The sequence below is a fragment of the Streptosporangium sp. NPDC006007 genome, assembly GCF_040614315.1.
Taxonomy (GTDB): Bacteria; Actinomycetota; Actinomycetes; order Streptosporangiales; family Streptosporangiaceae; genus Streptosporangium.
Genome location: NZ_JBEXUG010000006.1, coordinates 113,213 through 170,883, shown reverse-complemented (window position 1 = coordinate 170,883; position 57,671 = coordinate 113,213). Strand labels below are relative to the sequence as shown.

General features: G+C 70.9%; 33 protein-coding genes and 1 pseudogene (2 of these 34 running past the window's edge). 24 read left to right on the top strand and 10 right to left on the bottom strand.

Annotation, left to right across the window (positions count from 1 at the left end):
- The 3 genes from ABZ194_RS07435 to ABZ194_RS07425 form a co-directional block, all read right to left on the bottom strand.
- A protein-coding gene (locus tag ABZ194_RS07435) for a hypothetical protein (RefSeq protein ID WP_355593395.1) crosses the window boundary here: on the bottom strand, window positions 1-338 show its start. Its footprint begins 607 nt before the window's first position; the window shows 338 of its 945 coding nt (coding positions 1-338); it begins with the start codon at window positions 336-338; its stop codon lies beyond the left edge, outside the window.
- Window positions 331-1,587, bottom strand: coding sequence for a Rieske 2Fe-2S domain-containing protein (locus ABZ194_RS07430; protein WP_355593393.1), 1,257 nt, complete (start codon window positions 1,585-1,587; stop codon window positions 331-333). Before ABZ194_RS07430 ends, ABZ194_RS07435 begins: the two co-directional genes overlap by 8 nt.
- Window positions 1,588-1,813: 226 nt before the next feature.
- Window positions 1,814-2,593, bottom strand: a complete 780-nt coding sequence (locus ABZ194_RS07425) for an IclR family transcriptional regulator (protein ID WP_355593391.1) — start codon at window positions 2,591-2,593, stop codon at window positions 1,814-1,816.
- A gap of 149 nt (window positions 2,594-2,742) precedes the next feature.
- Here ABZ194_RS07425 and hutU point away from each other — a divergent pair, with 149 nt between their 5' ends.
- The 5 genes from hutU to ABZ194_RS07400 all read left to right on the top strand — a co-directional run bounded on the left by hutU (window position 2,743) and on the right by ABZ194_RS07400 (window position 9,834).
- Window positions 2,743-4,398 (top strand): urocanate hydratase, encoded by a 1,656-nt coding sequence (gene hutU / locus ABZ194_RS07420; RefSeq protein ID WP_355593389.1) that lies wholly within the window; start codon window positions 2,743-2,745, stop codon window positions 4,396-4,398.
- Window positions 4,398-5,621: an allantoate amidohydrolase gene (locus ABZ194_RS07415; protein WP_355593387.1), complete on the top strand. Its 1,224-nt coding sequence runs from the start codon at window positions 4,398-4,400 to the stop codon at window positions 5,619-5,621. Before hutU ends, ABZ194_RS07415 begins: the two co-directional genes overlap by 1 nt.
- Window positions 5,612-6,949: a formimidoylglutamate deiminase gene (locus ABZ194_RS07410; RefSeq protein WP_355593385.1), complete on the top strand. Its 1,338-nt coding sequence runs from the start codon at window positions 5,612-5,614 to the stop codon at window positions 6,947-6,949. The genes ABZ194_RS07415 and ABZ194_RS07410 overlap by 10 nt, the downstream gene beginning before the upstream one ends.
- Before the next feature lie 17 nt (window positions 6,950-6,966).
- Complete coding sequence (gene hutI / locus ABZ194_RS07405) at window positions 6,967-8,118, top strand: imidazolonepropionase (protein WP_355593383.1); 1,152 nt, start codon at window positions 6,967-6,969, stop codon at window positions 8,116-8,118.
- A 405-nt stretch (window positions 8,119-8,523) separates the two neighbouring features.
- On the top strand, window positions 8,524-9,834 hold the full coding sequence (locus tag ABZ194_RS07400; RefSeq protein ID WP_355593381.1) for a SidA/IucD/PvdA family monooxygenase: 1,311 nt from the start codon (window positions 8,524-8,526) through the stop codon (window positions 9,832-9,834).
- An 83-nt stretch (window positions 9,835-9,917) separates the two neighbouring features.
- On the opposite strand, the gene ABZ194_RS07395 is transcribed toward ABZ194_RS07400, so the two are convergent.
- The 3 genes from ABZ194_RS07395 to ABZ194_RS07385 form a co-directional block, all read right to left on the bottom strand.
- Window positions 9,918-11,246 (bottom strand): CHRD domain-containing protein, encoded by a 1,329-nt coding sequence (locus ABZ194_RS07395; protein ID WP_355593380.1) that lies wholly within the window; start codon window positions 11,244-11,246, stop codon window positions 9,918-9,920.
- Between the two features lie 238 nt (window positions 11,247-11,484).
- A complete protein-coding gene (locus ABZ194_RS07390; protein WP_355593378.1) occupies window positions 11,485-12,243 on the bottom strand; it encodes a zf-HC2 domain-containing protein in 759 nt (252 codons plus the stop codon).
- The gene (locus tag ABZ194_RS07385) at window positions 12,240-12,803 is read right to left on the bottom strand and encodes a sigma-70 family RNA polymerase sigma factor (protein ID WP_355593376.1); all 564 of its coding nucleotides are present in this window, start codon (window positions 12,801-12,803) and stop codon (window positions 12,240-12,242) included. The genes ABZ194_RS07390 and ABZ194_RS07385 overlap by 4 nt, the downstream gene beginning before the upstream one ends.
- A 480-nt stretch (window positions 12,804-13,283) precedes the next feature.
- Here ABZ194_RS07385 and ABZ194_RS07380 point away from each other — a divergent pair, with 480 nt between their 5' ends.
- The gene (locus ABZ194_RS07380) at window positions 13,284-13,544 is read left to right on the top strand and encodes a hypothetical protein (protein ID WP_355593374.1); all 261 of its coding nucleotides are present in this window, start codon (window positions 13,284-13,286) and stop codon (window positions 13,542-13,544) included.
- 448 nt (window positions 13,545-13,992) lie between these two features.
- On the opposite strand, the gene ABZ194_RS07375 is transcribed toward ABZ194_RS07380, so the two are convergent.
- The gene (locus ABZ194_RS07375; RefSeq protein WP_355593372.1) at window positions 13,993-14,490 is read right to left on the bottom strand and encodes a hypothetical protein; all 498 of its coding nucleotides are present in this window, start codon (window positions 14,488-14,490) and stop codon (window positions 13,993-13,995) included.
- Between the two features lie 404 nt (window positions 14,491-14,894).
- Here ABZ194_RS07375 and ABZ194_RS07370 point away from each other — a divergent pair, with 404 nt between their 5' ends.
- The 4 genes from ABZ194_RS07370 (at window position 14,895) to ABZ194_RS07355 (ending at window position 19,630) form a co-directional block, all read left to right on the top strand.
- Window positions 14,895-15,518, top strand: coding sequence for a carbonic anhydrase (locus ABZ194_RS07370; protein WP_355593370.1), 624 nt, complete (start codon window positions 14,895-14,897; stop codon window positions 15,516-15,518).
- 10 nt (window positions 15,519-15,528) lie between these two features.
- On the top strand, window positions 15,529-17,214 hold the full coding sequence (locus ABZ194_RS07365) for a SulP family inorganic anion transporter (protein WP_355593368.1): 1,686 nt from the start codon (window positions 15,529-15,531) through the stop codon (window positions 17,212-17,214).
- 223 nt (window positions 17,215-17,437) lie between these two features.
- Window positions 17,438-18,148: a response regulator transcription factor gene (locus ABZ194_RS07360; RefSeq protein ID WP_355593366.1), complete on the top strand. Its 711-nt coding sequence runs from the start codon at window positions 17,438-17,440 to the stop codon at window positions 18,146-18,148.
- Between the two features lie 24 nt (window positions 18,149-18,172).
- Window positions 18,173-19,630 (top strand): HAMP domain-containing sensor histidine kinase, encoded by a 1,458-nt coding sequence (locus tag ABZ194_RS07355; RefSeq protein WP_355593364.1) that lies wholly within the window; start codon window positions 18,173-18,175, stop codon window positions 19,628-19,630.
- 43 nt (window positions 19,631-19,673) lie between these two features.
- On the opposite strand, the gene ABZ194_RS07350 is transcribed toward ABZ194_RS07355, so the two are convergent.
- Window positions 19,674-20,330, bottom strand: a complete 657-nt coding sequence (locus ABZ194_RS07350; protein ID WP_355593362.1) for a MarC family protein — start codon at window positions 20,328-20,330, stop codon at window positions 19,674-19,676.
- Window positions 20,331-20,433: 103 nt separating this feature from the next.
- Between ABZ194_RS07350 and ABZ194_RS07345 the strand changes: the two are divergent.
- The 3 genes and pseudogenes from ABZ194_RS07345 to rraA all read left to right on the top strand — a co-directional run bounded on the left by ABZ194_RS07345 (window position 20,434) and on the right by rraA (window position 23,168).
- A pseudogene (locus tag ABZ194_RS07345) lies at window positions 20,434-21,387 on the top strand (arginine deiminase family protein).
- A 317-nt stretch (window positions 21,388-21,704) separates the two neighbouring features.
- Window positions 21,705-22,544, top strand: a complete 840-nt coding sequence (locus ABZ194_RS07340) for a pentapeptide repeat-containing protein (protein ID WP_355593360.1) — start codon at window positions 21,705-21,707, stop codon at window positions 22,542-22,544.
- Between the two features lie 135 nt (window positions 22,545-22,679).
- The gene (gene rraA / locus ABZ194_RS07335) at window positions 22,680-23,168 is read left to right on the top strand and encodes a ribonuclease E activity regulator RraA (protein WP_355593358.1); all 489 of its coding nucleotides are present in this window, start codon (window positions 22,680-22,682) and stop codon (window positions 23,166-23,168) included.
- 346 nt (window positions 23,169-23,514) lie between these two features.
- On the opposite strand, the gene ABZ194_RS07330 is transcribed toward rraA, so the two are convergent.
- Window positions 23,515-23,700 (bottom strand): hypothetical protein, encoded by a 186-nt coding sequence (locus tag ABZ194_RS07330; RefSeq protein WP_355593356.1) that lies wholly within the window; start codon window positions 23,698-23,700, stop codon window positions 23,515-23,517.
- 335 nt (window positions 23,701-24,035) lie between these two features.
- Here ABZ194_RS07330 and ABZ194_RS07325 point away from each other — a divergent pair, with 335 nt between their 5' ends.
- On the top strand, window positions 24,036-26,198 hold the full coding sequence (locus ABZ194_RS07325) for an ATP-dependent RecD-like DNA helicase (RefSeq protein WP_355593354.1): 2,163 nt from the start codon (window positions 24,036-24,038) through the stop codon (window positions 26,196-26,198).
- Between the two features lie 469 nt (window positions 26,199-26,667).
- Window positions 26,668-32,157: a carboxyl transferase domain-containing protein gene (locus ABZ194_RS07320; protein ID WP_355593352.1), complete on the top strand. Its 5,490-nt coding sequence runs from the start codon at window positions 26,668-26,670 to the stop codon at window positions 32,155-32,157.
- Here the strand turns inward: ABZ194_RS07320 and ABZ194_RS07315 are convergent.
- Window positions 32,117-32,863: a polyprenol monophosphomannose synthase gene (locus ABZ194_RS07315; RefSeq protein ID WP_355593350.1), complete on the bottom strand. Its 747-nt coding sequence runs from the start codon at window positions 32,861-32,863 to the stop codon at window positions 32,117-32,119. The two genes, ABZ194_RS07320 and ABZ194_RS07315, sit on opposite strands and share 41 nt — an antisense overlap.
- Window positions 32,864-33,199: 336 nt before the next feature.
- On the opposite strand from ABZ194_RS07315, the gene ABZ194_RS07310 reads away from it, so the two are divergent.
- The 9 genes from ABZ194_RS07310 to ABZ194_RS07270 form a co-directional block, all read left to right on the top strand.
- Window positions 33,200-34,399 (top strand): lipase, encoded by a 1,200-nt coding sequence (locus tag ABZ194_RS07310; protein ID WP_355593348.1) that lies wholly within the window; start codon window positions 33,200-33,202, stop codon window positions 34,397-34,399.
- Window positions 34,400-34,808: 409 nt separating this feature from the next.
- A complete protein-coding gene (locus ABZ194_RS07305) occupies window positions 34,809-35,528 on the top strand; it encodes a phosphatidylserine decarboxylase (protein ID WP_355593346.1) in 720 nt (239 codons plus the stop codon).
- Between the two features lie 139 nt (window positions 35,529-35,667).
- Window positions 35,668-36,546: an arginine deiminase-related protein gene (locus ABZ194_RS07300; RefSeq protein WP_355593343.1), complete on the top strand. Its 879-nt coding sequence runs from the start codon at window positions 35,668-35,670 to the stop codon at window positions 36,544-36,546.
- A gap of 105 nt (window positions 36,547-36,651) precedes the next feature.
- A complete protein-coding gene (locus ABZ194_RS07295; RefSeq protein ID WP_355593341.1) occupies window positions 36,652-38,358 on the top strand; it encodes an ABC transporter ATP-binding protein in 1,707 nt (568 codons plus the stop codon).
- 2 nt (window positions 38,359-38,360) lie between these two features.
- The gene (locus ABZ194_RS07290) at window positions 38,361-39,248 is read left to right on the top strand and encodes a hypothetical protein (protein WP_355593339.1); all 888 of its coding nucleotides are present in this window, start codon (window positions 38,361-38,363) and stop codon (window positions 39,246-39,248) included.
- Between the two features lie 53 nt (window positions 39,249-39,301).
- On the top strand, window positions 39,302-42,553 hold the full coding sequence (locus tag ABZ194_RS07285) for a condensation domain-containing protein (protein WP_355593336.1): 3,252 nt from the start codon (window positions 39,302-39,304) through the stop codon (window positions 42,551-42,553).
- A 798-nt stretch (window positions 42,554-43,351) separates the two neighbouring features.
- Window positions 43,352-49,720 carry an amino acid adenylation domain-containing protein gene (locus tag ABZ194_RS07280; protein ID WP_355593334.1) on the top strand — a complete coding sequence of 2,123 codons (6,369 nt, stop codon included), beginning with the start codon at window positions 43,352-43,354 and terminating at the stop codon, window positions 49,718-49,720.
- Window positions 49,717-52,920 (top strand): amino acid adenylation domain-containing protein, encoded by a 3,204-nt coding sequence (locus ABZ194_RS07275; protein WP_355593332.1) that lies wholly within the window; start codon window positions 49,717-49,719, stop codon window positions 52,918-52,920. Before ABZ194_RS07280 ends, ABZ194_RS07275 begins: the two co-directional genes overlap by 4 nt.
- On the top strand, window positions 52,917-57,671 hold the 5' portion of the coding sequence (locus ABZ194_RS07270) for an SDR family oxidoreductase (protein ID WP_355593330.1). It continues 963 nt past the right edge of the window; only the first 4,755 of its 5,718 coding nucleotides appear in the window; its start codon is at window positions 52,917-52,919; its stop codon lies off the right edge, out of view. The genes ABZ194_RS07275 and ABZ194_RS07270 overlap by 4 nt, the downstream gene beginning before the upstream one ends.

Genomic DNA, 57,671 nt, shown 5'->3' with positions numbered 1-57,671 from the left:
ATCGCCACCTCGGTGCCCCCCTCCACCAGGAACCGGGCGACGGACTGGGCGAAGGCCGGATCCGTCGGCTGCGGGCCCGAGGGGGTTCCCGCCTCGCCTGAGGAGATCACCTCGCCGACGCCGAGCGTGAACGAGGGGATCAGATCAAGCCAGAGTCCGCGGAAGTGGTTCGACCCGATGACGATCGCGACATCGGGCCGGGACGCCGCGACCGCGTCGCGCGCGCTCCGCAGCCCGTCGCGGAAGCGCTCCGCGCGATCCCGGTGGATCACCTGCTCCCAGTGGGTGTTCATGAGCGTCGAGTGGGAGGCGCCCACACCAAGAACGATCTCAGCCATCGCCGGGACCGGTCTCCGTCGCCGGCCGGGCCTCCGCCACGGTCAGGCCCGACTCCCGCAGCCGCGCGACCCGCTCCTCGGCGGTGTCCTCCGCCAGCCTGCGCCATTGCAGCAACGAGTCGTCGGGGCGGTAGAGGCGCTCCGGCGGGGCGTCGGTCACCTCGACCATCCACCTGTCCTGTCCGGAGAACTGGCCGTGGAAGAGCCAGCGGATCGCGCCGAGATACTTGACGTAGAACGGCAGGGATCTGAGACCTCTCCGGAAGTCGGCCATGACGCCCACGTAGAGATGGTTCTCCCCGTCGACGGGCACGTAGAACTCGTAGTGGATGAAGGTCGGATAGGCGATCCGCAGCACACCGGGCATGCTCACCGACGCGAAACCGGGAAACTCCTGAGCGGCGATCGCCGGGTGGACCTCACGGTGCCCACCCGTGTTGCCGATGTTCGTGACCTTGGACGGCGGTCTGAGTTTGAACCAGGCCTGGTTGTTCCACCTGCCCAGACCGGGGAAGTCCGCGTCCCAGTGCTGGGCGTCCTGCACGCGGTAGATCCAGCGGCCCCGCCGTACGATCCGGGTCTCGTTCCACACCGGCATGGCCTTGAACAGGCGCCACAGTGAGGTGCGGTGCAGGTATTTCGCATGTCCCTCGTCGTAGCCGTTCTCGCACGCGAAGCGCCAGTTTCCCGCGCGCCTCTGGATGCGCGCGCCGATGACCGCGGGGTTGTCGCGCAGTTCCTCCGGCAACTGGTCGTCGATCGGCGTGGCCTCCTCCCCGTCTCCCACGAAGATCCACACCATCCCCAGGCGCTCCGCCACGTCGTAGGTCGGCTGGGTCACCTTGCCGCAGATGGGGGAGCGCGGTCCGTCCGTGATCGCGGCCCTGAGGTCGCCGGTCTCCAGGTCGAAGGTCCACCCGTGGTAGACGCAGGAGAGCGTGCCGGGAAACTGCTGGCTTCCGTAGCTCAGCGGAACCCCCCGGTGCGGGCACCGATCCTTGAGCGCGTACACCTTGCCCGCGTCCCGGATGACGACCATCCGTTCACCCAGCAGGGTGATCGCCTTCGGCCTGCGGGTGACGTGGGAGGAGAACGCCACCGGATACCAGTAGCCCCGGAATCCGCTGACGGCGTGCTGGTAGTGCGGCCAGGTCGACCAGGTCTGCCGTCCCGGCAGCCTTCCCCGCCGGGACGGCCGGTGTCCGGTGGTGCTTTTCGGCCTGTCGTGAGCGTCCGCCCCTGCACTCATTCGCCGCTCCATCTCCCTCACAGCGCCCGCCATGGCGCCCGACCAGGCAAGGGCAGTCCATCACCGGGACGGCCGCCCGCCCAGCGGAGCATCCCGCTCAGCGAACCGGGTCCGGCCGGGCGAAGGTCCGGTGAGCGGTCCACGGCCGGATCGGAGAAGGCGATGGATGTCGCCCGGGCGTGTGTTCCGCTCGGCCGCGGCGGAGGGGGACGGTCCGCCGCCGAGCTCAGCGGCCGGGGAGCGGTTCGGGGCGTGCCCCCACCCGGCGGCTCAGCTCGTGCGCGGTCTGGGCGGCCTGATCGGCGATCCGCCCACGTTGCGCCGGGCCGACGTCGAAGGCGGGGAAGGTGACGGTCACCGCCGCGATCGGATGGGCCCCGTGATCCAGCACGGCGACCGCGACGGAGGAGAAGCCCGCGGTGATCTCCCCGTCCTCCGCCGCGTACCCGCGGCGCCGTACCTCGGTGAGCAGGTGCCGGAGCGCCGACGGCGAACGCGGCCCGGCGTCGTTGCGCGGGACGAGGGCCGAGGAGTCGGGGAACAGCGCCCGGACCTGGGCCCGTGACAGACGCGCCAGCATGGCCCGGCCGCTGGCGGTCAGGTGCGCGGGCAACCGCACCCCCACCTCGGTGATCAGCGGCGCGCGCCCGGGCGCCCGCTCCTCGATGACGTAGACGACCTCGCGGCCGTGGAGCACGGCCAGGTGCGCGTTGTGGCCGGTACGGTCGACCAGCCTCGCCAGGGGAACCCGGGCCAGCCGCTGGAACGGGGCCTGCCTGCTGTAGCCGGAGGCGAGTTCGAAGGCGCTCACCCCCAGGCCGTAGCGCCGCTCCTCGGGCAGGTGTACGACGAAACCCTCGCTGATCAGCGTGTCGAGCAGGTGATAGGTCGTCGAGCGGGGCAACCGGACGTCACGGCTGATGGCCGCGGCGGCCACCGGGCCGGCCTGTCCGGCGAGATAGCGCAGGATGGCCAGCACCTGGGCCGCGGCCGGCACTGTGGACATCCGTCGACAATACCCTCCAATGTCTGGGATCCCAGACAGATGACAGGTGCCCGCCCTGGTGCCGGACCTCTGGCCTGGCGTTACATGGATCCATGCCGGGTAACCGGACTGTTGTACCCACCACCCTCGACCCCAGGCAGGGAGACGCTATGGAAGGCGCACGCCCCGTCCGCGCATCTCGTGGTCCGGATCTCACCACGCGGGGCTGGCAGCAGGAGGCCGCGCTGCGAATGCTGCAGAACAACCTCGACCCGGAGGTCGCCGAACACCCCGACAAGCTCGTGGTCTACGGCGGCACGGGCAAGGCCGCCCGCGACTGGCGCTCCTACGACGCCATGGTCCGCACGCTCAAGACGCTCAAGCAGGACGAGACGATGCTGGTCCAGTCCGGCCGCCCGGTCGGCGTGATGACCACTCACGAGTGGGCCCCGCGCGTGCTCATCGCCAACTCCAACCTGGTGGGGGACTGGGCGAACTGGGAGGAGTTCCGGCGCCTGGAGCAGCTCGGCCTCACGATGTACGGGCAGATGACGGCCGGATCCTGGATCTACATCGGCACGCAGGGCATCCTGCAGGGCACCTACGAGACCTTCGCCGCCGTCGCCGAGAAGAGGTTCGGCGGCTCCCTGGCTGGGACGATCACGCTCACCGCCGGACTCGGCGGCATGGGCGGCGCCCAGCCGCTCGCCGTCACCATGAACGGCGGCGTCGCCATCTGCGTCGACTGCGACCCGCGCGCCATCGACCGCCGCATCGAGCACCGCTACCTGGACGTACGCGCCGACTCCGTCGAGCACGCCCTCCAGCTCGCCGTCACGGCGCGTGACGCCCGCCGGCCGCTCTCCATCGGCCTGCTCGGCAACGCCGCCGAACTGCTGCCGCTGCTGCTCGCCGGCGGCGCGCCGATCGACGTGGTGACCGACCAGACCTCGGCCCACGACCCGCTGGCCTACCTCCCGATCGGCGTCGACTTCCACGACATGGCCTCCTACGCGGCCGAGAAACCGGCCGACTTCACCAGCCGGGCCCGCGAGTCCATGGCCCGGCATGTGGAGGCTATGGTCGGCTTCATGGACGCGGGCGCCGAGGTCTTCGACTACGGCAACTCGATCCGGGGGGAGGCGCAGCTCGCCGGCTACGAGCGGGCGTTCGCCTTCCCCGGCTTCGTCCCCGCCTACATCCGCCCCCTGTTCTGCGAGGGCAGGGGCCCGTTCCGCTGGGCGGCTCTGTCCGGGGATCCGAAGGACATCGCGGCCACCGACCGTGCGATCCTCGACCTGTTCCCGGAGAACGAGTCGCTCGCCCGCTGGATCAAGCTGGCCGGGGAGAAGGTCCACTTCCAGGGCCTGCCGGCGCGCATCTGCTGGCTGGGTTACGGCGAACGCGACAGGGCCGGTGAGCGGTTCAACGACATGGTGGCCGCCGGCGAGCTGAGCGCGCCCGTCGTCATCGGCCGCGACCATCTCGACTGCGGCTCCGTCGCCTCCCCGTACCGCGAGACCGAGTCGATGCTCGACGGTTCGGACGCCATCGCCGACTGGCCGCTGCTCAACGCCATGGTCAACGTCGCCTCGGGCGCGTCCTGGGTCTCCGTCCACCACGGCGGCGGCGTCGGCATCGGCCGCTCCATCCACGCCGGCCAGGTCACCGTCGCCGACGGTACGGCCCTGGCGGGCGAGAAGATCCGCCGGGTGCTCACCAACGACCCGGGCATGGGCGTCATCCGCCACGTCGACGCGGGCTACGAACGCGCCGACGAGGTCGCGAGCGAGCTCGGGGTCCGCGTGCCGATGCGGGAGAACTGATGCCCTCCACGTTCCACCAGATGTGGGCCGAACTGCTGCCGATCGGCCGCGACCCCGGCTCGGGCGGCTACCGCCGCTTCGCCTGGACGGAGGCCGACGCGGACTGCCGCGCCTGGTTCCGCGCCCGGGCGAAGGAGCGCGGGCTCGCCTACGAGGTCGACCGCAACGGCAACCAGTGGGCCTGGCTCGGAGACCCCGCGGCCGGCGACGCGGTGGTGACCGGCTCGCACCTGGACTCGGTGCCGGACGGCGGCGCGTTCGACGGCCCGCTCGGCGTCGTGTCCTCGTTCGCCGCCCTCGACGAGCTGCGCTCGCGCGGTGTCACCCCGAGCAGGCCGCTCGCGGTCGTCAACTTCGGCGACGAGGAGGGCGCCCGCTTCGGCCTCGCCTGCGTCGGCTCGCGTCTCACCGCCGGGCGGCTCACGCCCGGCAGGGCACGGGAGCTGCGGGACGGCGACGGAGTGACGCTCGCCCAGGCGATGGAGCGCGCGGGCCACGACCCCGACGCCATCGGCCCGGACACCGAACGGCTCTCCCGCGTCGGCGTGTTCGTCGAGCTCCACGTCGAGCAGGGCCGATATCTCGTGGACACCCCCTCGCCGATCGGCGTCGCCTCCGCGATCTGGCCGCACGGACGCTGGCGGTTCGACTTCCGCGGCGAGGCGAACCACGCCGGCACCACCCGGATCGAGGACCGGCGCGACCCGATGCCGGCCTACGCCGGCACCGTCATCGCCGCCCGCGCGAAGGCCGGCCCGGCAGGGGCACTGGCCACCTTCGGCAAGATGTCCGTCGAGCCCAACGGTGTCAACGCCGTCCCCGGCCTCGTCCGCGCCTGGCTCGACTCGCGAGCCCCGGACGAGCCGACCCTGGCCGCCCTCGTCGCGGAGATCGAGCGCGTGGCCCTGGAGCAGGGGGAACGGGACGGGATCGAGGTGGCGGTCACCCGCGAGTCGTTCACCCCCGTCGTGGAGTTCTCGCACGGGCTGCGGGACGAGGTCGTCGGGCTGCTGGCCGGCGCCCGGCCGTACGGGATACCGGTTCTGCCCACGGGCGCGGGGCACGACGCGGGAATCCTGTCCGCGTCCGTCCCCACCGCCATGCTGTTCGTGCGCAACCCCACCGGTGTCTCCCACTCTCCGGCGGAGACGGCGGCGGAGGACGACTGCGTGGCCGGGGTCACCGCGCTCGCCGACGTCCTGGAAGGTCTGGCATGCGGATGATCTATTTCGCCGAGCACGCCTGGGTGGACGCCGCCGTCAGGTCCGGTGTCGTCATCGAGGTCGCCGACGGCCGGATCACCGCCGTGCGCGAGGGGGCCGCCGTGCCGCCGCCGGGCGCGGAGGTACTGCGCGGCCTGACCGTCCCCGGCCTCGCCAACGCCCACTCGCACGCGTTCCACCGCGCCCTGCGCGGGACCACGCAGGAGGGTTCCGGCACGTTCTGGACCTGGCGCGACATCATGTACGGCGTGGCGGGCCGTCTCGACCCGGACGGATATCTCGCCCTGGCCCGCGCGGTCTACGCCGAGATGGCGCTCGCCGGCATCACCTGCGTGGGGGAGTTCCACTATCTCCACCACGCGCCCGGCGGCACCCCGTACCACGACCCCAACGCGATGGGCGAGGCGCTGATCACAGCCGCTGAGCAGGCCGGCATCAGGATCACGCTCCTCGACACGTGCTATCTGTCCTCGGGCTTCGGCGCCGCGCCGGACGGGCACCAGCTCCGGTTCAGTGACGGCGACGCCGACGCCTGGGCGGCGCGCGCGTCCGCGCTCGGGGAGCGCGGGCACGCCCGCGTCGGCGCGGCGATCCACTCGGTGCGCGCCGTGCCCGCCGACCAGCTGGCCACGGTCGCCGGCTGGGCCGGTGAGCGCGGCGCCCCGCTCCACGTCCATCTCGGCGAGCAGACCGCCGAGAACGACGCCTGCCTCGAAGCCCACGGCCGCACGCCGACCCGGCTTCTGGCGGAGCACGGGGTGCTCGGTCCCCGCACCTCGGCGGTTCACGCCACGCACCTCACCGGCGAGGATATCCGCCTGCTCGGCGGATCCTCCACCACCATCTGCATGTGCCCGACCACGGAACGGGATCTCGCGGACGGAATCGGGCCGGCCGCCGACCTCGCCCGAGCCGGATCGCCGCTCAGCCTGGGCAGTGACAGCCACGCCGTCATCGACCTGTTCGAGGAGGCGCGGGCGATGGAGCTGAACGAGCGGCTGCGCACCCGCCGCCGCGGCCACTGGAGTGCCGCCCAGCTGCTGCGTGCCGCCACCGAGGACGGCCACGCCTCCCTGGGGTGGCACGAGGCGGGCCGCCTCGAAGCGGGCGCGCTCGCCGACTTCACCACCGTCGCCCTCGACTCGGTACGCACCGCGGGCCCGCCCCCCGGGCTCGGCGCGGAGACCGCGGTCTACGCCGCGACCGGCGCCGACGTGCGTCACGTCGTGGTCGGCGGACGCGCCGTCGTCCGCGACGGCGTCCATCAGCTCGTCGAGGACGTCCCCGCCGCCCTGGCCGACGCGATCGCCCGGGTAACCCGCCTCTGAACGGAGATCTCGCCCATATGGCCACCGCCATCGTCAACATCGGCAGCCTGCTCACCAACGACCCCTCGCTGGGCACGATCGAGAACGCCGCGATCGTCGTCGACGGCGAGCGTATCGCCTGGGCCGGGCCGGCGGCCGCGGTCCCGGCCGCCGACGACCGGGTGGACGCCGGGGGACGGGCCGCCGCTCCCGGGTTCGTCGACTCGCACGCGCACCTCGTCTTCGCGGGTGACCGCACGTCGGAGTTCAACGCCCGCATGTCCGGCCGTCCCTACACCGCGGGCGGCATCCAGGTCACCGTCGCCGCGACGCGCGCCGCCACCGACGCCGAGCTGGACGCCAACGTCGCCCGTTACGTCGCCGAGGCCCTCCGGCAGGGCACGACGACCATCGAGTGCAAGTCCGGTTACGGCCTCACCGTCGAGGACGAGGCCCGCGCCCTGCGCATCGCCGCCTCCCACACCGAGGAGGTCACCTATCTCGGCGCGCACGTCGTCCCCCCCGAGTACGCCGCCGACCCGGACGCCTACGTGGACCTGGTGACCGGCCCGATGCTCGACGCCTGCGCCCCGCACGCCCGCTGGATCGACGTCTTCTGCGAGCGGGGGGCCTTCGACGGTGATCAGGCCCGTGCCGTTCTCACGGCGGGAGCCGGACGGGGTCTCGTCCCCCGGGTGCACGCCAACCAGCTGCGGCACGGGCCCGGCGTGCTGCTCGCCGTCGAGCTGGGCGCCGCCTCGGCCGACCACTGCACCCACCTGGACGCCGCCGACGTGGACGCCCTCGCCGGCGGCACGACCGTCGCCACCCTGCTCCCCGGCGCGGAGTTCTCCACCCGCGCCGAGTATCCCAGCGCCCGCCGCCTGCTGGACGCGGGCGCGAGGGTCGCGCTGTCCACCGACTGCAACCCCGGTTCGAGCTTCACCAGCTCGATGCCGTTCTGCATCGCGGTCGCCGTCCGCGAGATGGGCATGACACCGGACGAGGCGGTCACGGCGGCCACCCTTGGCGGGGCGCAGGCCCTGCGCCGCGACGACATCGGCCGGATCACTCCCGGGGCCCTCGCCGACCTCGTCGTCCTCGACGCCCCGAGCCACGTCCACCTCGCCTACCGGCCGGGGGTTCCGCTGGTCTCCGCCGTCTGGCGGCGGGGTGCGCGGCACCGGTGAGTCGCGGAGCGCCTCCGGCGGACGGGCCCCGATGGATGGTCACCCGGGTGTGAGAGACCGGTGGGCGCCGCCGTCCCCGGGGGCTCTGGGGAGGCGACGCCCCCGGGAGACGGCGCGGCTCTGACGGCTGGATCCCCGCTCTCCGTCGGCGCGACCCGGCTTATTGACCAAATTAGGGTAGCCTACCCTTATCTTTCATCACATCCGCCGCCCTGTCAAGGTTGATCGAATCGTGATTTTTGGTCAAAAGTGACCGCTTGACATCTGTTGGTGATCCGTGGATCTTAGGTAAGGCTTGCCTAAAATCATATCGATTCGGTAAGCCAAACGACGTTCAATCACGCCCCCGGGACCGAGGGTTGCTCCGCCGTGCCCGAAAAGCCGTGCCCGAAGAGAGGAAGCGGTGTGTCATCACTGCCCGAGGAACCCCAGGATCTGATCGGGATCGGTTTCGGTCCCGCGAACCTGGCCCTGGCGATCGCCCTTCGTGACCACAACGCCCGGGGCTCCACCCAGGTCGGTCTCAGCGCCTCGTTCGTCGAGCGGCAGACGGGTTTCGGCTGGCACCGGGGGATGCTCATCGAAGGCGCCACCATGCAGGTCTCCTTCCTCAAGGACCTGGCCACGATGCGCGACCCCGTCAGCAGGTACGGCTTCCTGTCCTACCTGCACGCCCACGGCCGCCTGGCCGACTTCATCAACCACAAGACGATGTTCCCGACCCGGATCGAGTTCCACGACTACCTCGAATGGGCCGCCGCCCACTTCGCGGCCCAGGTCGCCTACGGCACCCACGTCACCGAGCTGCGGCCGGTCAAGGACGACCACGGGGACATCGTCGCGGTAGAGGTGCTCACCGGCGACGGGAACGTCGTCGGCACCGCCCGCAGCGTCGTGCTCGGCGTCGGCCTCCAGCCCCACCTGCCGGAGAACGTGCGGGTCTCCGAGCGCGTCTGGCACAACCACGACCTGCTGACGCGCCTGCGAGACCTGCCGGAGCCCGTCCACCACAGGTTCGTCGTGGTCGGTGCCGGGCAGAGCGCCGCCGAGGTCGTCGAGCACCTGCACACCTCCTACCCGCGAGCCGAGGTCTGCGCCGTCTTCGGCCGCTACGGCTACAGCCCGGCCGACGACAGCGCCTTCGCCAACCGTATCTTCGACCCCTCGGCCGTCGACGACTTCCACCGCGCCCCGGAGCCGGTGAAGAAGGCGCTGCTGGCCTACCACCGCAACACCAACTACTCCGTCGTCGACGCCGATCTCATCGAGGAGCTCTACCGGCGCTCCTACCAGGAGAAGACCCAGGGCCGGGAGCGGCTGCGCATCCTCAACGCCTCGCGGATGGCCGGGTTCGACCCGCGGCGGGACGGGGTCCGGGTCCAGGTCGAGCACCTGGTCGCCGGCGAGCGCAGCACGCTCGACTGCGACGCGCTGATCTTCGCCACCGGTTACCGGCCGCCGGACCCGGCCTCGATGCTGCACGGGCTGACCGGGTTCTGCGAGACCGACGAGCAGGGACGCCTGCGGGTCGGACGGGACTACCGCGTCGCCACCGACCCGTCCCTGCGCTGCGGGATCTATCTCCAGGGCGGCACCGAGCACACCCACGGGCTGTCGTCGTCGCTGCTGTCCAACGCGGCGATCCGGGCCGGGGAGATCGTCCGCTCCATCGCCGCCCACCGGGAGGCCGCTTACCGGGAGAGGGTGAACGCCTGACGTCGGCGGCGCACCGTACGAGCCGCCGGACGGCTCGCCGACCGGCGGTCTCCGCCGTGCCCCGGCGCCCCGGCGGGCGCCGGTCAGCCGAGGAACAGGTAGTCGGACCGGTAGGGGACCTTCACGATCGGCTGCCTGGCGGGGTCGCAGGTGCCGGTGGGGGCGACGCCGCCGACGGTGTTGAGGCGCAGGATCTGGGTGGCGTGGGAGAGCAATCCGGTGGGGTGGCCGGTCTGGACGGCGTCCAGGACGAGTTCGGGGATGTTCCCGTCATCGCTGGGGGTCCTGGTGACCAGCCTGCCGGTCACCGAGCTGCCGTCGGGAGCGATCCACCGGGGTGGGCCCGCGACGGGCTGGACGAAGGAGTGGGCGACGCCCCTCTCCAGCACGGCGGACACGTTGTGCTGGGTGAACGCGAAGCCGCCGAGGGGCTGCCTGGCGCAGGCGTAGATCTGGGCTCCGCTGAGCACCGGGGCGGTGACCGCACGCGGGTGGACGGCGCCGTCACTGAGCCGGCCGCGCACGGCGCCGCCGTCGAACTCCACGGTGCGCAGGTTGGTGTAGTGGCGGCCGGGGTTCTCGGTGATCTTCTTCACGGTGTCGCGCCTGACCGGGGCCTCGCCGGCCACGCCGGTCAGGTTGGCGGGCAGGCCCGTGGCGTCGAGGAACAGGTCGGCGACCACGTCGCCGTTCCTCCCCTTGACGCCCCGGTGGATGTGGCCGCTGGTCGGCCTGTCCAGGCCGGTCCAGGTGGCGGTGTAGGCCAGGCCCACCCCGTTGGGACGGATCCACCAGGTGGCGGCGCCGTCGGCGTCGCCACGTCTCCTGCCGTCGTCGGCCTGGATCTCCTGGCTCCCGTCGGCCAGGGAGCCGATGGTGGCCTGGTTACCGCCGTGGAGGACGCCGTTCAGGTCGATGGGCCTGTTGAGCCTGTGGAACCGGCCACGCACGGCGCCCTTGGGGAACACGCCGTTGTGCAGGTTGGCGTAGAAGCCGGTGGGGTTCTCGCGTAGCGCGGTGAGCAGCGCGGCGTCGTTCACGGTCACGGTGCCGGTGATGCCCAGCACGGTTCTTGGCAGCGCCTTGGCGAGGAGGCCGACCTTCACGTCGCCGTTGGTTCCCCCGCCGCCCAGATGGATGTGGGCCGCGGTCGGGGTGTCGACCCTGTTCCACCTCAGCGCGAACGTCACCTGGCTGCCCTTGATCCGGATGGCGGCGGTGGCACGGCCGTCCCCGTCGCCCGGGCCGCCCACCTCGTTGGCGCCGCGCAGTCCGGCGGCGAGGTAGACCTCGTCGTCCGAGACGGCGGGCCGATCGGATCCGGCCCGGGCGGTCACGGGCGGGAGAACCGCGACGCCGAGCAGTCCGGCGGCGAGAGCGAGACCAGGGAGAGCGATTTTACGAATGGACATGATTTAACCCTTCATGGGGGCACAGAGGGTGTTTGCCCAGTCGTACGCGAGCGGATAGTCGCCGGGTTCAACTTATGAATGTGAAAAAGTACATATTTATCGGAATGTGCGGGGTGGGACGCGCGTGGCCCTTCAAGCATGACAAATCTCGTAGTCCGTCGCACCTCGGAACCGGGTGTCTGGCAGGGAGAGCCGGCCAGCGGAAAGAGGAACGGCCGGAAGGGCTCCGTGGAGGGGGCTACACGGGGATCGTCAGCAGGGTCCCGCCACCGTTGACCTTCACCTCGAACCGGGCGACCTCGGCCCGGGGGAGGGCGGTCCCGCCGTGGACGTAGAGCGGGGCGGGCGAATCGGGCACGCCGTACCCCGTGACGGGGACCGCCCAGCCGGTCACCACCCGCCGCTCACCCGAGGTGGAGACGGCGATCAGCTCGCACTCCAGCGGCCCGCGCACACCCCTGAGCCGCAGGGCCGCGTGTGTGCCCCAGCCCTTGCCCTCCAGCGCCACGACTCCCGAGACGCCCATGGCGCCGGTTGCCCCGTGCTTCTCGCCTCGCTCGAACATCTCCTGGGCGGGGCCGTGGCCGGGATGGTCCGCCACCACCGCGGAACCGGTGTCGTTGAACGAGGCGCCCACGGTGATCCCGCCGGCGACCAGGACGGCCGCGGCCACGGTGGCGATCACGTAGGTGCCCCTGCGAGCACGGCGTTCGGCGCGTCTCCCGCGGTGCACCAGATCGATCAAGCCGGCCGGTGTCGCGCCGTCCCTGTCCCGATCCGGCGCGACACCGGCCATGCCCGGGTCCGGTACGGTGCCGGCCTCGTCCCCGATGGGCCCGACACCTGTCAGTATCCCGGCGATGCCCGACATCCCGGTGAGCTCCGCCGTACAGGACGGGCAGTCCGCGAGGTGAGCCTCGAACGCCGCGTGGTCCCGCCCCTCCAGCAGGCCCAGGGCGTAGGCGCCGACGTCGGTGTGCTCAACCCGGTGGTTCACGCCGTCACCCCTCTCTCCTCAAGTGCCACACGCAACGCCCGGACGGCGTAGTAGACCCGGGACTTCACGGTGCCCACCGGAATGCCGAGTCGCTCGGCGGCGTCGTTCACCGACTGGTCTCGCAGGATCGTCTCGTTGAGGATTTCCCGGTGCGCGGGGGAGAGCGACTTGAGCGCCTCGGACACGATCACCTGGCGCAGGAGATCCTCCATCTCATCGGGCATCGGCACGTTCTCCAGCGGTCCCTCGCCCGCCTCCTGAGGCCGCGCCTCCTTACGTCGCCGGTCGTCGATCACGATACGTCTGGCCACCGTCGCCAGCCAAGGCATCAGGGAGGTGACACCGGGGTCCAGCCGATCCGCGCTGCGCCAGGCGCGGATCATGGTCTCCTGGACCACGTCCTCGGCCCACTGCCGGTCGCCGAAGGTGAGGCGGACGACGAAGGTGAGCAGCGGGCGATGATACTCGCGGTACAGCTCGGCGACGACCAGTTCGTCGTCAAGTTCGGTCACGGGTCGCAGGCGGCGGATCCAGTGCCGCAGCCCGCCTCTCGTCGCCATGGTCGGACGTCTCCGGGGGGTCGGTTCGGTGCCGGGATGATCAGTCGGCGATGGTACCGCCGTCACAACGTGTCCTGCCGTATCGCTGAGATCCTCCGAGTTCCGGATCCAGCAGGCGGTACGCGGCCGGTGGGGCGTCCGGTTCAACGGGGGCCGGTTTTTCTGCGGACCGGCGTCCGGGGAGGGTCCCGTACTCGGCACACTTATTAATCTACATTGTAAAGGCGTCCGGTCGAGTTCAAGATCATCTACAAGAAGGTGGACTAAAGACTCGATCCCCGAAAAGCGGAGGGGGGAGGCGCCGCTCCCCTCTCCGCCCCGAGGTCCTCCAGGGTTGACGCGCGAGCCCCGGACCGCACCGAACTCCGGTGGAGCCTCGTCCATCCGATCCGGACGAATCGTCGATGTGCCGCACATCGACGACAACGGCTTGCCGAATGGGTAGGTACTCCTTGCGGATTCTGGCGAAAGGAGCCGACCGTGCCTGACGACACCGTACTGATCATACGATTTCACCTGGTGGGCGGTGAGGACGTCTCCGTGGTGAGCAGGGATTTCTCCGGGAAGACCGAGGCGTTGGAGGCGGCGGCTCGTGCTCTGGACGAACGGCGCAGCCTGGTGCTGACCCGGGCGAGATACAACCGTGAGACCGACATGGACGGCCTGGTGATCAATCTGGCCAATGTGGTGTCGGTGCGCGTGTCGAGGACCGACAGCGCCGAGGCGGGTCAGTACCTGTAGTGGATCGCCGGCCCGGGGGCCGGTCCGGTCGCGCCGGCGGCGTGGAGGGGGCGTCGTGATCGCGAGGATTCGCGCTTACCGTCTGTGTCCTGAAAGTCGCGAGGAGTTCGCCCATGTGACGCGCCCGTGGGTTTTGGCGGGGTCGCTGAAGGCGGTTCTGGATCGTGACAGGCACCGCGAGCGGGGAGTCGCGGCCGTCGTCCTCGCCGGTGGAGTCGTGGGCGCCGGACGGCGGGTGGAGACGCCGGGGACGGTTGGGGGACGGTTGCCGGGTGCGGTGGGGCCCTGTCCGGGGTGTGGATCGCTCCGTTGAGGACGCACGGTTTCCGCCGGGTTACCGCGACGTCGAGAGGTGAGGAGGACCCCCGGCCCGCGTCTTCGCCGCGGTGGAGGGGTGAGGCTGCCCATCGAGGACGTCCGGGGGGTTCGTTGACCACTCCGGCCGTGGTCAGTCGAAGAACTGCTCGGCTCTGAACCGGCGGATCCGGAGCGGTGCCGAATCCCGGCCGATGACCTGGATTCTCCTGAGGCGGGTTTCCTGATCGATCGTGACTTTCACGCACTTCATGCAGACCTCGTGGAACCCCGGGAGCGCGTAGTAGGAGATGGAGGCGCTCCGGGTTCCGAGTCCCCTGTCGGAAAGACCCAGGCCAACCTCCCGGTACAGCCTCCTCGATCCTTTGAGGGTGAAGGCGGTGGAGCCGATGATCGCGTGATTCGCCTTCTTGGGGCAGTGCGCGAATATCCGAATAACGTTCCGCTGGCGTGGCGAACGGGGCAGTACCCGGAGCGATGTGCGGGTTCTCCACTCGGAGGGGATGTGGTCGCCGCCGGTCTTCCGGGCGCTCACGGACGGTGCGAAGGAGGATGCGCGGGAAGCCCCGGCTGAGACGTTCGGGCCCATCATGAGAGCGGCGGCCACTCCCATCCCTATGACAGGACGCATGTATTCCTCCTGGTGGGCGGGTGCCCAGGTGTCGGTGATCCGCTCTTGCCGGGGGTGAGACGGCGGGGCCGGCGCTGTGGAACGGTCTGGGAGGTCGTCCGGGTTGACCGTGCCGACCCGGCTGTCCGTCTGATTGTGCCGACCGGATTAGGGGAAAGACGGGTGCCACGCTGGTGTGAAGCCCGGTTGTGCCCGCCGGCGATGTGCCGAGGTGTGCGGAGCGTGTTCCTTCGTGGCCAGGGTGTCGCCGGCCTGTGACGGGGGTCCGCGGCCACTGGCCTTTATGTTTGCCGGCGCCCCTTACGTTCGCTCGCCGAACGCTAACCATGTTCAAGCTTTCCTCTGGCCCGCTTCTCATCGGCCACTCATTACGGTGCGGAGAAACCCGGACCAAGGAGGCTTTCTTGGACAGCTTACTGATGAACGCGCGCACGTTCTGGCGTCGTGCCGTCGACCAGGGACAGGAGTATCGGCAGCTGGCCAACGGTCAGTGGCCGCAGGCGCTGGTCATCTCCTGCTCGGATTCGCGGGTGATTCCGGCGCTGATCACCTCGGCGCGGCCGGGTGACCTGTTCGAGTTGCGGAACGCGGGCAACATCGTGCCGCCGCACGACGCGTCGTCGGCCTCTGGGGAGGTGGCGACGATCGAGTACGCGGTGGGGGTGCTGGAGGTCCGCAACATCGTGGTCTGCGGGCACTCGCACTGCGGGGCGGTGGGGGCGGTGGCGCGGGGCGAGGACCTGTCGGCGCTTCCGGGGGTGAACGGCTGGCTGGACCTGGCGCGGCCGGGCCTGGAGGGGGTGCCGGGGCCGCCGCGGGACCGGGCGCTGCTGGAGTTCGTGCAGCCGCACGTGGCCGCGCAGCTGCGGACCCTCAGCGCCTACCCGATGGTCAAGCGCGAGGTGGAGGCCGGGCGGCTGAAGCTGCACGGCTGGGTCTACCAGGTCGACACCGGCGAGCTGAAGGAGCTCGACGAGCACGGCGAGTTCCGCTCGCGGAACGTGTGGTCGACTCCGGGCGAGGAGTGAGGGGTACTTGATGGCACCAGGTCGGACGTACGGCCCGCGTCACTCAAAGCGTGCGCGTCCCAAACAGGACACCTCTATCTCCTCGTCGATCGGCCCTGACCTTCTCGCCTCGCTCGTCGTCTTCCTGGTCGCCGTTCCCCTGTGTATCGGTATCGGCGCGGCCTCCGGCGTACCGGTCGAGCTCGCCATCATCTCCGGCATCATCGGGGGGATCATCGTCGGGCTCATGCCGGGGAGCACCATGCAGGTGAGCGGGCCGGCCGCGGGGCTGGCCACTCTGGTGCTGGAGGCCGTCGGCGCTCACGGTGTGGCGGTACTCGGCCCGGTGGTGTTCGCCGCGGGGGTCATCCAGATCGTGCTGGGCATTTTGCGGATGGGTCGCCTGTTCCAGGCCATCTCCCTGGCCGTGGTCCAGGGCATGCTCGCCGGCATCGGTCTTCCGCTGGTGCTCAGCCAGAGTTATGCGCTGGTCGACGCCAAGCAGCTCGGCTCGGCGCTGAAGAACATCGCCGGACTCCCGCATCTGCTCTCCTCGACTCTGGCCAATCCGCACGCGGTCGTCGCGCTTCTCCTGGGGGTCTCCACCGTCTGCCTGTGCGCTCTGTGGAAGAAGCTGCCCGCGCCGGTGAGTAAGCTTCCCGCTCCGCTGGTGGCGGTCGTGCTGGGGTCTGTGATCGCGGCGCTGCCGGGTGTCGAGGTCAAGCGGGTCGTGATCGGTGACCTGCTGGGGGCCGTGCACTTCACTCCGTTGACCAGTCTGCTGGAGCTCGCCGACCCCGAGCTGATCACTCTGGCGGTCACCTTCGCGGTCATCGCCTCGGCGGAGACGCTGTTCAGCGCCGCCGCGGTGGACCGCATGCACGACGGTCAGCGGACGCAGTACAACGCGGAGCTGTTCGCCCAGGGCGTCGGTAACACCCTCTGCGGTTTCCTGGGGGCGTTGCCGATGACCGCGGTGATCGCCCGTAGTTCGGTCAACGTGCAGGCGGGCGCGAAGACGAAGGTGTCCCGTGTGATGCACGGTGTCTGGCTGCTGGCGTTCTGCCTGCTGTTCACCAAGCTGCTGGCGCTGATTCCCACGTCGGTACTGGCCGGTATCCTGCTGCACAGCGGCTGGAAGCTGTTCAGCCCGGCTCAGTTCCCGCAGATGTGGAAGCGCGACCGTGGCGAGGGCGTCGTCATGGTCATCAGCACTCTGGCGATCGTCGCCACGAACCTGCTGGAGGGTGTGCTGGCCGGACTGGCCGCGGCGATCATCCTGGCGGCGCTCCGCATGTCCCGGCTGCACATCCACACCTCTTACAAGGGGGGCGCCGGAGGGGACACCGCCCACGTCGTCATCGAGGGCAACGCGACGTTCCTGCGGCTGCCGAAGCTGAACGAGACACTGGACTCGATCGCCGGCAGGAAGCTGATCCACGTCGACATGCAGGGCGTCTCGCACCTGGATCTCGCCTTCCGCAGCCAGGTCGAGGATTGGGCGGAACAGCAACGGCGGGGCGGTAGCGAACAGGTGGTGCTGCTGCTTCCACCGGCCGAGGTGTCCGATCCCGATCCCGACCCCGATCCCGACCCTCCGGAGCCCGACCCCATGGACGACACAAACCCTGACGTGTGGTTCGCGGAGTATCCACAGGTTCCCGGTGGCCGGGACGAGAGCCGACTCGAAAGTCACGCCGGCCGGTCCCGGTTCTAGCCCAGATCGTCTTCGGCCAGGCCGCCGCGGCGGGAGGAGCGGGTACGGAAATGAAACCCGCCCGGGACGGAGTTCCGGGCGGACGCCGGGGCCCGGTGCGATCAATATGATCAGAAGAAATGCAGACGTGCGAAATACTGTAAACACAGTACACCTGGAAATATAGCCGATCCTCTCCAGGAACGAATTCCTGACATATGTTTCCCAGTGGATGGAAGCACGGATGCAGGTGCTACTCATCGAGGACAACGACATGATCACCGAACCTCTGATCGATGGGCTTACCCGGTACGGGTTCACCGTCGAACGGGTCACGACGGGCGCCGACGCGCTACGGGCCACGCCCGGTGAAATGGTCCTCCTGGATCTCGGACTGCCCGACATGGACGGCATCGACGTGTGCCGGCAGCTCAGGCAGTCCTCGGAGGTCCCGATCATCATGCTGACCGCCCGCGGTGAGGAGGTGGACCGCATCGTCGGACTGGAGATGGGCGCGGACGACTATCTGACGAAGCCGTTCAGCCTGCGCGAGCTCGTGGCGCGGATGCGGGCGGTGGCCCGCCGTACCCGCTCGGCCCTGGTCCACTCCACGCCCGCGCCTCAGGGGCTCTCCCTGGGGGCCGCGAAGTCGGTGAACGAGCTGGTGCTGGATCGGCGGGCCCGTCAGGTTCAGGTGAACTCCCAGCTTGTCACGCTCACTCCGAAGGAGTTCGACCTGCTGGCTCTGCTCTGTCAGGATCCGGGGGCCGTGTACTCCCGGAGTCAGATTCTCCGCAGTGTGTGGGGGAGCGACTTCTTCGGGTCGACGAAGACCCTGGACTTCCACGTGGCGACTCTCCGGCGTAAGCTCGGCGACCCGACGATGATCGAAACGGTGCGTGGTGTGGGTTATCGGCTGAGCGTGTACGCCTCCGTCCCCTTTTCTTCTCCTTGAGCCGGCCTTATGGTTCTCCGCCTCGTGCTGAGCCATCTCGCCCTCATGGTCGTGGTGCTGTCCTGCCTGGAGATTCCGCTGGGGTACCTCTATGTGCAGGCGGGACGGGAGCGGGGCACCGGTGTCGTCAAGCACGAGGCTCATCTGCTCGCCGGTTCCGCCAATCAGATCCTCAAGGCGGGACGGCCGGACCAGCTCCCCAGGCTCGCCTATGTGGAGAGCCAGAAAATCCGCGGCAACGTGGCCATCGTGGATCAGGCCGGTCAGCTGCTGGTCGGCTCTCGCTGGATGCTGGGTGAGGACTGGCACGACCTGCATCATCAACAAGAGATCAAAACCGCTCTCCAGGCTCGGCGATCCACTGCGATGCGCCGCTCCCGTATCGAAGGTATCGAGGTTCTCCACATCGCGGTCCCCATTGACGCGGGCGGCGCGGTGCGCATCACCATTCCCAAGGCCGCGCTTGAGACCGGCGCGGATGCGGTCTGGCTGCTTCTGGCCGCCGTGGCGCTCATGGTGATGTTCACCGTGGTCGTGGTCGTGCTCGCGCTCAGCCGGTGGATCACCAGGCCGATCCGCCGGTTGGAGAACGCGATGAATCTCCTCGCCACCGGGCATCTGCTCAAGCTGGCCTCGGCCATCTCCGGTCCCCGGGAGGTGCGGAGGCTGGCGGAGACGTTCAACGAGACCGCGCTGCGTCTGCAGCGGATGCTCGCCTCGCAGGGGTCCTTCGCGGCGAACGCCTCGCATGAGCTCCGGACTCCGCTTACCGCGCTCCGGCTGCGGCTGGAGAACCTCGAACCCGACATCGCCTACCACGCTCATGGGAACCTGCATGCCGCCCTCGCCGAGACCGATCGGCTTGCGCGCATGGTCGAAAGGCTGTTGACCATGGCCAAGCTCGCCGAGCACACGACGGCGCGTGAGCCGACGCACCTGGCTCCGGTGATTCAGGAGAGAGCGCGTACCTGGGGTCCGCTGGCCGAAAACCGCGGGGTCCGGCTGCTGGTGGAGGAGGAGGGGGCGGGCAGGGTGTGGGCCGTGCCGGGTGCGGTTGAGCAGATCATCGACAACCTGCTCTCCAACGCGCTGCGGGTCTCCCCTCCGGGGGGCACCCTGACGGTCGAATGCCGTCTTCCCCGTGCCGGGCGGTCGGGTGAGAACCCGACGACGGTGGCGCTTCACGTCATCGATCAGGGGCCGGGGATGAGTGAGATGCATCGGCAGCGGGCGTTCGACAGGTTCTGGCGGGCTCCCGGGGCGCCCAATGACGGTACGGGGCTGGGGTTGTCCCTGGTCCGTCAGCTGGCCCACGCCTGTGGGGGAGAGGTGACGCTGGCGGCCGCGCCCGGAGGCGGGACGGACGCCGTCGTGGTTCTCCAGTCGGCGGAGCAGCCGGCCGTTGAGCATGACAGCCGGCCGTGGTGGCCGCTGAGCCGGTTGTGGAGGGGGAGGTCCCTGTCGCGCCACAGATCGGGGTAGGTTTTCGGGCGAGGTGCCCGGCTGTTCGGCCGCAGGGCGGGTCTCAGAGGGGTTTCATGTTGTTGAGCGCGTCGATGACCATCCGGGTGCCGCCGTTGAACAGCAGCGTCACGGCGATGGCCACCAGCAGGATGCCGGCGATCCGTTCGAGGAGCATGCGGTTCTGCGGGGAGACACGGCGTTCCAGGTGGCCGGCGGCGTAGAGGGTGACGCCGGTCAGGGCGGCGTAGGCGAGTCCGGCGACGGACAGGCCGATCACGGCGCCGGTGTTCGCCGCGGAGGCGCGGAAGGCGACGAGGATTCCGAAGGTGGTGCCGCCGACGGTCAGCGGAAAGGTGACGGGTGTGAGCAGCACCGATCGCCAGGAGGCGCCCTCGCCGTCCGGGGTGCCGGCGGGTCGCGGGGCGGGTTCCTCGATGCCGCGCATCATGGGAATCGCGGCGTACAGCAGCGCGATGCCGCCGGTGACCATCAGCGCGGCGGTGGTGATGCCGAGTAGTTCCAGGAGCGGCTCGCCGATCCAGATGGCGGTCAGGGCGAAGACGGCGACGTAGCAGAAGAGCCCCAGGGCGAGGCGGCACCGATCTCCCGGGGGAAGGCGGCCTACGATCGGCAGGTAGGACGACAAGGCGGCAAGCGGGCTGTACAGGGCGAACAGCGTCAGGAACAGCAGGACCGCCTCGTCGATGGACGGTGTCACGTGGCCTCCTCCGCAGAGGGGGTGAGATTCCCGCCCCTCTATACTTACTTAAAGTATGTGATCAGTTACTTTAAGGTGAGGCTATCAAGCCGGTTCGGGCGGTGTGCTCCTGGGGACGGCGCCGCCGGCTTCGGCGCGTCCGCCGGTGAGGGGCGGCCGCGGGGGAGGGGGCGCCTGGGACACGTGGGCAGCACCACATCCTTCGACGCCCACTCCCTGGTGGCGGCCTCGGTCGACGCGCAGGAGTTCATCCTGCCGCCGCTGCCCAACTTCCCTCTACCAGCGCGATCCCGCGGCGTGGCTGTACGGCGGAGTCGCGCTGAATCCGATGTTCTGGCACGCCCGGCTGCTGGAGACCATGCACCAGAGCACGATCTACCACCATCATCCGATGTTCGCCGGGAAGGACTTCGCCTACTAGTATCCCCGGGGCGGGGACGACGCCGAGTTCAACGAGGAGGACTACGGCAAGGCGGCCGTGGAGGGTGGCGACATGATGCCCATCGGTAACAAGACCGTGGTCATCGGCCTCAGCGAGCGCAGCACCGCGCGCACGATCGAGCACATCGCGCTGGCGATGTTCGCCGCCGGTGCCGCCGAGCGCGTCATCGCGGTGAACGTGCCCAAGCGCCGCTCCTACATGCACCTGGACACCGTGTTCACCTTCCTGGATGTTGACAAGGCGACCACCTACCTGCCTTTTCTGGACACCGCCACCACCTACTCGCTGCGCCCGGGTGACAAGGAGGGCACGCTGGACGTCCACGTCGAGCGGAGTTTCATCGGCGCGGTCGAGGACGCCCTGGGCATTGCCCGGCTCGACATCATCTCCACCGGCGGGGACGACAACCAGCAGGCTCGCGAGCAGTGGGACTCCGGCAGCAACTTCTTCGCCCTGGAGCCGGGGGTCGTGGTCGGTTACCACAAGAACCAGTTCACCAACCGTAAGCTGCGCGAGCACGGCGTCGAGGTGGTCGAGATCGAGGGTTTCGAGCTGGGCAAGGGCCGGGGTGGCGCCCACTGCATGACCTGCCCCATCTCGCGTGACGGCATCTGAGGCGATGACCACCGTGGCCGGTTCGGTCACCGTGAGCGCCGCCTCGTGCCCTCGCCAGTCGTGTCCGCTGCGCCAGTACTCGGCCAGCCGCTGCACGTATGAGACCGGGACGCCTACAACCAGCCGACGCCGGGCGGTGCGTCGGGCCGGAGGGTGCGCGCCAGCCGGTCGTGCGGCTCGTCGCGGTTCGGAGTGACCTCACGGACCGTCCACCGCGACGTCGGGCGGCCGCGCGAGGTCGGCTAAGGTGCGTCGTGAAGGCGTTGTGAAGGCGCCGTCCGCGCAGCAAGGCTGCCTCGCACAGGAGATCCCGCACGTTGCCCGAGAAACCCGAACACGCGGGGCCCGCCACCGGGGGAGATCGCCGTGGCCTGCGGGCGGACTGTGAGAACTGCTTCGCGCTGTGCTGTGTCGCGCCGGCCTTCTCCGCCTCGGTGGACTTCGCGATCGACAAGCACGCCGGGCAGGCCTGTCCCAATCTGGGGTCGGACTTCCGCTGCGGTGTTCACGCTCGCCTCAGGCCGCTGGGCTTTCGGGGGTGCACCGTCTACGACTGCTTCGGGGCGGGGCAGAAGGTCTCCCAGGTCACCTTCGGCGGGCAGGACTGGCGGCGGGCCCCGCGCACCGCGAAACAGATGTTCGCGGTGTTCCCGATCATGCGGGACCTCCACGAGCTGCTCTGGTATCTGACCGAGGCGTTGACGCTGCGACCGGCCCGCCCGCTTCACGGCGAGCTCGGCCTCGCGCTGGAGGAGGTCGAGCGCCTCACTCGCGGCGCCCCCGGAGATCTGGGGCACGTCGATGTGGCGGCATGCCGGCGAGAGGTCAACGCCCTGCTGCTGCGCGTGAGTGAGCTCGTGCGAGCCGAGGTCCGGCACAGGAGGAAGGACCACAGGGGGGCCGATCTCATCGGGGCCAGGCTCGGCGGCGCCGACCTCAGGGGCGCCAACCTGAGAGGGGCGTATCTCATCGGCGCCGATCTGAGGGGTGCCGATCTGAGAACGGCCGATCTCATCGGGGCCGACCTCAGGGATGCCGACCTCGGCGGCGCCGACCTCACCGGGAGCATCTTTCTCATCCAGTCCCAGCTGGACGCGGCGAGGGGCGATGCCGAGACCAGGTTGCCGCCGTCACTCACCCGCCCGGCACACTGGTAGCCTCCGGGCGCGCCGGCGCCTCTCAACCGGGCGGGCGGATCCGAATCTCCGGCCGGCGACCGCGCCGGACGGATTTTCGTCCCCGGTGCCGCCGGACTGAACGAGACCTGCGAGCAACCACGAGAAAGGCAGAGTATGCACATCGTGACCGCGGATCTGTACGACGAGCGCGGCGAGGAGCTCGACTCCTGCGACCTGCAACTACGCCGCTACGGCGGGCGGCGCGCCTTCCACGGCCTGATCGCCACCGTGCGCTGCCACCAGGACAACGTGCTGCTCAGGGCCGCTCTGTCCGAGCCCGGGAAGGGGCGCGTCCTCGTCGTCGACGGCGGCGGATCGCTGCACACCGCGCTGATGGGCGACGTCATCGCGGGTATCGCCCTCGCCAACGCATGGTCGGGGGTGGTGATCAACGGTGCCGTCCGCGACGTCGAAGCGTTGTGCGGCCTCGACCTCGGCATCAAGGCCCTCGGCTCCAACCCTCGTAGAAGCCGCAAGGACGGCGTCGGTGAACGCGACGTCCCGGTCACCTTCGGCGGCGCCACCTTCCACCCGGGCGCCGAACTGTTCAGTGACGACGACGGCATCCTCATCACCAGGAAACCCGGTGGCCCGGGAAACTGATCGACGGGCTCGGTGCCGCGGGCGTCTGGCTGGGACCGATCGGCCGGATCGTGGGATCCTTGGCGGGACTCTTGGTGGGCCGCCTGAGTCTGGGCGGTGCTGCCGCTGACAGGATGGAGCTTCCGCGCCGCGGCGAACTTCTCGGTCTCGAAGCCGGAGGTGGAGGCGGAACCGGTGACGACCATCTTTCGCGAACCGGGTTCCCGTCCGCGTCCGCTCATGGAACAGGGTCACCCCGGATGGGGTGGCCCTGTTATGGGTAAGGCGGGTTACCGGGGTCCTGTCGATCGTTTTCCGAGACGGCCTGGCGTGGCGCTATGACGCGCCTCTGCTCGGACCCGGCGGTTTAGAGGAAGAAGTAGACGTCGATTCTGCCGTCGGAGCGATTGGAGAAGACGGCTTCTCCCGCTCCCTGGGCCGGAGCCCTGTTGACGAACGCGGTGGCGGCCGCCTGGTTGGGCTGGACGATGTGCCTCCAGATCTTGGGGGCCGCAGCGAGGCCTTCCTTGCCGATGTCCTGGATCTCGCTCACCGGGTCGCTCCTTTCCGTTGATTGGCATTCGCTAAATGCGACTCCATCCATATATTGCATGCGGCAAAAGAAATACATATGGCCTCTGGGTTACATTGAACTTCGGCTTGGGATGGTCCGTCCGCTTCATTGTGAAGTAATAAAATGCTGGATATGTATTTTGTGGTGACATATTCATTTCAGGCAATTGTTACCATTTGTCCTATATGTGTTTTTTGTCCTGTCTTGCGCTCTCAAGGGGCCGGACCGCCCGCCGGCGCCGCACGGCGGGAATGTCGTGGCCGCCGGTTAGTGTCCTGTGGTGAGGTGCCGCACATGATCCCGGGGGGCGTACGGTGACCGTGCTCGCGAAGCCGCCGCCGACGGACGTGGAAGCCTCCGTCGAGCAGCTGGTGTACGTCCGCGACGACGAATACACGGTCGCGCGGATGAGTGCCGAGGGCCTGGCCGGGTTCGTCGCCTCGGGCCGGGCACTGGCCGGGGTGCAGCCCGGGGAGAGAGTGCGGCTGGCGGGGGAGTGGGACGAGCACCCGCGCCACGGCACCCGCCTGATGGTCGGGCGGTGCGAGCGGGTGGCCCCCTCCACCGTGCGCGCCATCACGCTGTATCTCGGCTCGGGCCTGATCCGCGGGATCGGGCCGAGGCTCGCCCACGCCATCGTCAGCCACTTCGGCCGGCGGACCCTCACGGTCATCGACACCGAGCCGGAGCGCCTCAGGGAGGTCGTCAACATCGGCGCGGCGAGGCAGGCGCAGATCGTTCAGGCGTGGGCGGAGCAGAAGGCGGTCGCCGAGCTGATGGTCGTCCTGCAGGGCTTCGGGATCAGCCCGCTGCTCGCGGCCAAGATCTACCAGGTGTACGGCGACGACTCCCGCGACGTCCTCACCCGCGACCCGTACCGGCTGATCGGCCAGGTCAGGGGGATCGCCTTCCGCACCGCCGACCGGATCGCGCTGCGATCGGGGGTGCCGGAGCACAGCCCGCAGCGGATCAAGGCGGCGGTCCTGGACAGGCTGGAGGCGGCGGCGGCCCGCGACGGGCACTGCTTCCTGCCGCTGCCCGCCCTCCTGGCCGCGGCGGCGACCCTGATCGAGCAGGAGGAGGACCTGATCCGCCGGGCGGTCGACGCGCTGGTCACCGAGCGCCGGGTGGTCGCCGAGGCGTCCCCGGCCGGCCCCGGCCAGGTGGTGTACGCCAAGGAGCGGCACAGCCGCGAGGTCGCGCTGGCGGCGCACCTGGCCAGACTCTGCCGGGCCCGCTCCACGCTGCCGCTGCGCGCCTTCGCCGAGGACGAGGGGCTGGACGAGGACCAGCGGGCGGCGGTGAACCTGGCGCTGACCAGCACCGTGTCCGTCCTGACCGGCGGCCCCGGCTGCGGCAAGAGCCACACGGTGAAGACGATAGCGGCAACCGTGCGGGCGATGGGCGGCACGGTGACCCTGACCGCGCCGACGGGTAAAGCGGCCAAGCGGCTGTCGGAGCTCACCGGCCTGCCCGCGACGACCGTGCACCGGATGCTCGCCCAGCAGCCGGAGCCGCAGGAGGGCACGCTGTTTCAGCGGTCCCCCGCCGGGGCGGACCTGATCGTGGTGGACGAGGCGTCGATGCTGGACCTGCAGCTGGCCACCCGGCTGACGGCCGCGATTCCGGCGGGCGGCCACCTGCTGCTGGTCGGCGACAGCGATCAGCTGCCCAGCATCGGACCCGGCGGAGTGCTGGCCGACCTGCTGCGCGTGGAGGAGATCCCGCGCATCCGGCTGACCCGCGTCTTCCGGCAGGCGCAAGACAGCGGAATCGTGCGGGCCGCCCACCGGATCCGGGTGGGTGAGCTGCCCGCGCTGCCCGGCGGGGGTGGCTTCTGGTTCGAGGAGCTGGACGATCCAGCCCAGGTGGCCGAGCGGGTGATCCACCTGGCGACGGAGGCGATCCCCCGAAAGCAGAACGTCGGCGGGGAGCAGGTCCAGGTGCTGTGCCCGACGCGCGGGGGCGTCACAGGGACGGTGGAGCTCGGCCGCAGACTGCAGGAGCGGTTGAACCCGGCGTGTGAGGGAACGGCCGAGCACTGGTCGGGCCCGTCGGTCTTCAGGGTGGGCGACCGCGTCATGCCGATCCGCAACAACTACGACAAGGGCGTGTTCAACGGGGAGACCGCCACGGTCACGGCGGTGAACCCGCAGGAGCGCCTGGTGGAGATCCGTACCGGCGACGGGGAGATCGTGGAGTACGCCTTCGGTGAGCTGGAGGAGCTGATCCACTCCTACGCGATCAGTGTGCACCGCTCTCAGGGCAGCGAGTACCCGTTCGTGGTGGCGCCGATCGTGGCCGAGGCCGGCGGGGTGATGCTGAGCCGCAGACTGCTGTACACGCTGGTCACCAGGGCGAAGTCGTGGGTGGTCCTGGTCGGCCGGCGCGAGGCGCTGGAAATGGCCGCACGCCGGCTCGGCCATCGGAGGAACACCGGCCTGGCCCTCCGGCTCACCCTGAGCCTGGAGGGCTGACACCCTCGCGCGAGGGGATAACCGGGCGACCGAACCGCACCCACGTCAAGGGAGGCGCCGGCGGCCAGCCGGACACGACCTGGTCAGCGCGGCCCGCGGCCCTCAAGGCCGTCTCGGCACGGGGTTCCGGGCTTGTGGGGGCGGCCCCCGAAGACCCGCCGAGCACCGTCGGAGCACGTCCGGCACCAGAGTGGGCGCATCTGCCGTCTTTGTCGCTGCCTGACAAATGGATCACCCTCGCCCGCGGCCGGTCCGGACGGGCCCCCGAGTCCACGAGCCGCCGCGCGACCAAGACCACACCAGCCGCGTGTCACCCCGCCCCGACAGGCGCTTTTGTACGATCCCCACAACTCCAGCCGCGAAACACGCTTACTCCCCGCCATTCCGGTATCCGGGGGCAGCCGAGAGTATGTACCCCGGTTGGGGCGGGGACGGCCGCCGTGTTCACGGTCTTCGAAAGGCCCGCTTAGTGTTCAGTCGTGTCGCCATCGTCAACCGCGGTGAAGCCGCCATGCGGCTCATCCACGCTGTCCGGGACCTAGCCGCGGAGACGGGGACACGGATCGAGACCGTCGCCCTGTACACGGACTCCGACCGGACGGCCACCTTCGTCCGCGAGGCGGACATCGCCTACGACCTGGGGCCCGCCGCGAACCGGCCCTATCTGGACCACGCGGTCCTCAAGAAGGCCCTGGTCGAGACCGGTGCGGACGCGGCCTGGGTCGGCTGGGGCTTCGTGGCGGAGGACCCGGCGTTCGCCGACCTGTGCGCCGAGATCGGCGTGACGTTCGTCGGGCCGAGCGCCGAGGCGATGCGCAGGCTGGGCGACAAGATCGGCTCGAAGCTGATCGCAGAAGAGGTCGGGGTGCCCGTCGCGCCGTGGAGCCGCGGTCCGGTGGAGACCCTGGAGGACGCGAAGGCGGCGGCGGGCCGGATCGGCTACCCGTTGATGCTGAAGGCGACCGCGGGCGGCGGTGGCCGGGGTATCCGGATGGTCTCCAACGCCGACGAGCTGACCCGGGCCTACGAGCTGACGCGCCAGGAGGCCGCGCGCGCGTTCGGCAGCGGCGTCGTGTTCCTGGAGCGTCTGGTGACGGGCGCCCGGCACGTCGAGGTGCAGGTCATCGCGGACGGGCGGGGCAACGCCTGGGCGCTGGGCGTGCGCGACTGCTCCGTGCAGCGGCGCAACCAGAAGATCATCGAGGAGTCCGCCTCCCCGGTCCTCAACGCCAAGCAGGTCGCCGAGCTGAAGGCGTCGGCCGAGCGGCTCGTGCTCGCGGTCGACTACCAGGGCGCGGGCACCGTCGAGTTCCTCTACCACCCCGGTGAGCGGCTGTTCGCGTTCCTGGAGGTCAACACGCGCCTGCAGGTCGAGCACCCGATCACCGAGATCACCACCGGCGTCGACCTGGTGAAGGCCCAGTTGCACGTCGCGGCGGGCGGCAAGCTTGAGGGTGACGCGCCCGAGGAGTGGGGGCACGCCGTTGAGGCGCGCCTCAACGCCGAGGACCCCGACCGTGACTTCGCACCCTCACCCGGCCGGATCGCCCGGCTGGCGCTGCCCAGCGGCCCCGGCATCCGGGTGGACACCGGGTTCGGCGAGGGCGACGTGATCCCCGCCGACTTCGACTCGATGATCGCCAAGATCATCGCGCACGGCCGTGACCGCGCGGAGGCGTTGGCCCGCCTGCGCCGCGCGATGACGCGGACGACCGTCATCATCGAGGGCGGCGTGACGAACAAGAGCTTCGTCCGCATGCTGCTCGACGAGCCCGCGGTGATCGACGGGTCCGCCGACACCGGCTGGATCGACCGTGTGCGCGCCCAGGGCGCCCTCGTGTCGCACCGGCACTCCGCGATCGCGCTGATCGCCGCCGCCGTCGAGGCATACGAGGACGAGGAGGCCGTGACACGGCAGCGCTTCCTGTCCGCCGCCCACGGCGGCCGTCCGCAGTCGCAGCACGAGAGCGGCCACGCGCTGGAGCTCAAGCTCCGCGACGTCGGCTACCGCGTCCAGGTCGCCCGCACCGGCGGCCACCGGTTCCGCATCGGCGTCTCGGCGGGCGGTCCCGAGCACGCGGCCGACGTCGACATCGAGCGCTTCGACGAGCACAGCGGCCAGATCACCGTGAACGGCGTCCGCTTCAAGGTCGTCACGAGCACTCACGGCCCGATCCACCTGGTCGAGGTCGACGGCATCACGCACCGGATCAGCCGCGACGAGGGCGGCATCGTGCGCTCGCCCGTGCCCGCGCTCGTGGTGGCCACACCGCTGCAGGCGGGCGACGAGGTCGAGGCCGGTGCGCCGCTGCTCGTGGTCGAGAGCATGAAGATGGAGACCGTGCTGCGCGCGCCGTTCCGCGGCCGCGTGCGGGAGCTCGCGGTGTCGGTCGGCACCCAGGTGGAGGCGGGCGCCCGCCTGCTCCGCCTGGAGCCGCTGGGTGACGGCGACGAGGCGGCCGGCTCCGCGGCCGGGGCGAGGAAAGTCGAGCTGGACCTGCCGCCGGAGCCGGTGGACGTACCCGCGGCCGAGCGGGCCGCGCGTGGCCTGCAGGACCTGCGCAGCCTCCTGCTGGGCTTCGACGTCGACCCGCAGGACGAGAAGCGCCTGCTCGCCGACTACCTGGCCGCGCGCGCCGAGCTCGTCGCGGAGGGCGGACACGAGCGGGCCGGTGAGATCGAGCTGCTGTGCCTGTTCGCCGACCTGAGCGAGCTGAGCCGCAACCGGCCCGCCGGCGAGGAGTCGAAGCCCGACTCCTCGGTGCACAGCCCCCGCGAGTACTTCCACACCTACCTGCAGTACCTCGACTCGGAGCGGTCCGGGCTGTCGGAGAGCTTCCAGCAGCGGCTCACGCACGTGCTGTCCCGCTACGGCGTCGAAGGCCTGGAGCGCACGCCGGAGCTGGAGGACGCGGTCTTCCGGATCTTCCTGGCCCAGCGGCGCGCCTCCGCCGACGTCGCCGTGGTGACGACCCTGCTGCGCCGGTGGGTGAACGAGGCCCCGCCCGCCGAGGCGGACCGTGTCACCGTCGGCCTGGCGCTGGAGCACCTGGTCGCCGCCACCCAGGTCCGGTTCCCCGCCGTCGCGGACCTGGCGCGCGGCGTCGTGTTCGCCTGGTTCGCCCAGCCGCTGCTGCGCCGTACCCGCGCCAAGGTCTACACGGCCGTGCGCAAGCACCTGCGCCACCTCGACCAGCACCCGGACGCGCCCGATCGCGCCGAGCGGATCTCCGCGATGGTCGCCAGCGCCGAGCCGCTCGTCCGGCTGGTCGGCCGGCGGATCGGCCGCGAAGGCGCGGATCCCGTGCCGCTGCTGGAGGTGCTGAGCCGCCGCTACTACGGCAACCGCGCGCTTGGCGACATCCGGGTGAGCAAGGTGGCGGGCTGCACGTTCGTCGTCGCCGACCACCGCACCGCGACCGGCGACGGCCGCGTGGTGACCACCGCGGTCGACTTCCGGTCGCTGGCCGAGGCGGTCAAGGCGGTCGACGAGTTCGCCGCAGACGGCGAGCTGGTGGCGGACGTCTACCTGACCTGGCCGGACGGTCCGAGCGACCCCGAGGAGATGGCCGCGCGCCTGCGCGAGGTCCTAGTCGCGCAGCAGCCGTCGAACCGGGTCGGACGCATCGTCACGACCGTCGCGGGCAACAGCGGCGCCGTGATGCACCACCACTTCACCTTCCGGCCGTCCGCGGGCGGCTTCGTGGAGGAGCGGCTGCTGCGCGGTCTGCACCCGCGCATCGCCGAGCGCATGCAGCTGGAGCGGTTGCGCGACTTCGACCTCACCCGGCTGCCCTCGCCCGACGAGGAGGTCTACCTCTTCCGGGCCGCGGCACGGCAGAACCCGTCCGATGAGCGCCTCGTCGCCCTGGGGCAGGTCCGCGACCTGACCCCGTTGCGCGACGACGAGGGCAGGCTCGTCGCCCTGCCCGCCGCCGAGAACATCCTGGCCACGTGTCTCGACGCGATCCGCCGGGCCAAGAAGCCCGGCGCGAAGGCGTCCGCCACGAACCGGATCGTCATCTACGTCTGGCCGCCGACGGACCTCTCGCCGGACGACCTGAACACCGTGGCGAGGCGCGTGTTGCCGACGACGGCGGGCGCGGGCCTGGAGGAGGTGCTGTTCCTCGGCAGGCGCCGCGACAGCGCCACCGGCGAGCTCGTCGACATCGCCGTCCGGGTCGGCTACGACGTGGGCTCCGGTGTGCGGCTGTCCGTCGTGCCGCCGCCGACCGAGCCCATCGAGCCGCTGGACGACTACCGCCAGGAGGTGCTGCGCGCGCACAGCCGCGGCACGCACCACCCGTACGAGCTGACCGGCATGCTCGCCGGGCCGCTCGGCTCGTTCACCGAGTACGACCTGGACGAGCACTCGAAGCTGGTGCCGGTGAACCGGCCCAAGGGGCGCAACACCGCCGCGCTCGTCGCGGGTGTCGTCAGCACGCCCACGCCGCGCCACCCGGAGGGCATGACCCGCGTCGTGCTGCTGGGCGATCCGACGAAGGCGCTCGGCGCGCTGTCCGAGCCCGAGTGCGCGCGGGTGATCGCCGCGCTCGATCTGGCCGAGCGGATGCGGGTGCCGCTGGAGTGGTTCGCGCTCTCCGCGGGCGCCCGGATCTCGATGTCGTCCGGCACCGAGAACATGGACTGGGTGGCGGCCGCGCTGAGGCGGATCGTGAACTTCACCCAGGACGGCGGCGAGATCAACATCGTGGTCGCGGGTATCAACGTCGGCGCCCAGCCGTACTGGAACGCCGAGGCCACGATGCTCATGCACACCAAGGGCATCCTGGTGATGACGCCGGACTCCGCGATGGTGCTGACGGGCAAGCAGTCGCTCGACTTCTCCGGCGGTGTGTCGGCCGAGGACAACCACGGCATCGGCGGATACGACCGGATCATGGGCCCGAACGGCCAGGCCCAGTACTGGGCGCCGGACATCCGCGGTGCGCGGGAGGTCCTGATGTCGCACTACGACCACAGTTACATCGCGCCGGGGGAGAGCCGGCCGCGCAAGACGGTCACCGGCGACCCGGTGGACCGTGACGTGTCGACGTTCCCGCACGCCGTGCCGGACAGCGACTTCACGACAGTGGGCCAGATCTTCTCCGTCGAGTCCAACCCGGACCGCAAGAAGCCGTTCGACATCCGCACGGTCATGCGCGCGCTGTCCGACCAGGACCACCCGGTGCTGGAACGGTGGGCGGGCATGGCCGACGCGGACACCGCCGCGGTCCAGGACGTCCACCTCGGTGGTCGGCCGGTGTGCCTGCTGGGCATCGAGTCCCGTTCCGTGCCACGTCGCGGATTCCCTCCCACCGACGGCCCGGACACCTACACCGCGGGCACCCTGTTCCCGCGGTCGTCCAAGAAGGCCGCTCGGGCCATCAACGCCGCCAGCGGGAACCGTCCGCTGGTCGTGCTGGCCAACCTGTCGGGGTTCGACGGGTCGCCCGAGTCGATGCGCAAGCTGCAGCTGGAGTACGGCGCGGAGATCGGCCGCGCGGTGGTGAACTTCAAGGGCCCCATCGTGTTCTGCGTGATCTCGCGGTACCACGGCGGCGCGTTCGTGGTGTTCTCCAAGGCGCTCAACCCGAACATGACCGTGCTCGCGGTCGAGGGTTCGTTCGCCTCGGTGCTCGGCGGTGCTCCGGCCGCCGCGGTGGTCTTCGCCCGCGACGTCGACAAGCGGACCGGCAACGACCCCCGCGTGCTCGCGCTCGCCGCCCGTGTCGCGGAGGCGCCGGCTGCCGCGCGGGCCGCGCTGGCAGCCGAGCTGGCCGAGCTGCGATCGTCCGTGCGGGCCGAGAAGCTCACCGAGGTGGCCACCGAGTTCGACCGCGTGCACAGCATCCAGCGGGCGGTCGGCGTCGGCTCGGTGGACGCGATCATCAGCTGCGCCGAGCTGCGGCCGCAGATCATCGAGGCGGTCGAGAAGGGCCTCGCCCGGCAGGCCTGAATCTCAGCCGCCACGGCATCAGCGCCGACTCCAGCTGCACCCGCAGGTTCATCTTCGAGCTGCCCGCCCGGCGATCGGAGAAGTGGATGGGAATCTCAACGATCGTCATCCCCGCCCGGGTCGCCCGGTAATGCATCTCCACCTGGAAGCTGTAGCCCCCCGAGGAGATCCCGCCGAGGTCCAGCGCGGTGAGGCTTTCGGCCCGCCAGATCTTGAATCCGGCGGTCACATCCCGCAACCTGACGCGCAGGACGGTGCGGACGTAGAAGTTCGCCCACGCCGACAGGGCCCGCCGCCGCCGGCTCCACTCGGCGGCCAGCGTCCCGCCCGGCACATAGCGGCTGCCGATCACGCACGCCGCCCCTGTCGCCTGCGCCGTGCCGAGCAGGCGCGGAACGGCGTCGACGGGATGTGAGAAGTCGGCGTCCATCTGCACCACGAACTCCGCTCCGGCCGAGAGCGCGGTCTCCATGCCCTCAACGTAGGCGCGCCCGAGTCCTTCCCTGCCCGGCCGATGCACCACGCCGACCCGGCCGGGATGCGCGGCGGCCAGCTCGTCGGCCACCTTCCCCGTGCCGTCCGGGGAGTCGTCGTCGACGACCAGGAGCCGCAGGTCGTCAAGGGGCAGCGCGAGCAGAGCCTCCGCGAGCAGCGGAAGGTTGTCAACCTCGTTGAACGTCGGGATCACGACGGTGACGGTGGCCATGTTCGGGGTCAGGGCCTTCCGGGCTCGATGGTCGGATGTTCGTATCGCAGGACTGCGCGGCACTCCCGTCCGGTTGATCTCGAACACCGGAGGCGGCGAAGAACACCTCATGGTAGCGGCCGGTGGAACACCGGCGCCGTTGCCGGCCGCATCGGACGTCCCCCGCCGGTATCGCCCGGCCCGGTGCCGCCCGGCGCGTCGTAATCCTCCAGCATGATGATCTCTCCGGGGAGATTCCCGGGTATCACGATCGGTTCCTCCCGGGGAAGGAGCAACACGCCAGGGGCCGTTGGAAGACTTCTCCCAGGATGTGAACCCTTTAGAAGGAGATGATCGATGTCCAGGTCCCGGGCGTGCCTCGCCGGGCTGGCGGCCGTCGCCGCCGCTGTGCCCCTGATCGCCGCACCGGCGGAGGCGACCGGCCGGTCGAACCCGTCGGCCGTCACGATGACACTGTCGCCGCCCACCGGGAGGCAGCCGATCGGCACGGTCTCCCTGCACCTGGTGGACCGGTCGCGCCCGGACCCCTGGGTGACGTCCCAGCGGTACCGCGAGCTCATGGTGAGCCTCTGGTATCCGGCCGGGAGATCGGCGAACCATCTCCCGGCGCCGCAGATGACGCCGCTCGCCGCGGCCGACTTCGACCGGACCCTGGCACCCGCGCTCTTCGGTCTCAAGCCCGGCACGGTGGACTGGGCCGCGACGAAGACCCACGCCCGTGCGGGTGCTCCGGCGAACCGGGCGGCGGGGAAACTCCCGGTCGTCCTGTTCTCGGCCGGTTTCGGCGCACCGCGGACGATCGGCGCCACCGTGGTGGAGGAACTGGCCAGCCGAGGCTATGTCGTTGTCAGCGTCGACCACACCTACGAGGCGGCGCAGGTGGAGTTCCCCGGCGGCCGGGTCGAGCGAGGAAGGGTCCCGCTGAAGCCCACGCAGGACGACATGAGGAAGGCGCAGGACGTCCGGGTCGCGGACATGACGTTCGTTCTCGACCAGCTGGCCCGCCTCGGCCGCGGGCGGAACCCCGACGCCGAACGCGGGACGCTCCCCGCCGGGCTGCGCGATGGTCTGGACCTGTCGCGTATCGGGACGCTGGGTCACTCCATGGGGGGAGCCACGGCCGCTCAGCTCGTGCACGAGGACCGGCGCGTCGACGCGGGCGTCAACCTCGACGGCGGTTTCCGCGGATCGGTCGCGCAGACCGGGGTCGCCAAGCCGTTCCTCCAGGTGGCGGCGGAATCGCACACCAGGGCGAGCGACCCGGCCTGGAAGTCGTTCTGGGAGGAGTCGAGCGGCTGGAAGCGCGAGCTGCGGTTCACCGGCGCCCAGCACTACACCTTCACCGACGCGGAGGTGATGGTCCCCCAGCTGAAGGTGCCGGCGGCCCCGCTCATCGGGACGATCGACCCCGGCCGGGCCGTCGCGGCGCAGCGCGCCTACATCGACGCCTTCTTCGACCTGCACCTGAAGGGCCGGAACACGTCTCTTTTCGACGGCCCCAGCAGGCGCTTCCCCGAAGTGAGGCTCATTCCGTAGAGGGCGTGGCCGGCGGCGGCGAGTCCGAGGCATCCCGGAGGCCGTGAGCTCAAGCTCGGCTCCGCGGCCGGCGCCCGGCCACCTTAATTTCCCGGGGTTTTCGCATGACTGCCTGTCCTATTTGAGGTATTGACTGCGGCAGTGTGATCGCCTTCCGAAGTTCTCGATGAATGGTTCGAAAATCAGTGGGTTACATAATAGGGGTAATCGTATAATCTGTTTTAGGTGTGGCCGGAAAACGCTGAGATCTTTACTTTCTGGCATACTGTGGCAACAGGTTGGTTTTCTTTGATTTACATGGAATCGTTGCAGGCGTGATCCTGGGGCGTCCAGTCCGGCTGTCGTCCAGGTCGTCCCGTCGCAGCCATGGTCGATTTTGACCTCCTAGAGGACTGTGAGGTGCGCTCCGTTGGCCGTTTCACTGGGGGAGTGGATCGAGTCGGAGGTGCGGCCGGTCTACGACAAGCCGCTGTCCTGGCTTTCGGAGACATACTTCTTCCGTGACCCGGGACGCCCGTGCCACGCCGATCCGGCGTACTTCTTCTCACCCGCCGACGGGGTCATCCTGTATCAGGAGCGGGCGCACCCACGGGATGGGCTGTTCGACATCAAGGGCAGGGGTTACTCGCTCTGTGACGCCCTGGGCGATCCCTCCTACGACAAGCCGAGTCTGGTGATCGGCATCTTCATGACGTTCTTCGACGTCCATGTCAACCGGGTGCCGTACTCCGGCCGGCTCTCCTATCGGAGGCTGGAGCCGCTGGCCACGCACAACCACCCGATGCTGGAGATGGAGGAGAACCTGCTGAGGGATCTGCGGATCGACCTGTGGTCGGCGGAGTACCTGCGGCACAACCAGCGCATGGTCAACCACGTGTACGTATCCGAGCTCGGGCAGGAGTACTACATACTCCAGGTGGCCGACTACGACGTAGACAAGATCACCCCGTTTGAGCTGCGGCAGAATTGGCCCGCTCGGCAGGGGGCGCGGTTCTCGCAGATCCGTTACGGTTCGCAGGTCGACCTGATCATCCCGCTGTCCGACCGGTTCGAGTTCGAGCCAACCCAGCCTGTGGGCCACCACGTCCAGGCCGCTGTGGACACCCTCGTCCGGATCAGTGACAAATAAGCCGCAGGCGCGACAAGTGAGGAGAGCTCAGTCAATGACGTCCCTCGCAACCCCCGGCCAGGCCGCTGTGCCCGAGCCAGGTGCGGACCCTGCCAGTAAACAGGACAATCCTACCCGTTTACACCGGCCGGTTTTTCTGATGAATGCCCCGTTCTCCTACGACACGGGCAACGCCAACAACGCGTGGATGTCGGATATCAAGGACTCCGAACGTGTTCCGGACGCCCAGCGGGCGATGGTGCAGTTTCTCGGGCTGTATCGATACCTGGCCGCCGAGGCGCTGGTTTACGTGCTGCCGACCCCCAGGGTGCACGGGCTGCAGGACCTGCCCTTCACGGCGAACCTCGGAATCGTGCTGGAACACCTTCCCGACAAGAACACCGTGGTCGTCTCCAACTACATGTCCGAGCCCAGGCGGGGGGAGACCCCGGTCGGGGTGCGGTTCTTCGAGTCCATGGGCTACCGGGCCGTGGTGCCGCAGTCGAGGTTCGAGGGAGAGGCGGAGCTCAAGCACCTCCACGACAACGTGTACGTCGGCGGGTACGGCCTCCGGTCCGAACGGCGGACATACGAGTGGATGGAACGCGCCTTCGACATGAAGGTGGTCATGCTTGAGCAGAGTGATCCATACATGTATCACCTGGACTGCACCATCTTCCCGCTCACCCGGAAACAGACGCTCGTCTGCACCGAGCTCTACCGCAGAGACGAGATCAAGGAGCTCGAACGGCACACCGAGATCATCGACGTACCCGTGTCGGTGTGCTACGCGGGGATCTGCAACTCGGTGCGCCTGAACAACATCATTCTCAACGCCTCGCACCTGCACGACCTGCGGCGGGGTTCGTCGGAGTACGCCGAGGAGATCGCCAAGAACCGGTTGCTGGAGGACATCGCAAGCCTGCTGGCGTTCGAGGTGAGCTACTTCAACCTCAGCGAGTATCACAAGGCCGGCGCACTCCTGTCCTGCATGATCATGCACCTCAACCGGTTTTCGTACTGCTTTCAGATGATCTGAACCTGGACGGCGCAGCCGGTGAGTGAGGAGACAGAGGCGACAAGGGTGAACGGCCGACGTGACGGCGCCGGTTCCATACGCGCGCTGTGGTCCTACACCCGTGGGATGCGCGGCACACTGACGGGGTTGTTGCTCCTGGAACTCGTGTCCAACGGCGCGGCGCTTGCCCAGCCGCTGGTGGTCCGTGCGGCGGTGGACGGCCTGGGGACGCGGGAGAGCCTGGCCGGACCGGTGGTCCTGCTCGTCGGGATCTCGGTAACCGGACTGGTGCTCACCTGGCTGTCCACCTACCTGCTGGAGCGTTTCGGCCAGCGGATCGTGTTGAACGTGCGGCACCGGCTGGTCCGGCGGATCCTCGGCGCCCCGGTGTCCATCGTGGAGCGCCGGCCGGTCGGAGACTTCCTGTCGAGGGTCGGCAGCGACACGACGGTGCTACGGCACACCGTCACCGGCATGCTGGTGCACGGTGCGGCCGCACCGCTGACCATCATGGCCGCGGTGCTGGTGATGGCCGGCATCGACCTGGTCCTCCTGGCGACCGTGGTCACACTGTTCGGCCTGTCGGCGGTGGCCGCGACGTGGGCGCTGGGCCGGGTCGGCGAGGCCAGCGAGGAGGCCCAGAGCCACCTCGGCGCTCTCACCAGCGTGTTGCAGCGGGCACTGGTCGCCTTCCGCACCGTCAAGGCGTCCGGTACGGAGGAGCACGAGCGGCGGCTGGCCCGCGAGGCGGCGGAATCGTCCTACCGGGCCGCGATCCGTGCCGGGCGTGCCGAGGCCACGGTCGAGGTCATCGCGGTCACGGGCATCGAGTTCTCCTTTATCGTGGTCCTGCTGGCCGGTACGGCACGTACGACCGCGGGCGCCCTGACGTTGAGCGACCTGATCGCGTTCCTGCTCTACGTGGTGTATCTGCGGGGACCGGTGGAGACGCTGGCCATGGTCGGCTCCTCGTTCGCCGAGGGGCTGGCGGCGGTACGCCGTGTGCGGGAGCTGGAGCTTCTGCCCCCCGAGGCCGGCGACCGTCCGGCGGCCGTCGGCGTCCGGAACGGCCTGGACGGCCGTCGCCGGGAGGTCGTGCTCCAGTTGGAGGATGTGTGGTTCGGCTACGACGGCCGGCCGATCCTGCGGGGCGTCACCATGGACGTTCACCGTGGACTCACCGTGCTGGTCGGCCCATCGGGTACCGGGAAGACGACGGTGCTCAGCCTGGTCGAACGCTTCGCCGACGTGGAGCGCGGGCGCGTCTCGCTCGACGGGGTCGACCTCCGCGATCTTGACCGGGACGACCTGCGGCGCAGGCTCGGCTATGTCCAGCAGGACGCCCCGCTCCTCGGCGGCACCATCGGGGAGGCGGTGCGCTACGGCGTTCCCGATCCGGACCGGGCGGACGTGGCCGGCGCGTTGCGGACCGTCGGCCTGTGGTCCTGGGCCGACGCCCTGCCGTTCGGTCTGGACACCCCGGTCGGCGAGCGCGGGGTGGCGATCTCCGGCGGTCAACGGCAACGACTCGCCGTCGCCCGCGCCCTGCTCCGCGGCCCCGAGGTGTTGCTGCTGGACGAGGCCACCAGCCAGCTCGACGCCCGGAGCGAACGGATCCTGCTGAGCGCCATCGTCGAACAGGCCGCGCACCGGGTGGTGCTGGCGGTCACCCACCGCGTGGCGGTCGCGCGTCTGGCCGACCAGGTCGCGTTGCTCGACGAGGGGCGGATCCGTGCTCTGGGAACGCATGACGAGTTGCTGTCCTCCGACGCGATGTACCAGGAACTGCTGGCCGTTCCCCCGTCCGCCTCGGCCCACGATCGTCGGAGGTAGAAATGACCCATCGTCACCCCGGCGGATTCGCGCGCCTGTACGACCCCGTACACGGCCCGGGCGCGCAGCCGTCCTGGCACGAGCCGACCATCTCCTACAGGGAGCTGGTGAAGGGCGGGCGGCTGCTGTCCGCCTATCCGCCCGGGTGCTGGCGGGCGCTGGGCATCAGCCGGCAGGACATGTACCGGGTTCAACCCCTGCTGCTGTATTTCGCCGCGCTCGTCTACAAGGGCGACCTGGCGTACGAGGAGGCGCAGCGGCGGGGATCGTGCGAGGTTTCCACCGCCCTGTTCAAAGGGGAACTGGAACGGTTGTTCCGTGGTCACGGGCTGTATGACGACACGATCAAGGAGGGTCTGGACGATCTGGAGCGCTACGGCGTGCTGGAGAGCCGGATCGTGCTGCGCCAAGTCCCCCTGACGCCCGACCTTCTGCGGACGGCCTGCCGGCTGCGATCCTCCGACGCCGTCATGTTGATCCGCGTCCTGGCCAAGCTGGCCGAGACGGACTGCGAGGGGCTGCTCACACTGCTGCGGCCCTGGCTGGTGCTGTGGGAACTCGACGACGACCTGGTCTCCTACACGTCGGATGTCACCGAGGGGACTTTCAACATCCTCGACCTGCACGTTCGCCTGCACGGCCCGGAGCTGGCCCCGCAACGGCTGCGGGAGCTCCAGACCAGCCTGCTGGCCGAGATGTTCGACGCGATGGACCAGGCGAGGCGGGACGACCTGCTGCGCGTGTCGATCCTGACCTCAAGGCGCGCGGCGCTCGTAACCCACCTGTTGCGGGCGTTGCCGCGGCGTGTACTGCTTCCGGCGGCCAAGCGGCTGCAACTGTGGGAGGGCAGGTCGTGCCCGGAGATCCCCGAGATCCGCGGCGCGCGGTGACCGCCGGAGGGGCGTGACCGGGCACCGTTGCCGGCTGGAACAACCGAGACACGATGGGAGCGACGGCGTTGGGCGGTCGGATACGGCGAATGTGGTCCCGGCTCAAGGGGGCCGGCCGTCCAGCAGTGTTGCCTCCCGGGGGCACGGAACCGCCGGCGGCGCCCCGGGATCGGCCACTGCCGCTGTCCATCCGGCAGGAGGCGGAGTGGGTGTTCCACTGGGAGGCCGAGGGCAATACCGGGAATCTGCCGCTCCTGCCACGGCTTACCGGCCCGCTGCGCCCTGTCGCCCTGCTCTTCGCGGTGCGCGACGTGATCGGGCGACACGAGAGCCTCCGTACCCGGTTCCCGTTTGAGGCGGGGGAGCCGGTCCAGGTCTTCGAGCCACCCGGCGTCGCCGTTCCACCACTCGTCGACCTGGGCGGTCTGGATCCGGAGGCGCGGCGGGCGGAGGTGCTGCGGATCGAGGCCGAGGCGGTCGGCCACAGATTCGACCCGGCCGGCGCGCCGCCGGTGCGGGTGGCCCTGCTCCGGCTGGACCCGGCCGACCACGGGCTGCTGCTCTGCATCTCGCACTTGGCGGCCGACCTGTGGTCGATGTCCCTTCTCACCGGCGACCTGCGTACCTGCTACGAGGCGTCGTCCACGGGACGGCCGGCGAAACCGCCTCCGGCCCGGTCTCAGCAGGCCGACCACGGCGTGCGGGAGCGCGCCTACTGGACCGCGGACCGGACGTCGTCGGAGCTGCGGCGCTGGCGGCGCCGGCTGGCGGGGGTCGTCCCCGTGCCGTTACCGGCCGACCATCCTCGCCCGGACGGGCACGACCTGGCCTGCTTCTACGTGATGACCAGGCTGGACTCCGGGCTCGGCGACCGGTTGCGGGAGTTCAGCCGCCGCCGGGGGGTGACCCTGTTCGTCACGATGCTCGCGGCCTTCCACGCCCTGCTCGCGCGCTACTGTTCGGTTGAACGCCCGGTGACCTACTCGTCGTCGGCCGCCCGCAGGTCACCCGCCGCGCAACGCGTGGTCGGCTGCTTCTCCGACTACCTTGTCGTGGTCGGGGACTGCTCCGGCGACCCCACCTTCCGGGATCTCCTGGCCAGGACGCGCGATGAGTGCTTCCGCGCCCACGACCATCAACGTCTGCCGTTCCCCTGCCTGGTGGCGGGGGTGGATCCGGAGCGGGCACTGCGCCCCCATCCCCTCAAACAGGTCGGGTTCAGCATGCACAACACGCCACCGGCCGTGCTCGAACTGTCGCCCGAGATCACGGTGGGAGGCTTCGGGATAGAGGTCCCGGAGCTCGACGAGAGTGTGCTGTGGACCGCGGACCTCTTCCTCGAAGCCTATGACTACGGCTCGGGAGCGATTCAGCTTGATCTGACGCTCAGCAGCCGCCTGTTCGAGACGGCCGCCGGGCAGCGGTGGGCGCAGCGGTACCGGCGGGTGCTCGAACAGGTTGTCCGTGATCCCGGCATCCGCCTCTCCCGGCTCGACATCCTGATCGACGGGGAGAGGGCGCCGGCGCGGGCGGCGGCGGAACCTCGTGTCCCCGGGGAGGGAACCGTCGCCGGGCTGCTGTCGCGGCGGCTCGCCCGCACGCCCGACGCCGTCGCGATCAGCCACGCCGGCCGTCAGCTGTCGTTCGACGGCCTGGCCCGCCGGGCCCGGGCGGTGGCGGCCCTGCTGAGCACGCGGTCGCAACCGCCGGGGCGGCCGGTGCTGGTGCTGCTCGACGACCGGCAGGATCGGATCGTGGCGGCGACCGCCGTGCTTCTGGCCGGTGGGGTCCCGGTCGACGGCGCCGGTCCGCGGTGGAGCCCCGGCCGTTTCCAGCGGCTGGTCTCCGCGCTCGGCACGCCCACCGCCATCACCGGCGGAACGTCCGCCGGCGCGTGGGGCGTCTCCGCGCGGAACACGGTTGACTTCGCGGCTGGGGCCGCGAAGTCGCCGGCGCCGGTCAGGGCGACGACGCATCCGGAGCTGGCCGCGGCCGTGGAACCCTCCGAAGTGGATGATCAGTGGGTTGTTCTGCCCCATCGCGCGCTGGTGGCCGAGGCCGTCGCCTTCACGGACGCGGCCCGCCTCGGGCCGGGGAGCCGGATCGCTCTGCTGGACGATCGGGGCGGGACGGCCGCGGCCGTCGCCTTGGCGCTCCTTTCGGGCGCCACCCTGGTGTTCCCTCACGACAGACCAGGTGATACCGGCATATGGAGCACATCAGAGCAGATCACTGTGATCCAGGCCGAACCGGAGCGGTGGCGGCAACTGCCGGCAGCCGGTATCCGTACCGAGGCCGGCATCGACGTGTGGTGCGGCCCGGCGCCGGTGCCGGCGCGCCCGGTCGCCGAGCTCGCCGCGGCCGGTTTCCGGGTGTGGGGAAGACACGGCTGGCCGGAGGTCGGTGAGACGCTGACCGTGGCCCGGCTCGACGCGGAGGCGGGGGTGGAGCGCGGGGTGGGGAATCTGGGCGTGCCCGCCGCCGGACGCGCGGTGTCCGTCGTCGATCAGGCAGGCCTCCCGGCACCCACCGGCGTCGGCGGCGCGCTGGCCGCACCCGTGGCCGGGCTCTGCTACCTGGACGGTCCGAGGGTGACCGCGGAGCGGTTCGGCCCGGACCCGGCGGGGAGGGGTACCCGGCGTCATCGGAGCACCCATCGCGGGCTCCGCACGACCCAGGGTGCTCTTGAGCTTTCCGGCCCCGTCGCCGGATACGTGTCTCTGGGTGGTCGCCTACTGGAAACGGAGGCGCTTGAGCGGGCGCTGGCCGAGTTGCCCGCCGTCTCGGCGGCGGTCGTCACCGCCGGACTCTGGCCCAACTCCTTCGGTATGGCGGCGCCGACGCTCGTCGCCTGGATGGCCGGCAACCGGACGCCGACGGAGGAGGAGGTCCGGGAGCATATGCGAGACAGGCTCCCCCGCGGCCATGTGCCGCAGGTTCTGGTCTGGGTGCCGCCGGATCGGCTCGCACGGGTACGCGCCTTTCGTGACGCGGGCGGGGATCCGCCGGCATCGCTCCCCGGACCGGACGACGCCGCGCTCCTGCCGGCGGGCCAGGCTCCTCCTCACACGGCGACCGAGCGGCGGCTGGCCGCGTTGTGGGCCGGGGTGCTTGAGGTCGAGGAGGTCCGTCGCGCCGACCACTTCTTCCGGGCCGGCGGCACTCCCGGGCACGCCGTTCGGTTGCTGCACGCCGTCGCTGGGGAGTGGGGGGTAGCGGTGCCGCTTGGCGACTTCCTGGCCGCGCCGCGGCTGATCGAATTGGCCGAGTTGATTGATCTGTTTAGCCGCGGGCTTTCGCGGTGAATTGTAGTGCGCCATTCTGGTCCTGCCCAAAAATGTTTGGATCCCGACCTATAATGCGGGAGGCCGGGGACGGCCCGATGTCCGGGTCCACGAGATCGCCGGCACGTTCAGCCTGGGCGGCCGGCCCAAAAATGTGCGTCCTCATCGGTGAGGAACGTCCCCGCTCCGGCGTGTAACCGCGCTTCACCGGTGCGGGCGAGCACCGCTTTACCTGTTTCGTCCCCAAAACTCCCGGCGGGCAATCGGCCGCCTCCGCGTTGTGCCGCCGGCGCCGCGCCGTATACGGAGGCCGTATCCGGACCACCGGGGAAACCGGCTCCGGCCTGCCGATACGCGACGTCGCCGGGGGTCGGATCCGGTGTGGGACGGCCGCTCCGGCCGACCGGAATCCGACCTGAATGTAGATTCTTCAACTATCACATGAAGGTCACGAAATATTGAGGATGGCCATAGTGTTTTCTGGAGATCTGTTGATATGATTCTGTTGCCAATGTGAGGTTCCCGTGCCGTCAGCGAAACCTGGTGTGGGAGGAAGTTGCTATTTGAGGCGATAGTCGATCCTATCGGGAGGCGACAGCTATTCAAAGCAGCAGCCGGCTCTTGCGTAAGGATGACGGCCATTCCGGGGTGGCGGCCGTTCTTCCGGCCGGGCCTGGGCGGGAGAGCGGTTCACGGCCGCCCCGCGACCGTCCTGCAGCCGCCGGCATCGCTCGTACACCATTGAATCGACAAATTCTGTAGAACATCACAAAAGGGTCCTGGCGGACCACTGTGCTGGGGAGGCAGACAGTGTCTGAAATGGCGAATGCCGGGTATCGGGTCTCCCCGCTGCAGCGCCATCGATGGGCGCGTCGGCTCGATGGCCGCGAGCAGCGGTACGCGCAGCTCGGGATCCGCGTGGAAGGGCGGGTCGACGTCGCGCGGCTCGCCGCCGCGGTGCGAGCCGTTGTGGCCCGGCACGAGTCCCTGCGCACCGGCTTCGTCGGTCCGGCCGGACGCGCGGCCCCGCTGCAGGTGATCAACGAGCCCGGGCCCTCGCCGTTGCGTGTCGCGGAGTCACCCGGCATCTCCCTCGACGCGCTCTGCCACGACGAGCGCACCGGCCTCGATCCCGTCGAAGGACCGGCCTTCCGGGCCGCGATGGCGAGCATCGCCCCGGACCGGTCGTTCCTTGTCCTCAGCGCCCACGCCCTGGTCGGTGACCGCCGCTCCCTGCGGTCGGTGCTGGCGGAGATCGCCTCCGCCTACCGGGCGGACGACGCGGTGCCGGAGCGGGAACCCCCGATGCAGTACGCGGACTTCGCCGCCTGGCACGACGAGTTGCTGAGCGCCGAGGACGGTACGGCGGAGCGAGCGGCCTGGGCGGCGCACCTCACCCCTGAGCTGTTCGATCCGGTGCCCGGGGTGGTGGAGACGGAAACCGGCGCCGGGAGGTGGCGGTCGCACCGGGACACGGTGGACCCGGAGCTGCCGACACGGCTCACGGAGTGCGCGGCCGCCTGGTCCAGTACCCCGCAGGCCGTGCTCGCCGCCCTGTTCGAGGTCCTCGCCTGGCGGTTCTGCGGGGAGCGCGACGTGCTGGTCGCCGGCGTCGCCTCCGGGCGCTCCTACCCCAGCCTGTGTGACGCGGTCGGGGCGTTCGAGCGGGAGGTTCCCGTCGCCTGCCGGTTCACCCCCGGCACCCCGTTCCGGGAGCTGCTGGCGGAGAGCGGGCGTCGGCGCGCCGAATGGACGGAGCGGATCGACCACCTCGATCCGGGCAGGCCGGTCGGCCGCGCCGGGAAGCCGGCGGATCCGTTCTTCGCGTTCGACTCCGTGGACTCACCGGAGCCGCTCGAATCCGGCGGGGTCACCTTCGTTCCGGTGCTCGAAGCCGCGACCGCCGACGCCGCGCTCCGTTTGACCTGCGTTCTCGGTGAGAACCGGCTCACCCTCGACGTCGGCTACGACGATGGGCGGGTGCGCCGGGCGTACGCCGCGCGCGTCGCGGAGTGCTTCGTCATCCTGTTGCGGAACGTACTGACGGACCCGGACACTCCGATCGGCGAAATCGGCATGCTGTCCGGCGATGAGCGCAAGCGCGTGCTCGCGTCCGGACGGGGACCGGCCGTCGACCATCCGGAAACCCCGGTGCACCGGGCATTCGCGGCGCAGGCACGGCGGACCCCGGACGCGGTGGCCGTGGTCGCCGACGGCACCGGCACCACCTACTCCGAGCTCGACGCCCGAGCCGACCGGCTCGCGCGCCGGCTGGCCGGGCTCGGGGTGCGCCGGGGGGACCGGGTCGTCGTCTCCCTCGGACGGTCGGCGGAACTGCTCGTCGGCATCCTCGGTGTGCTCAAGGCGGGCGCCGCGTTCGTGCCCGTGGACATCGCCTATCCGGTGCGACGGCTGGAGTTCGTACTGGAGGAGACCGCGGCCCCGGTGCTTCTCACCAGCCGTGAGTCGCGCGGCCGGCTGGGGGCGTGCGAGGCGGCCGTCCTGGCCCTTGACGAGGAGGAGGAGGCCGGCACCGGGCAGGACGCCCCGCCGGCGGTGGAGGCGGGTCCGTCCGATCTGGCCTACGTCATGTACACCTCCGGCACCACCGGGGTCCCCAACGGTGTCCGGGTGACACACCGGGGCCTGGCCAACTACCTGCGCTGGTGTGCCGAGGCCTATCGGTTGCGGGAGGGGACCGGGGCGGTGGTGCACTCCTCCATCAGCTTCGACCTCACACTGACCGCGCTGCTGGGGCCGCTGCTGGTCGGGCAGCGGGTGATCCTGCTGCCCGAGGAGGCCGGGGTGGTCGGGCTGGTGGCGGCGGTGCGCTCATGTCGCGACCTCACCCTGGTCAAGCTGACTCCGACCCACCTCGACGTGGTCAACCAGTTGCTGGGGCCCGCCGAGGTCGCGGGCGCCGTCCGCACCCTCGTCGTCGGCGGCGAGGCGCTCCGCGCCGAGAGTGTCGAGCCGTTCCGCGCGGCCGGCACACGGGTGGTGAACGAGTACGGCCCCACCGAGACGGTGGTCGGCAGCGTCGCCCATGTCGTCGACGAGAGCACCCCACGCTCGGGGCCGGTCCCCATCGGCACCCCGATCGCCAACACTCAGGCGTACCTGCTCGACCCGAGGCGGCAGCCGGTGGCCGACGGCGTGGTCGGTGAGGTCTACCTCGGCGGGGCCGGCGTCGCCCTCGGCTACCTCGACCGCCCGGAGCCGACCGAGAGCCGTTTCCTGCCCAGCCCCTTCGGAGACGGGACGCTGTACCGCACCGGCGATCTCGCCCGCCGGCGGCCGGACGGCACCCTCGAATACCTGGGCCGGGTCGACGACCAGGTGAAGATCCGCGGCGTCCGCATCGAGCCCGCCGAGGTCGAGAACGTGCTGAGGCGGCACGTGGCGGTGGGCGAGGCGGTGGTGGTGGCCCATCGGGACGAGGATCCGGGCCGCTCCTCGCCGCTGGCCGGCGAGCTGATGCTGGTCGCCTACGTCGTACCCGCGGACGGGGCGGCGGCGGCCGGCCCCGCCGGGTTCGCCGAGCACTGCCGGAGACACCTGCCCGACCACCTGGTTCCGGCCGCGTTCGTGGTACTCGACGAGCTGCCGGTGACCGCCAACGGCAAGCTCGACCGTGCCGCGCTCCCCAAACCGGCCGGTCACACCGCCGTCGCCGCCGACTATGTGCCGCCGCGAACCGCCACCGAGGAGATTCTGGCCGCCGCCGCGGCGACCGTGCTCGGCCTGGACCGCGTCGGCATCGACGACAACTACTTCGCGGTCGGCGGCGACTCCATCCGCAGCGTCATGATCGCCAGCCGGGCACAGGCCGGCGGCGTCGATGTCACCGTCGCCGACCTGCACCGGCTGCCCACCGTGCGACAGTGCGCGGCGTACCTGGACGCGCGGGAGGAACCCGAGGGACCGCCCCGCACCGAGCCCTTCGCGCTGGTGCGCGAGGAGGACCGGACGCGGATGCCGGCCGAGGTGGAGGACGCCTTCCCGTTGAACCTGTTACAGGAAGGCATGATCTTCCACCGCGACTTCGCCGCGAAGTCGGCGGTGTACCACGCGATCGCGTCGGTGCGGCTGCGTGCCCCGTTCGACCTGGACGTGATGCGCGTGGTGGTTCGCCAGCTCCTGGAGCGGCACCCCATGCTGCGCACCTCGTTTGACATGTCCACCTTCAGCCGGCCGCTTCAGCTCGTGCACGGCGTCTTCGAGACTCCGCTGCGCCACGAGGACCTGCGCGAGACGGCGCCCGAGGAGCAGGACGCCCGTATCGGCCGGTGGATCGAGCGGGAGAAGGAGCGCGGCTTCGACCTGGACGAGTACCCGCTGATCCGGTTCACGGTGCACCGGGTCGCCGACGACGTCTTCCAGTTCACCTACGGCTTCCACCACGAGATCGTGGACGGCTGGAGCGAGGCGTTGATGATCGCCGAGCTGTTCAGCCACTACTTCTCGATCGTCTTTGACGAGCCAGTCGCGATCCGGCCGCCCACGTCGACGATGCGGGACGCGGTCGCGCTGGAGCTGGCCGCTCTGGAGGACCGGCGAAACCACGAGTTCTGGGACTCCTACCTGGCCGACGCGACGTTGATGCGGCTGCCCCGGATGGACGCGGGCCCCCGGGCGGACAAGGGCGACCGGCAGATCGTGCGGATCGAGATCCCCGTCCCGGTCGAGCTCTCGGACCGGCTCAAGGGGCTGGCCCTCGCCAACGCCGTCCCGCTCAAGACCGCTCTCATGGCCGCCCACATGGCCGTCATGTCCACCTACGGCGGCCACACCGACACGTTGACCTACACCGTCACCAACGGCCGGCCCGAGACCGCGGACGGAAGCACCGCGATCGGGTTGTTCGTCAACAGCCTGGCGTTGCGGGTGCGGATGACCGGCGGGAGCTGGCGCGACCTCATCCTCGCCACCCTGGAGTCCGAGCGGGCCTCCCTGCCCTATCGGCGGCTGCCCATGGCCGAGCTGAAACGCCACCAGGGCAACGAACCGCTGGCCGAGGCGTTGTTCTTCTTCACCAACTACCACGTGTTCGGCGTACTGGACCGGTGGAAGGACCGCGGCGTCGAGCACGTGGCCGACGAGCTGTACGGCGAGTCGACCTTCCCGTTCTGCGGGATCTTCCGGCTGAACCGGGAGACCGGCCACCTGGAGGTCCGCATCGAGTACGACAGCCTGCAGTTCTCCGCCGAGCTGATGGACGGCGTCCGCGACTGCTACGTGCGGGTCATGGAGGCGATGGTCACCGACCCCGGCGCCCGCTACGACACCCAGGCGCTGCTGTCGGACCGCGACCGGGAGTCGCTCGCCTCGTTCGTGTCCGGTCCCGTCGCGCGGGTCACCGGCCGCTGCCTGCACGAGCTGATCGAGGAGCAGGCCGCCACCCGCCCGGACGCCGTGGCGGTGCAGCTCGACACGGCGATGCTCACCTACCGGGAGCTGAACCGGCGGGCCAACCGGCTCGCGCACATGCTCCGACGGCACGGAGTCCGCCCGGAGACGACCGTCGGGGTGCTCGCCGAGCGCTCCGTCGAGCAGATCGTGTCCCTGCTCGCGGTGCTCAAGGCCGGCGGCGCCTACCTGCCGCTGGAGCCCGGCCAACCGGATGAGCGGATCAACGCGCTCGTGACGGCCGGCGGTGCCGGGCTGGTGCTCGTCCAGCGGCATCTGGCGTCCCGTGTCCCGGACGGGCCCGGCGCGATCGCCGTTGACCCGGGGATCGGGGTCGCCGCGGACCAGCCGGACAGCGACCCGGCCAGCGGTGCCGTACCCGCGAACCCGGCCTACGTCATGTTCACCTCGGGCTCCACGGGACAGCCGAAGGGAGTCGTGGTCGAGCACCGCAACGTCGTCGCCTCGCTCGCCGCCCGCGCCGTGTCCTACGGCGGCGAGGCCGAGCGGTTCCTGCTGCTGTCCTCCTTCGCCTTCGACAGCTCGGTCGCCGGCATCTTCTGGCCCCTCACCCGGGGCGGGACCCTGGTGTTGCCCCGGGAGGGTCTGCAGACGGAGCCCGCCGGGCTCGTGGAGACCATCGCCCGGAACCGGCCCACGCACACGCTGGGCATCCCGTCGCTGCTCGCGCCCGTCATGGAACAGGCCGGCGCGGGAGAACTCTCCTCGCTGCGCGTGCTGATCGCGGCTGGGGAGCCGTGTCCCACCACCCTGCTGAGGGCCTGCGCGACGGCGCTGCCCGGCGGTGTCCTCGCCAACGAGTACGGGCCCACCGAGGCGACCGTGTGGACCACGATGTGGTCCGGCGCCCAGGCGCCGGACCGCCCGCAGCTGCCCATAGGCTCGCCGGTGGCCAACACCCGGGTCGACGTGGTCGACCCGCACGGCCGGCCGGTGCCGATCGGCGTGTCCGGAGAGCTGTACCTCGGCGGTGCCGGGATCACCCGCGGCTACCTGGCCCGCCCGGCCGACACCGCGGCCTGCTTCCGGCCGGACCCGAGCTCACCGGGCGCGCGCCGGTACGTCAGCGGTGACCTCGGCCGGTACCTGCCCGGCGGACAGCTGGAGTTTCTCGGCCGGGCCGACCACCAGGTCAAGGTGCGCGGGTTCCGGGTCGAACCGGGCGAGATCGAGGCGGTGCTGGAGACCCATCCCGCCCTTCGGCGCGCCGTCGTCATGGCACGCGGGGAGAACGCCTCGGACCAGGTGCTCGTGGCGTACGTGCTTCCCACTCCGGGGCAACGGCCGGAGCCGGCCGAGCTCCAGCGGTACGTCCGCGATCGGCTGCCGAAGTACATGGTGCCCTCCGCATGCGTCGTGCTCGACGCCGTCCCGCTCACCGCGACGGGCAAGGTGGACCGGGCGTCGCTGCCGGAGCCGACCCACGCCGAGCTGACGGGGGGCCGTGACTACCGGCCCCCGCGCACCGAGACCGAGCACGCGCTCGCCGCCATCTGGGCCAACGTGCTCAAGCTGGACCGCGTCGGCATCGCCGACCGGTTCTTCGACCTCGGCGGTGAGTCGCTGCGCGCCATGCAGGTCACCGCGGCGACCAATCGAATGTTCGGCACCAAGCTGTCGGTGCGATGCCTGTTCCAGACACCCACCATCGCGGAGTTCGCCCCCGAGGTGGACCGGGCGCGGCTGGCCGGGGCCGGGGCCAGAGACGGGGACGGGGCGCGGGCCGTCGCCGCCGGGGACGGGGCCGGCCGCGCATGACGACGACGGCGAGCGGCGAGACCGGGGACAGGGGCCGGGGAACGCCCCTGACCTCGGCTCAGCGAAGGCTGTGGTTCCTGAACCACCTCGTGCCGGGCGGCGCGGCGTACAACATCTGCACGGCCATCGAGATGACAGGACCTCTGGACGTGACCGCGCTGCGGGCCGCGGCCCTTCGCGTCGGCCGGCGGCACGAGGCCCTGCGCGCCACCTTCGACATGGTGGACGACCAACCACGGCAGTGGTTCGACGCCCCGGCCCCACCGCTGCGCCTCGTCGACCTGTCCGGGCTCGGCGGCGCCGCCCGGCCCGAGGTTGAGCGCCGGCTGCGGGACACCGCCGCGCGGCCGTTCGAGCCGGCGGCCGGGCCGCCCGTCGCGTGGCTCCTGTTCCGCCTTACGGCCGACCACCACGTCCTGGTGTTCTCCGCGCACCACATCGTGTTCGACGGGGGGTCGCTCGCGGTGGTCCGCGGCGAACTGGAGGCCGTCTACCGGGCGGCCCGGCGGGGGCGTCCGGACGGGCTGCCGGACCCCGCGCCGGGCTATGGCGAGGTGGCCGGCCGTGAGCGTGAGCTCCTCGGCGAGGACGACCTGGAGTTCTGGCGTTCCGCGTTGCGGGACGCGCCGGCCCGCACCGCGGTGTTCGGAACCCCCGCGCCCCCTGGAGACGGCAGGCCGGCGCTGGTCGTCGACCGGCTGACGGTCACCGAGCTGGACGTCGTTGACCGGCTGTGCCGGCGGGAGGGCGCGACCCACTACACGACGCTGCTGGCCGCGTTGGCCTGCCTGGTGTCCCGATACTCGGGGCAACGGGACGTCGTCCTCGGCTCACCGGTCGCGCTGCGCGGGCATGAGGCGCTGTCCGGTGTGGTCGGGATGCTCGTCAACACCCTGCCGCTACGGCTCCGGCTCGACGGCGACCCCACGTTTCGCGAGGTGCTGGCCCGGACCCGGGACACGCTTCTGGACACGTTGGAGCATCAGCTGACGCCGTTGGAGGAGATCGTCGACGCGCTCGCCGTGACGCGCGACCCCCAGGTCAGCCCACTGTTTCAGATACTGTTCGCCTACCAGCGGCGGCCGGAGCCCCCAACCCTGCCCGGGGTGACGAGCCGGATCGTGCCGGTCCCGGCGGCCGCGGCCAAGTACGAGCTGACCGTCACCGCCACCGAGTCCGCCACAGGGCTCGAACTGGCCTTCGAGGCCGACCCGGGGTACTGCGGGGAACCGGAGCTGCGCGCGTTCGCCCGGCACCTCCGTACGCTGGCCGACGCGGCTGTGCGGCGACCGGAGACCCGGCTCAGCGGGTTGCCGCTGCTGCCCGACGCCGAACGCGGTCGCCTGACCCGGTTCACCCGGCCGTCGGGGGACGGGGCGACCGAGCCGGTCCACCGCCTGGTCGAGCGCGTGGCCGGCGAGCGGCCCGACCGGCTGGCCGTGGTCTGCGGGCAGGAGCACATCAGTTACCGTTCGCTGAACTGCCGGGCCAACCGGCTGGCGCGGGAACTGCGTCGCCGCGGATGCGGCCCGGACGACGTCGTGGCCATCCGGATGCGCCGGCGGATCGACCTGGTCGTCGCGATGCTCGCGGTGCTGAAGGCGGGCGCCGCCTACCTTCCCGTCGACGTCGCGCATCCGCCCGAGCGCGTACGCGGGATGCTCGCCGACTCCGGAGCCCGCCTCGCGATCACTGAGCCGGAGCTCCGGGACGGCGTCGGCCTGCCGTGGATCGCGCCGGACGACCCGCTCCCGGCCGGGCACGCCGCAACCGACCTGGGCCTTCCCGGCCACCCGGCCGCCCTGGCGTACGTGCTCTACACCTCCGGCTCGACGGGACGGCCGAAGGGCGTGGCCATCCAGCACGACAGCGTCGCCGCCTTCCTGGGCTGGGCCGGTGAGACCTTCACCGCCGGCGAGCTCGCCGCGGTCCTGGCCACCACCTCCGCCGGCTTCGACCTCTCGGTGTTCGAGGTGTTCTGCCCGCTCACCACCGGCGGGACCGTGGTGCTGGCCGAGAACGCCCTGCGGGTACCGGAACTTCCCTGGGCGCGCCACGCGACGCTGCTCAACACCGTCCCCTCCGCCGCCGAGGCCCTGCTCGACGCCGACGCCCTTCCCGCGTCGCTGCGCGCGGTCAACCTCGCCGGGGAGCCGCTCCCGCACGACCTGGTCCGCGGGATCCACGGACGCCTGCCGCGGGTGGTCGTCCGCAACCTCTACGGTCCCTCGGAGGCCACGACCTACGCCACGGCCACGGTGGTGTCCGCCAAGGACGAGGAGCGCCCCACCATCGGCACGGCGATAGGCCCCGCCGCCGTGTGGGTCGCGGAGGAGAACGGCGAGCCCGCGCCCGCCGGCGTCGTCGGCGAACTGGTCATCGGCGGCCCCACGGTCGCGCGCGGATACCTGCGGCGGCCTGGGCCGTCCGCCGAGGGCTTCCGGCCCGACCCGTACGGCCCCCGGCGGCTCTACCGCACCGGCGACCTCGCGCGACGCGGGAACGACGGCCGGCTGGTGTTCCTGGGCCGCACGGACGACCAGGTCAAGATGCGCGGTGTCCGCGTCGAGCTCGGCGAGGTGGAGGCCGCGCTGCGCGAGACCGGCCGAGTGCGGGCGGCCGCGGTCGTCCCGACCGGCCGGAGCGCGGCCGACCTCCAGCTCGTCGGCTTCGTGACCCCGCTCCCGGGGGTCACGACGGTGCCCGAGGAGTTGCTGGCCGCGCTCCGGTCGCGGCTGCCCTCGGTGATGGTGCCCGTGCGACTGGTCGTGCGGGATTCGCTGCCGTACAGCGGCAACGGCAAGATCGACCGTGGTGCGCTCGCCCGGATCGCCGGTGTGGAACGGCCGTCCCCGGGCTCCGGGGTCGCGCCCCGCACCACCCTCGAACGCGTCATCGCCGACGCCTGGTGCGAGGTCCTGGGCCTGGACGGGGTGGGCGTGCACGACGGCGTCTTCGAGATCGGCGGGACCTCGCTGGCGCTGCTGCGGCTGCATCGCACGTTGTCCACGAGGGTCCGGCCGGCACCGGCCCTCGTGGACCTGTTCCGGTTTCCCACGATCGCGTCGCTCGCGGCATTCCTCGCCGGGCAGGACACCGGCCAGGGGAGGTCCGAGACCGAGGACACCGTCCGGGCGCGGTCGCGTGGCGCGCGCCGGCGCGCCGCCGCCCGCCGGACGGCACGGGGGGCGGAGGCGTGACCGGTCCCGAAACCGACCCGATCGCCGTGATCTCCCTGGCCGGTCGTTTCCCCGGCGCGGACGATGTGGCCGCCTTCTGGGAGAACCTCCGCGCCGGGCGGGAGGGCATCACCCGGTTCAGCCGCGAGGAACTGCTGGCGCGGGGCCGGGACCCGGCTCAGGTCAACGACCCCCGTTTCGTCGGCGCGGAGGGGGTGCTCAGCGACATCGCCGGGTTCGACGCCGCCTTCTTCGGCTACTCCCCGCGTGAGGCCGAGATCATGGACCCCCAGCACCGGCTCTGCCTGGAGGCGGCCTGGGCCGCGTTCGACTCGGCGGGGTACGACCCGGCGACGCTCGTCGAGCCGGTAGGCGTGTTTCTCGCCGCAGGCCTCAGCTCCTACCTGGTGCGGAACCTGTTGCCCAACACCGGCCTCACCCGGCTGGTCGGCGGCTTTCCACTGCTGATCCACAACGACAAGGACTTCGCCGCCACCACGGTCTCGCACAAGCTGGGCCTGACAGGACCGAGTTACGCGGTCGGCTCGGCCTGCTCGTCCTCGCTTGTCGCCGTCCACCTGGCCTGCCACAGCCTCCAGTCCTTCGAGTGCGACATGGCGTTGGCCGGTGGGGTCTCGCTCCAGGTGCCGCAGGGCCAGGGCTACGTCTACGCCGAGGACGGTATCTACTCGCCCGACGGCCGTTGCGCGGCCTTCGACGCCTCGGCCGGTGGTACGGTGGGCGGCAGCGGCGTCGGAGTGGTGCTGCTGAAGCGGCTGTCCGACGCGGTGCGCGAGCGGGACCGGGTGCACGCCCTCATTCTCGGTACGGCGGTCAACAACGACGGCGCGAACAAGGTCGGCTACACCGCTCCGGGCCTCGACGGACAGGCTGCCGTGATCGTCGAGGCGCACGCCGTGTCGGGGGTCGGCGCGGACACCATCGGCTACGTCGAGGCGCACGGAACCGGCACCAGCCTGGGTGACCCCATCGAGGTGGCCGCGCTGACGAGGGCGTTCCGCGCCGGCACCGGGCGGACCGGGTTCTGCGCGCTCGGCTCGGTGAAGACCAACATCGGGCACCTGGACGCGGCCGCCGGGGTGACGGGGCTGATCAAGGCCGTGCTCGCCGTCCGGGACGGGATCATCCCCGCCAGCCTGAACTATCGCACGCCCAACCCGCGGATCGACTTCGCCGCCACCCCGTTCCACGTCGCCGGCACCACGCGCCCGTGGCAGCCGGGAGACCTGCCTCGGCGGGCCGGCGTCAGCTCCTTCGGGATCGGCGGCACCAACGCCCATGTGGTGCTCGAACAGCCGCCGCCGCCACCGCGTGCGGGACGTCCCCGGCCGGTCCAGCCGCTGGTGCTGTCCGCGCGCACGCGGGAGGCACTGGCCGACTCCGCCCGGAACCTCGCCGGGCACCTGCGCCGCGAGCCGGACGCGGACCTGGCCGACGTGGCGGCCACCCTTGCCGGCCGGCGGCCGTTCCCGCATCGGCGGGTGGTCGTGTGCCGGGACGTGACCGCCGCGATCGACGCCCTGGACCGGCCGGGCACGGCCGGGCCGCCGGCGTCCCCGGACCGTGCGGTGGTGTTCCTGTTCCCCGGCCAGGGCGCCGCCTACCCCGGGATGGCGGAGGAGCTGGCCGCCGAGGACGCCACGTTCCGCCGGCACCTCGACGAGTGCGCCGGACCGCTCGCCGGCCTGGGCGTCGACCTGGCGGAGGCCCTGCGGTGCCCGCCGGGTACCGCGACCGCCACCCGCCTCGGCCAGCCCGCCCTGTTCGCGGTCGAGTACGCTCTGGCCCGCACGCTCCAGGACTGGGGCCTGACCCCGGCCGCGATGCTCGGGCACAGCCTGGGTGAGTACACGGCCGCGACCCTGGCCGGGGTCTTCTCGTTGCCGGACGCGCTGCGCCTGGTGACAGCGCGCGGGCGGTTGCAGGCCGAGCTGCCGCCGGGCCGGATGCTCGTCGTGCCACTGCCCGGGGAACGTCTCCGTCCCCTGCTCTCCGGCGGGCTGTCCGTGGCCGCGGTGAACGCGCCGGATCAGTGTGTCGTCGCGGGCGAGCCGGCCGCCGTGACGGAGCTGGCGCGGACGTTGCGCGGCCGGGGGGTGCCCACCCGGATACTCGCCACCGCGCACGCCTTCCACTCCCCGGCCGTGGAACCGGTGCTGGCCCGGTTCCGCGCGGTTCTGTCCGAGATCAGGCTCAGCCCGCCGGTCCTGCGTTACGCGTCGAACCTGACGGGGGACTGGGCGCGCCCCGAGGAGGTGTGCGAACCGGACTACTGGCTGGCCCACATGCGCCGGCCGGTCCGGTTCGGCGACGGGCTCGCCCGCTGTCTCGCCCTGGGGCCGGTCGCGACGGTCGAGGTCGGGCCGTCCGCCGGACTTACCGGCCTGGTCCGCCGGCATCCGCCGGTGGACGGCACCCGCCACACCGTGCGCTGCCTTCCGCGACCGTCCGCCGGACAGGAGCCGTCCGAGGTGGGCAGCGTGGTGGCGGCCGTGGCGGACCTGTGGGCCGTGGGGTGCCCGGTGCGGTGGGACGTCTTCCACCGCGCACAGGAGCCACGCCGGGTGAGCGTTCCGGCGTACCCGTTCCAGCGTCGGCGGCACTGGGTCGAGCCACCCGCCGCGCCCACCGGCCGCCCCGGTTTCGCCGAGCTGTCCGCGGCGCTGCGGACGGCCCTGTCCCAACCGGAACCGGACGGGACGCGTGGGGTGGACGACCACCCCGGGCTCCGGGCCGACCTGGAACTGCTGTGTGTCGTTCTCGCGGACCGCTACCTCCGGTCAGCCGGGGTGCCGGGACGTCCGGGTGACCGGTGTTCGGTGCCGGAGTTGCGCGATCGGCTGGGTCTGCTGCCCGCGTTCACCCGGTTCCTGGACTTCCTGCTCGCGGTCGCGGCATCCGGCGGCGTGCTCCGCAGGATCGGTGACGAGGTGGTGTTCCCGGACCGGGTGGAACCGCCCGCCGTGCCGGAGCTGGTCTCCCGTGTCACCCGTGAGCACCCGGGTTTCGCCGGCCTGGTCGAGCTGCTCGTGCACTGCGCCGAGGCCTACCCGGGTGCTCTTTCCACCCCTGGTGCGGCGCTCGGCGTGCTCTACCCGGGCGGGAGCGGCGAGCTGCTGCGCCGGACGCTGGGCGAGCGCACCGTGGAACACCGCGCCGTGACCAGGATGACGGTGCTCCTCGGGGACCTTCTGGACCGGCTGGCGGAGAACGGGACGGTCCGTGTGCTGGAGGTCGGCGCGGGCGAGGGCAACCTCACCCGGCATCTGGTGACCCGTGCCGGTGGCCGGCTCCGCTACCACGCCACCGACGTCTCCCGGCTGTTCTCGGATCGGCTCGCCGCGGAGGCGGCCCGCCGTGGGTTCGGCTCCGTCACCACCGGGGTCCTCGACATCGGGGCGGACCCGGCCGCGCAGGGCTTCGCCGGCCGTGAGTACGACCTGGTGTGTGCCCTGGACGTCGTCCACGCCACGCAGGACGTCCGGGCCGGCCTGCGGAACCTGCGTTCCCTGCTGGCGCCGGGCGGCCTGCTCGCGTTCGTCGAGACCGTCGGCGGCGACCCCTGGCTCTCGATGATCTGGGGTCTGTCGGACGGATGGTGGAGTCACCGCGACGGTCTCCGCGGGCCCGGTCCGCTGCTGGACGCGCCCCGATGGCGGGAGGTCGTCGCCGGGTGCGGCTTCGCCGCCACCGAGGTGTTCACGGCCCGGACCGGCCCGCGGGACGCGGCGCTCATCCTCGCCCAGGCACCCGCCGTCACCGTCTCCGACGTCCCGGCGGCCGTTCCCGCCGGCCCCGGCCGGCCGGCGAAGCGCCCGGACATCGCGGAGTGGGGTTACCGCCCAGGATGGCGGCACGCGCCACCGGCGGCCCCGGACCCGGCGGCCGTCACCGGAAGCTGCCTCGTGTTCTCCTCGGGGCCGCTCGGTCACGCCGTCGAACGCCGGCTGGCCGCGCTTGGCGTAGACGTGGTCCGGGTCGACGCCGGGGGCCCGGACTCGTTCGACCCCGAACGTCCCGAGCACTACCGGTCCCTGGTCGAGCGGCTCTCCGCGCGAGGCCGTGCCCCCCGGCTCGCGGTGCACCTGTGGGCGTTGGAGGACGCGCTCGCCCGGGGATGTGCGGCGACCCCCGAGAACATGCCGGCCGCCCAGCGGCGGGGCCTGCACAGCCTGCTGCACCTGGCCCGCGCGCTCGGCGCCCAGGACGACCGGGAACGGGTCCGGCTCGTCGCCGTCACCGGGGGCTGTCAGGACGTGCTCGGCGACGACCTGACCCATCCCGAGCACGCCACCGTGCTCGCGGCCGTGAAGGTCGTCCCCCGGGAGTATCCGCGGATCGCCTGCGCCGCGGTGGACGTCGACCCCCGGCAGGTGGACACCCATCCGGACCGGCTGGCGGAACAGGTGGTCGGCGAGCTCCTCGCCGCGCGGGAGTCCACCGTGGCCGCCTATCGCGGCCGGCGCCGCTTCCAGCCCGACCACACCCCGTGCCCGTTGCGGCCGGAGGGAGTCGGCGCGGGACCTCGGCCGGGCGGGGTGTACCTCGTCTGCGGGGGGCTCGGGGGGATCGGGCTCAGCCTGGCGGAGGACCTCGGCGCGCTCCCGGCGAAGGTGGTCCTCACCCGGCGGCGGCCGTTCCCGGCGCGTGAGGACTGGCCGGAATACCTCGCCGGCCACTCGCCCGAGGACCCGACAGGCGTTCTCATCAAGCGGTTGCAGGGGATCGCCGCGGCCGGCGGTGAGGTTCTC

Bases quoted from the DNA above. Each gene is read 5' to 3' on its own strand.
- ABZ194_RS07375 (WP_355593372.1), bottom strand. From the start codon at position 14,490: ATGCGTCCTGTCATAGGGATGGGAGTGGCCGCCGCTCTCATGATGGGC.
- hutU (WP_355593389.1), top strand. From the start codon at position 2,743: ATGGAAGGCGCACGCCCCGTCCGCGCATCTCGTGGTCCGGATCTCACC.
- ABZ194_RS07290 (WP_355593339.1), top strand. From the start codon at position 38,361: ATGACCCATCGTCACCCCGGCGGATTCGCGCGCCTGTACGACCCCGTA.
- hutI (WP_355593383.1), top strand. From the start codon at position 6,967: ATGGCCACCGCCATCGTCAACATCGGCAGCCTGCTCACCAACGACCCC.
- ABZ194_RS07385 (WP_355593376.1), bottom strand. From the start codon at position 12,803: ATGGCGACGAGAGGCGGGCTGCGGCACTGGATCCGCCGCCTGCGACCC.
- ABZ194_RS07280 (WP_355593334.1), top strand. From the start codon at position 43,352: ATGGCGAATGCCGGGTATCGGGTCTCCCCGCTGCAGCGCCATCGATGG.
- ABZ194_RS07300 (WP_355593343.1), top strand. From the start codon at position 35,668: ATGAATGCCCCGTTCTCCTACGACACGGGCAACGCCAACAACGCGTGG.
- ABZ194_RS07395 (WP_355593380.1), bottom strand. From the start codon at position 11,246: ATGTCCATTCGTAAAATCGCTCTCCCTGGTCTCGCTCTCGCCGCCGGA.
- ABZ194_RS07310 (WP_355593348.1), top strand. From the start codon at position 33,200: ATGTCCAGGTCCCGGGCGTGCCTCGCCGGGCTGGCGGCCGTCGCCGCC.
- ABZ194_RS07275 (WP_355593332.1), top strand. From the start codon at position 49,717: ATGACGACGACGGCGAGCGGCGAGACCGGGGACAGGGGCCGGGGAACG.
- ABZ194_RS07425 (WP_355593391.1), bottom strand. From the start codon at position 2,593: ATGTCCACAGTGCCGGCCGCGGCCCAGGTGCTGGCCATCCTGCGCTAT.
- ABZ194_RS07365 (WP_355593368.1), top strand. From the start codon at position 15,529: ATGGCACCAGGTCGGACGTACGGCCCGCGTCACTCAAAGCGTGCGCGT.
- ABZ194_RS07410 (WP_355593385.1), top strand. From the start codon at position 5,612: ATGCGGATGATCTATTTCGCCGAGCACGCCTGGGTGGACGCCGCCGTC.
- ABZ194_RS07430 (WP_355593393.1), bottom strand. From the start codon at position 1,587: ATGAGTGCAGGGGCGGACGCTCACGACAGGCCGAAAAGCACCACCGGA.
- rraA (WP_355593358.1), top strand. From the start codon at position 22,680: ATGCACATCGTGACCGCGGATCTGTACGACGAGCGCGGCGAGGAGCTC.
- ABZ194_RS07360 (WP_355593366.1), top strand. From the start codon at position 17,438: ATGCAGGTGCTACTCATCGAGGACAACGACATGATCACCGAACCTCTG.
- ABZ194_RS07315 (WP_355593350.1), bottom strand. From the start codon at position 32,863: ATGGCCACCGTCACCGTCGTGATCCCGACGTTCAACGAGGTTGACAAC.
- ABZ194_RS07415 (WP_355593387.1), top strand. From the start codon at position 4,398: ATGCCCTCCACGTTCCACCAGATGTGGGCCGAACTGCTGCCGATCGGC.
- ABZ194_RS07295 (WP_355593341.1), top strand. From the start codon at position 36,652: ATGCGCGGCACACTGACGGGGTTGTTGCTCCTGGAACTCGTGTCCAAC.
- ABZ194_RS07285 (WP_355593336.1), top strand. From the start codon at position 39,302: ATGGGAGCGACGGCGTTGGGCGGTCGGATACGGCGAATGTGGTCCCGG.